We start from the raw sequence: 55,763 nt of genomic DNA on the forward strand, positions 1-55,763 counted from the left end.
TGGTCGTCGCCAACGAGAATTCGCAAGCGCATTCGAGCGACTATGTCGAGCGCACCACCAGCTATGTCGTGGCCCTGTTCGGCGCTTTCGGCCCCGGTTTCAACAATCCGACCCGGCCAAACGACAAGCTCTATTATTTCGCCGGCGACGTGAATTTCGGCCGCGCCATGAAGAAGGTCCTGGTCCGCGACGGCATTGCCGAGAAGATCGTCGACAGCGTGCTTGCGTTGACCCGGTCGCGGCCGCTGATCGTCAATCTCGAAGGCGTCATCCTGCCCAACGTCCCCGAAGCGATCGACGACATGACACTGGCGATGCCAGTCGATCTCGCCATCGGCATGTTGAAGAAATTGCATGTCGTCGCCGTGAGCCTCGCCAACAACCACGCCTATGACCTCGGCCCATCCGGTTATGCCGAGACGCTGGCCGCGCTCGATGCCGTCGGCATCGCCCATTTCGGCCAGGGCGAAACGCTGGCGCTTGCCGATCTCGACCTTGTCGGGCTGACCGACATCGACACCAATGGCTCCAGAAACACCGCCCTTTTGACGCCTGCCTTGCTCGACCGGCTGCTGCACGACAATGCCGAGCGGCCGGTGATTGCCTTTGTCCATTGGGGCCGCGAGTACAAGACCGAGCCGTCACCGCGCGAGGAGATGCTTGCCGACCAGATGCGGTTGCGCGGCGTGTCAGCCATCGTCGGCGGCCACCCGCATGTGTCGAGCGAGGCGATCCTGCCGCTCGCCGGCGGCGATGTGGCGGAGATCTATTCGCTCGGCAATTTCCTGTTCGACCAGAAGGCCGAGCGATCGTCCGGGTCGATGCTGGAACTCAGGGTCTTCAGCCAGGGCACAATCTTTGCGAGGCTGATCCCGCTGCCCAATTATTTCGAGATGGGCTCGAAATAGTTATTAGCCAAAGCGGCCATACAGGCCGCAGAGACCGTTTCGAAATTCGCTCTGGTGAGTCATATGATGGTGGTTTCGAGAACCGGAGCGCAGCGGAACATTTGGGTCCGTGAGCACGCACATGACCCCGAAATCGATCTCGATTTCGGAAAGGATCATGTGCAAAATCAAAGTGCTACAGCGTCCTTTGCGCGTCCGAGGACGCGCGGCGCTGTAGTAAGCGCAGAACCCGCCTTCAGATGGCCGCCAGAGTAGAATTTCCAAACGGTCTCTCAGCAGCCCTCCAGATCGGCGGGCAGATAGCAGACCGCCGGCTTGGTCCTGGTCTCAAACAGCGATTGCTTCGGCCGGAAATAGAAGAATGTCGCCGGCTTGCTCTCGCGCGTGCTGCCGTCGGCGAAATGCGCGGCAATGCTGAAACGATGGATCGACGACATTGACGACCACATCTTCAGCCGCGCCGTGTAGGCGCTGAGATTCTTGTTGCCGCGAACAGGCATGGGGATGCTGTAGTCGGTCTTGCCGATCGGGAATTCGATGTTCTGGTAGCGTAGCGCTTCGGGCGATGAGCCGCCGCCATCGCCGCATTCGGCGAGCGATTCCGGGACCTCGATGCTGACCAGCGGAATGGTGACGCTGAACTGCTCGCTCTGCTGGTAGACAGCGCCCTGATCATCCGCCCAGGAATAATCAAGCTTACCGATGCCGGTGACGCTCATTTTCTCGAGACTGCCGCTGACATAGTCGGCGATGTCGCCGAACTTGACCTTGTTGGCCACCTGGGCACGGCAGACGTCGAGGCTGTCCCGCGACGGACAGGTGAAGCGCTCGGTCTCGAGCGTGGCCGTATCGACCCCGGCCTCCGTCAGCAAATTCTTGACCGACACGTCGACGCCATCGCCAAAGCTGCCGACGTCCTTGGTGTAAGCGCGGCCCGGCTCACCCGTAGGATTGCCCTCCTCGTCGGTCCTGGTGAACTGGATCGACATCTTCATGTCCTTCACATCGCCCCAGCCATTGTTGACGATCGAGAAATCGGGGCGGAAACCGACACAGCCATAGTGCTCGCTGATCGACAGCATTGGCTTGCGGTAAGCTTCGCTGGAAGCAACCTTCATTTCCAGGCTGTCGAGCTTGACCCTGGACTGATCGGTGGTCTTGAGGTCGACTTCGGCGAAGGCCGGCGCCTGCTCCCAATCCATGCCGTCATAGACATTGCCGGTACGAATCTGCCCGGTGCCGTTCCAGGCGTCATTGTATTCGTTCGCCACCGGATAGATCGCGATGTCTTCGTCGCGCACCAGATGCTGGTACTGCATGTCGGCCTGCTGCGTCATGCGCTGGTCGACGGCAATGCCGATCTCGACCTTGTCTGCGGCGCCGCCGCCGGTTTGCGCCTTGAGCAACCCGCCCACTCGGGCATCGGCCAGCACGTCGGGGCGCGCGCCGCCGATCTCCTTGCCCATCGCCCATTGCGATTCATAGACGGTGCCGCCCGGCAGCCGGGTGCGGCCCTTGCCGTTCTTCAGCCCATCGGCAAACAAGCCGATAAATATTTCGCCAGTCTTCGTCTCCAGCCGGCCCTCGCCATTTGGCACACCAGCCTTGAATTGCCCTTCATAGCGGTTTCCGTCGGCATCGACATGGATGCCGTGACCGTCGAGCTGGCCGGCGACCCACTGGCCGTCGAGTATTTCGCCTGAGCGCAGTTCCAGGCGGCCTTGCCCATCGGGCCGACCATTCCTGATTTCGCCGAAATAGCTGGAATAGATGGTCTTGGGGTCGTAGCTCGCCGAGCCGCGCACCCGCCAGACCAGCCTGCCCTTGCCGTTGACGATGCCGTCGGCCGCGACCGTCCGGTCCGGAGACTGGCCGGCGGCCGGCTCCCAGACGAAATCCAGGCCCAACTCCGGATGGAAATCCCAGACCCGCACGTTTCTGCGCAGCACCGAACGCGTATCACTCTGATAGAGGATCTGCACCCGCTCGGCCCAGGTGCCGTCAGGTGGGGCACCACCTTGATCGGCCATGGCGGAAAAACATGTCAGTGCGGCCAGCATCGATGCAGCCGCCATCGCCCTGACCCAGAAGATCATTTTTGCCCGCGCCATCGTTCCCAACCCCTTGGATCGCCTAGCGTAGGCGTCGCTGCAAAACTGTGCAAGGGAGCGATTTCGATGCAAAAAACCGGCAGCGGGAAAGTCCCGCCGCCGGTTCGGTATTGCCGGTTCTCGCCGCAGTTTGCCGGCGAAAGATCTGGCCTATTTGTACAGGCCGTTGATCCACTGCACGTTGGCGGCGTTCAAGCGCACCGCGGTGTTGGCGTTGGGGCTTTCGGCCACGTTCACGCCGGTGACGACGCGCTGCTTGGCGCCATTGTCATAGGCGTAGACCGAGCTGCCGCTCGACCCCGGATAGGTGTCGCAGTCGTATTGGAAATACTCCACACCGATGTTTTCGGCGTGCACTTCACAGGTCGCCTTCCACATCGTACCCATCGGCTTGTCGCCGGGGTAACCGACGATGTTGGCGGTGAAATCGCCCAGATTCTCATAGTTGGCATAACCCAGCCAGCCGAGATTGGTGCCGATATCCTGCTTCAGCGTGATGATACCGAGATCCCACGGAATGACCGAGCCGTAGTAGCCCTGATAATTGTCGATGAAACCCTGCAGGATATAGACGCTCTCATAGCTGAAAGCGCCGAACGGTGCATCGTCGGCAGTGTTGCCGTTGAGCGACGGCACGAAGATGACGTCGTCGAGCCAGGCCTTGTCTTCATTGCTGTAGAGGCAATGCGCGGCGGTGAGCACCGTGCGCGGACCGATCAAGGTCCCCGAGCAGCTGCCATAGCCGCTCTTGGCTTTGCCTTCGATATAGCCGATCGCGGTGAACGGGTAGGTCTTGGTGTTCTTGATCTGCTCGCGGTCGTCTTCGCCGAACACCTGGCGGCCGGCTTCGTCGCCGCCCGTCAGTCCGGTCTTGTCAGCGGCCGGTGCGTTAGCCGGCGCATTCAGTTCCTTGATGACAAGGTCCTTCAGCGTCTCGCCGGCATCGATCTTGATGTCCTTGCCATCGGCGGAACGGCCGACGATGCCATAGGATTTGACCGCAGTCGCCTCATCGGTCAGCGGCGCTGCCCGGCTGGCTTCGTCTTCGGTCAGCTTCGGCGGGGCGATCGGTTTTGCCCGGCCAGGCTGGTATTCGCCCGTACCCACATCGCGCATGCTTTCGCCATTGCCGGCATTCGCGGAACCGGGATCGGCGGCGAAGGCGGGCATCGTCCACAGTGCGGTGGATAGCAATGCGGACGCAATGATAGTGCTTGTCAGTTTCGTCATGGTGAGACTCTCCCAAAAGTCAGCAAGGAGTGGATCAAAATACAGAAATATTGTCGAGATCGTGGTGGCGTAAAAAAATCAGTTTGGTTACCCGCCCGTGTCGGATCATCGTTCCGGGCGGCCTCGTTAAAGCCCTCCGCCAAACGCATCCGCGTCGATATACTGCCTAAAATAATCCAACATTGGCAATGACAAATCGCTTCCGCGTAGCCCGTGGGGGGCTATAGGGTTTGGGTGGGCTCTGCCCGACTGGGCACGATTAGCAAAAGTGGTATTTCGGTTTTATGACCGCTCGCGCGCCGTTTGATATGGCGCAAGGTGCGAGCGGCGTACCGGGTTCGCTTACGCTGATTTTGCGCTAGGTTGGTATGGCCCGCCAATTTTCATCTCAGGAGGTTTCAAGGTGAACATCATCCATCGGTTCAGGCGGCTCGCCGCTGCATCGCTGTTGGGCATCGCAACCGCTTTCCCCGCCGTCAACGCGCTGCATGCGGCCGACGCCGCCGTCAGGCCGGAAGCGGCGGTCTCGCCGATGCAACGCGTCGCCGAAGCCCGGGACAAGGCCAAGGCCGAGAACCCTGACGGCGCCGACCGAGTCTATGGCGGCAAGGAAGCAGACAAGGGCGCCTATCCGTTCCAGGTTGCGCTGCTGACCACTGCCCGGCTGGATCCCAGCCCCGCCTCGCAGCCGAACGCGCAATTTTGCGGCGGCAGCCTGATTGCACCGCAATGGGTACTGACAGCGGCGCACTGCCTGAACGACAAGGGCCGGCCGATTTCGCCGGACACGGTGACTGTGTTGACCGGCGCCACCGATCTCACCGAAGGCAAGCGCTACAAGGTGGTCGAGGTTATCGTAAACGAGGGCTATAGCGAACAGACGCTGGACAACGACCTCGGCCTGCTCCGGCTGGCGGAACCCGCCGATGCGCCGGGCATCAAGATCACCAGCGAGCCGACGCCGGACAGCGGCAAGACCACGGTCATCGGCTGGGGCAAGATGCAGGACGGCACCTTCCCGACCGCGCTGATGGTGGCCGATCTCGACCTCGAGCCGAGCGCCGCCTGCAACAGCGGCATCAAGTCGATCTACGCGCATGACCTGAAGGCGGCGCTCGGCGATCTCTCGCACCGCATGCGTTATTCGGAAAAGGGCATCGAGGCCGCCGCCAATGCGATTGCCGCCGACATGTCCGATCCGCTGACCAAGAACATGATCTGCGCCGGCACCGACAGCGGCGAACGCGACGCCTGCAACGGCGACAGCGGCGGGCCGCTGTTCATGACCGGCGCCAACGGTCCGGTCCAGGTCGGCGTCGTCAGCTGGGGCGAAGGCCCGTCCGACGGCACCGCAGCCTGTGGCCACAAGAACGCCTATGGCATCTACACGCGGCTGGCCAACTACACCGGCTGGATCGAGGCCAAGATGAAGACGCCGGCTCCGGCCGCCGCGCCGGCGCCCAAGGCTGGTCTCGGCACCGCCAAGAAGCCCTGAGGCGAGAGCGGTTCATCGTCTCATGAAAATGCAAACGGCGGGATATTCCCGCCGTTTGCATTCGTATCGTTTGCCGGCTGTGTTTTTAGCTTACTTCCGCGGCGGACCCTTGCGTTCCGCCGAAGCCGCCCACAGATTGATGTCGGACTCGCGTGCATAAGTGTCGATCTCGGCGAGTTCGGCGTCGCTGAACTCGAGCACCTTGAGCGCACCGACGCAGTCTTCGACCTGCTCCGGCCGGCTGGCGCCGATCAGCGCTGAGGTCACCCGGCCCTTGCGCAGCACCCAGGCCAAAGCCATCTGCGCCAGTGTCTGGCCGCGCTTGCCGGCAATCTTATTCAGCGCCTGGATGTTGGCGATGGTCTTGTCGTTGATGAAGGCCGGCCGCAGCGACTTGCCCTGGGAAGCGCGGCTGCCCTCGGGAATGCCGCCCAGATATTTGTCGGTCAGCATGCCTTGCGCCAGCGGCGAGAACACGATCGAGCCGACGCCGAGCCCTTCCAACGTATCGAGCAGCCCATCCTCTTCGACCCAGCGATTGAGCATCGAATAGCTCGGCTGATGGATAATGCAGGGCGTGCCGAGCTGCTTCAATAGGTCGGCTGCCTCGCGCGTGCGCTGCGAATTGTAGGACGAGATACCGGCATAGAGCGCCTTGCCCGAACGCACCGCATGGTCGAGCGCGCCCATCGTTTCTTCGAGTGGCGTGTCGGGGTCGAAGCGATGCGAATAAAAGATGTCGACATAGTCGAGCCCCATCCGCTTCAGGCTCTGGTCGAGGCTGGCCAGAACATATTTGCGGCTGCCCCATTCGCCATAAGGACCGGCCCACATCTCGTAGCCGGCCTTGGTCGAGATGATCAGCTCGTCGCGATAACCGGCGAAATCGGTGCGCAATATCTCGCCGAAGGCGATCTCGGCCGAGCCGGGCGGCGGGCCGTAATTGTTGGCGAGATCGAAATGGGTGATGCCAAGATCGAAGGCCTTGCGTGCGATCGCCTGCTTGGTCTTGTGCGGCGTGTCGTTGCCGAAATTGTGCCACAGGCCGAGCGAGATCGCCGGCAGTTTCAGGCCGGACCGCCCGCACCTGTTGTAGACCATTTTCTCATAGCGGTTTTCAGCCGGCTGCCAGCGCATGGGATGTATCCTGGATTGAAAGGGTGTCGGCGCGAGCGCGCCGACACCCTTCTACCTCATTTCTTCTTTGCCAACAGCCCTTTTGCGTCCTTGACGCCGAGCGCAGCCGGCCGCTCGCATGTGGTCTGCATGGCGACGAACTTGCCGGACTCGCCCGACCGCAGCAGGCCGGTCATGACGTCGACGGCATGCAGCGCCAGCTCCATCGAGCAACGGTGCGGCCGGCCCTCGGCGATCGCCAGCGCCATGTCGGCAAGGCCTGCGGTGCGGTAATTGGCCATCATGCCCTGGCCGTGCATTTCGTTCGGCACGCCGAACGGATGCTTCCATTTCGGCAGTTTCTTCACCGGCTTGGCTCCCTCGGTGATGCGCACGTCGCCGCCGAAGAAATTCGGATCCGGCACATACACCGTACCGGCCTCGCCATAGAGTTCCATCGGCGCATGGCCATGGCTCCAGACGTCCCAGCTGGTGTTGAGCGTGATCACGGCGCCGTTCTCGAACTCGAGCAGGCCGTGGATGGTCGTCGGCGTGTTGACCGGGACCTTTTCACCCGCACGCGGCTTTGAGCTGATGGTGCGTTCCTTGGCAGGCGTCGTCGCAACGGCCGCCACCTGCTTCACCGGCCCGATCAGTTGAATCAGGTTGGTGATGTAGTAGGGTCCGATATCGAGCACCGGCCCGGCACCCGGCTGGAAGAAGAAATCCGGATTGGGGTGCCAGTGCTCCATGCCGTGGCCCATGACGTGGCAGGTGCCGCTGGTGATCTTGCCCAGCGTGCCATTGTCGATGAGATTGCGCACCAGCTGGTGCGCGCCGCCGAGAAACGTATCCGGAGCCGAGCCGATGCGCAGCCCCTTCTTCTCGGCGCGGCTTTTCAGGTCGAGCCCTTCCTTGATCGACAGCACGAACGGCTTTTCCGAATAGACATGCTTGCCGGCGTCGAGGATCTGCTTCGACACCTCGTAATGCACCGCCGGGATGGTCAGGTTGACGATGATGTCGATCTCGTCGTCCTTCAGCAGTTCGTCGACGGTCTCGGCGCGCAGCTTGAACTCCTTCGCCCGCGCCTTGGCCGCGTCCATATTGATGTCGGCGCAGGCGCGCATCTCGATGCCGCGAAACAGCGGCGCCAGCGAAAAATACGCCTTCGAGATGTTGCCGCAGCCGATGACGCCGATACCCAGTTTCTTTGCCATGATGGTTGTTCCTAGTAAGCCTTGACGGAACCGAGCGAGCGGCTGGCGAAGCGCTCGATGTTGTTCGGATTGTCCTGTTCCATGACGTAATATTTCGCCGGGGTCTTGGCGCGCAGCGCCTTGATCAGGCCGGCCCAATCGATGGTGCCGTGGCCGACATCGGCCCAGCCGTCCTCGTCGAGCCCTTCGCCTGCGTTGGCCATGTCCTTGACATGGACGGCGCTGATGCGCTTGCCGTGCTTTTCGATCCACGGCAGCGGATCTACGCCGCCGCGGATCACCCAGGCGACGTCCATCTCCCAGCCGATATCAGGTGCGGCCGACAGGATGTGGTCCTGCGGCACCGAACCGTCGGCGAGCCTCTTGAACTCGAAATCATGATTGTGCCAGGCAAAGCCGTAGCCGGCCTTTTTGGCGGTTTCGCCGACCTTGGCCAGACGCTCGCCAAAGCCACGCCAGCCGGCAGCATCGGCCGGCCGCTGCTCGGCCAGGAGATAGGGACAGATGACCAGCGTAATGCCGAGCGCATCGGCTGTCTTGCGCACGCCATCGAAATCATTCTCCAGCGCATCGATCGAGAAATGCCCGGTCGGCATCGCAAGCCCGTTCTTGTCGAGTTCGGCGCGGAACGCCTTGGGGTCATCATAGACGCCGCCAAAGCCTTCGACTTCCTTGTAGCCGAGCTTGCCCAGCATTTTCAGGATGCCGTCCCAGGGCAGGAAATTGCGGGCGCTGTAGAGTTGGAATGACCAGTTCATCGTCTCTGTCCGTTTCTTGGGTGGTGGGTCTTGGGGGATCGTTCTTGGGGAGATGTGATTGGGATGATTTTCAAAAGTTACAGGCGATTGCCGGTGGCGGCGTCGAACAGCGAGGCGCGCGCCGGGTCGAACCCGAACTGGACCGGGTCGCCGCTGCTCAGCGTCCGTTCCGCCTCGACGCGGAACGAAAGGTTGCGGCCGCCGAGTTTTGTCCACACCAGCGTGTCGGAACCCATCGGCTCGACGATCTCGACCGAACCGCTGGCGGAAAACGGCATCGACTTCGCCGCGTCACCGAAGGCGATGTGTTCGGGCCGGATGCCGAGCACGCAAGCGCCGGTCGGACGCTCCGTACCGTCAAAGGCATAGCGCTCCAGCGGCACCGAAACACCGTCGGTCTTGAACGTCGGACCGGCCTCCATCTGCCCTTCGAGGAAATTCATCGCCGGCGAGCCGAGGAAGCCGGCGACGAAGCGGTTGACCGGGCGGTTGTAGATCGTCTGCGGTGCATCGAGCTGCTGGATGACGCCGCCTTTCATCACCGCAATGCGATCGGCCAGCGTCATTGCCTCGATCTGGTCGTGGGTGACGTAGATCATGGTGTTCTGCAGATTGCGGTGCAGAAGCTTGATCTCGACGCGCAGCTCGGCGCGCAGCTTGGCATCGAGATTGGACAGCGGCTCGTCGAACAGGAAGACGTCGACGTCGCGCACCAGCGCCCGCCCAATCGCCACGCGCTGGCGCTGACCGCCGGACAAGGCTGCGGGCTTGCGCTGCAGCAGCGGCTCGATCTGCAGGATCTCGGCGGCGCGCGCGATGCGCTTGGCGATCTCGTCCTTTGGCACGCCGGCAACGCGCAGGCCGAAGGACAGGTTCTTCTCCACCGTCATTTGCGGATAGAGCGCGTAGGACTGGAACACCATGCCGATGCCGCGGTCCTTGGGCTCCTCCCAGGTGACGTTCTTGCCCTTGATGAAGATGCGGCCTTCGGAAATGTCGAGCAGGCCGGCGATGCAGTTGAGCAAGGTCGACTTGCCGCAGCCCGAGGGACCGAGCAGCACGATGAACTCGCCCTCGGCGACATCGAGGTTGAGCGTCTGCAGCACCGATACAGCGCCGAAATTGAGCGACAGGTCCTGGATCGAAACGCTGGTGCCGTTGGCTGCCGTCATCGCCATCACCCTTTCACCGCACCGGCGGCGATGCCGCGCACGAAAAGCTTGCCGGAGATGAAGTAGACGATGAGTGGCACAAGGCCGGTCAGGATGGTGGCGGCCATGTTGACGTTGTACTCCTTCACGCCTTGTACCGAATTGACGATGTTGTTGAGCTGCACCGTCATCGGATAGGTGTCGGGACGGGTGTAGACGACGCCGAACAGGAAGTCGTTCCAGATGCCGGTGACCTGCAGGATGATGGCGACGACGAAGATCGGCAGCGACATCGGCGCCATGATGCGCAGGAAGATGCCCCAGAAGCCGGCGCCGTCGACACGCGCCGCGCGGAACAGTTCCTCCGGCATCGACGCAAAGTAGTTGCGGAACAACAGGGTCAGGATCGGCATGCCGAAAATGGAATGGACGATCACCAGGCCGCTCAGGCTGCCATAGAGGCCGATCTCGCGCAGGATGATGACGATCGGATAGATCATCACCTGGTAGGGGATGAAGGCGCCGACGATCAGGATGACGAAGAACGTGTCGGCGCCCTTGAAGCGCCAGTTGGCGAGCGCATAGCCGTTGACCGAGGCAATCGCGATCGACAGCAGCACCGAGGGGACGGTGATGCGCACCGAATTCCAGAAGCCGCGCGACAGCCCGTCGCAATTGAGGCCGGTGCAGGCCGTCGCCCACGCCTTGACCCACGGCTCGAAGGTGATTTCGAGCGGCGGCGCAAAGATGTTGCCGAGCCGGATCTCGGGCATGCCCTTGAGCGAGGTGACGACCATCACGTAAAGCGGCAGCAAATAGTAGACCGCCATCACGAACAGCGTGCCATAAAGGAAGATGTTGCGGCGCGAGAAGACATGCCGCGGCTTCGGCCCGCGCGGCCCCAAGGCTTCGCGCTCGGCGGCACCCGCGCCGGCGGGCAAGGTGACGGCCGGGTCAGCCACGCTTCTTGCCTCCGAATTCGAGATAAGCCCATGGCACGATGACGATCACCACCGAGAGCAGCATCATGGTCGATGCGGCAAAGCCCTGGCCGAGATTCTGCGCGAAGAACATGTAGTCGTAGACATATTTTGCCGGCACTTCGGAGGCGATGCCGGGGCCGCCGCTGGTCTGGGCGACAACGAGGTCGTACACCTTGACGATTCCGGAAGCGATGATGACCAGCGTGGTGATGAAGACCGGACGCATCATGGGAATGACGATGAACAGATAGGTCTTCCACATCGGAATCCCGTCGACCCGCGCCGCCTTCCATATGTCTTCGTCGATGCCGCGCAGGCCGGCCAGCATCAGGCACATGATGAGCCCTGTGCCTTGCCACAGCGCGGCGATCGAAATGCCATAGATGACGATGCTGGAATTATAGAGCGGGTCGAAGCTGAAGCTCGTCCAGCCGAGATCCCGCACCACATGCTGGATGCCGAAATCCGGATTGAGCAGCCACTGCCAGACCAGGCCGGTAACGATGAAGGAAAGCGCGAACGGATAGAGGAAAATGGTGCGGAACGTATCCTCGAAGCGGATCTTCTGGTCGAGGAGTGCCGCAAGCAGGAAGCCGATGACCAGCGAGAACACCAGCGAGATCGCGCCGTAGATCAACAGGTTCTCGATCGAGATCAGCCAGCGCGGTGTCGCCCACAGCCGATAATACTGATCGAGGCCGACGAAATTCAGCCGCGGCAACAGCTTCGAATTGGTGAAGGAATAGAGCACCGTCCACAACGTGCCGCCAACGAAGACCACCGACGCGGTGAGGATCATCGGGATCGAGGCGACCTTCGCATTGAGGTTGCGGAACAGCGGGTTGGGGCGTTCGCTCTTGCTCATCTCGTCAGCCGGCTGGGTAAGGGCGGTGCGATCCCGGCCCTGCTTGTGGCAAGGCCGGGAGCGAGGTGGATGGCCTCCAACGTCAGTCTGCCGCCGCGATGAGGTCGGCGAAGCGCTTCTGCGCCTCTTCCACCGTCATGTCCGGCTTGGCGAAGAATTCGGCGAAGAGATCCTCCTTCTGCTTCTGGGTGTCCTGCGACATCAGCTGGTCCGTCCACGGGATGACGGCGCCCTTGGCGAGGATGGCGAGGCCCTTCTTCATGCAGTCGTTGGCGGCATTGAGATCGACGTCGCCGCGTACCGGCAGCGAGCCCTTCTTCAGGTTGAAGGCGACCTGCGTCTTGGGATCGAGCAGCGTTTCGGCCAGCACTTCCTGCGCCTTGGACTTGTCGGCATCCTTGAGCAGCGGGAAGTAGAAGGCGTCGCCGCCGGTGGCGATCACTTCGTTCAGGCCGAGGCCCGGCAGGCAGGTGTAGTCCTTGCCCGCGACCTTGCCGGCAACCTGGAACTCGCCCTGCGCCCAGTCACCCATGATCTGGCCGCCGGCCTTGCCGGTGATGACCAGATTGGTCGCCTGGTTCCAGTCCTGCACATTGGTGTTCTTGGCCATCTTGCGGGCATCGTCGGCGGCCTTGAACACCTTGGCGATCTCGGGGCCGGCAGCAAATTTGGCGTCCTTGTCCTTGTAGACCTTGAGGAATGCATCGGAGCCGCCCACGGCCGCCAGCAGCACATCGAAGGCGCCGGAGGACTGCCATGCCTGTCCGCCAACAGCGAGCGGGATGATGCCGGCCTTTTCCAGCGCCGGCGCTGCCGCGACGAACTCATTCCAGTCTTTCGGCGTCGGCACGCCAGCCTTGGCGAAGGCCTCGTTCGACAGCCACAGCCATTGCCAGGAATGGATGTTGACCGGCACGCAATAGATCTTGCCGTCGATGGTGCAGCTGTCGAGCAGGCTCTTCGGCCGCACGATTTCCGTCCACTTGCCCTTGGTGGCGACGTCGGTGAGGTCGCGCATCAGGCCGGCCTGCACCAGTTCCTCCGCCTGCCGGCCGTGGTTGAACTGGGTGGCGCCCATCGGATCACCACCGGTGATGCGGCTGATCATGATAGGCCGCGCGGTGCCGCCGGACCCGGCAATGGCGCCGTCGACCCAGTGGTTGCCGGTCGCATCGAAGGCCTTGGCCAGTTCCGCAACTGCCGCCGCCTCGCCGCCCGACGTCCACCAATGGGTGACTTCCAGGTCGGTGGCTGCTGCCGGGCCGGCAAATTGCAGCGCGGCCGTCGCGGCAAAAGCAGCGGTCAAAAGTTTATAGCGCATTTCGGTTCCTCCCAGAATCTGAAACGTTACAGATTTTCGATACGGCAATTGTGCGGTGCGCGCAACCCCTGAGGTAAACGCGGTCCAATATTTTTTCGAGGCGCGAACAAATTCATTGCGCGCAAGCCGGCAAACTCCGCGCAAAACCGGCTGTTGCGCCGCAAGATCATGCTGCAGCGCAAGAAAACCGTCCGGAACCTGGTTGGTCGCGCAACGTTCCTGGCCGCGAAAACCCTGCCAAAACCATGGCTTGAGAGACCCGCGTGGCTCGATGTTGGCAATCTGTAACGTTTCAGTATATTGAAGCTCGGCGGGTGAACGGCCGTGCCACATCGTCATCGAAGCGATTGTCGGCTGGTCCGGCGGCTGCTATGCGCCTGACGGGGCGGGACGAATGGACAGGGACCAGACGGACAAGGACGACGAGGCGTCGGCGCATGAGCGCCCGACGCTGAAGACGCTTGCCTTCATGACCGGGCTCGGCGTCACCACCGTCTCACGTGCGCTGAAGGATGCGCCCGAGATCGGCGCCGAGACCAGGCGCCGCGTTCAGCTCGTCGCCAGGCAGATCGGCTACCGCCCGAACCGTGCCGGCGTGCGCCTGCGGACCGGCAAGACCAATGTCATCAGCCTCGTGCTCAACACCGAGCGCGAGATTATGAGCTTTGTCTCCGACATCATCTACGGTGTCTCGGAGGTCATTGCCGACACACCCTATCACCTGATCGTCACGCCCTATTCGCGCTCGCAGGATCCGCTGGATCCGGTGAAGTACCTGGTCGAGTCCGGCTCGGCCGACGGCGTCATCATTTCGCGCACGCAGCCCAATGATCCGCGCGCCCGCTATATGCTCGAGCGCGGCATTCCCTTTGCCACCCATGGCCGCACCGATATGGGGCTGGTGCACCCCTATCATGACTTCGACAACTACGCCTTCGCCGCCGAGGCGGTGCGCCATCTGGCCGGCATCGGCCGGCGCCGGCTGGCGCTGGTGACACCGCCTGTGGGGCTGACCTATTACGGCCACACGGTGAACGGCTTTGCCGATGCGCTGGGCGAGGTTGACGCCAGCGAAGTGCCGTTCAACACCGTTTCAATCGACCAGTCGATCGATCAGATCAGGACACGGACCGCGCAGCTGATGCGGCGCGACGTGAGGCCGGACGGCTTCGTCAGCAGCGCCGCCGCGGCAACGCTGGCCGTCGTCGCCGGCATCGAGGATGCCGGCCTGAAACTCGGCCGCGACGTCGATGTCGTATCCAAACAGTCGTCGGAACTGCTGCATTTGTTTCGCCGGGAGTTGCTGATCGTCAACGAAGACTTCCGCTTGGCAGGCACCGAGCTTGCCCGCGCCGTGCTGGGCTGGATAGGCGGCGCGGCACCAGGCTCTTTGCAGACCGTGGTCAAGCCGGGCGACGTCGTCGCTTATCGCAGCTGACTGGCGCGACCTGAGAATCCAGTCAGGCCGAGTCGAAGACGGGCGCGAAGCGATCAAACATGGGTTGATACCGAGAACCGGACCGGAGCGCACTTAGGCTCCAGGCTCATAGATGGGATGTTACGGCTGGACGCTCGGCGTCAGCGCCCCTCTAGGGACTGATCTTGCGATAGCCATCCCCATCATTGCGCCATCGCTCCACCCCGGTGGCGTCCGTAACATCGGCCCACTGACCTTCCTCCCGGAACTCAGCCTGGACCTCGCGACCTTTGATCCGAATCGGGGATAGTGAAGCGCTGCGGCTTTCCGGAAGCATGACAAAGGTGATTGCGTCCCCGTCCTCGATGCACGTCATCCCGGGTCTCTCGATCACTGTACCAACAGTGAAGCCGGTGTTAGGGCCTCCCAGATTACGAAGGCGGCTCCATCGCACCCTTGGCTCTTTGCCGCTGGCGGCAGCAATGCATCGGTATTCAGGGCTCTCGTGGATTACGGCGGCTGCAGTTTGACGATTGAGGAGGGTGTTGACGCCTGTCCACGCCAACGCACCGAGCCACAGGCAGACAAAGATCACTGTAGCATAATGATTGGGCACCGCAGGTGACGAGGTTCCAGCAGGCATCTCAGCGTCTTCCATGTTGAGAGCGATCTTACCGCCTTTCATTCATAACCAATAGCTGACGATGGTGGCGATGTGCCGGCCGAAGCCTTGACTGCCGCGCCTCGGTCGGCGAAGGCACGGAAGTGCAGGTATCAGCCTTTGCAGGCCGGCATCACCTGACTCTAGCCGGCTGCGCCGCTGCCCCATGGACCGTGGAAAGCGCCCTGCTCGCCGATGCGCTCGAAGCCGTGCGCACCGAAGAAATCGCGCTGCGCCTGGATCAGGTTTGAGGTGCCGCGGCCCTGGCGGTAGCTGTCGAAATAGGCGAGCGCCGACGCCAGAGCCGGGACCGGCGAGCCGGCTTCGGAAGCCTTGGCGACGATGCGCCGGAGCGACGGATGCGCCTCCTGCATCATGGCGATGAAGGCCGGCGCCATCAAAAGGTTGGTGGATGCACCGCCGGAGCCGAAGGCTTCCGCCATGGTGTCGAGCATCTGCGAGCGGATGATGCAGCCGGCGCGCCAGATCTTGGCGATGGTCGGCATCGGCAGGTTCCAGTTGAACTCCTTCGAAGCGCCGCTCATCACCGCGAAACCTTGCGCATAGGCGGCGATCTTGCCGGCGAGCAGCGCCAACTCCAGGTCTTTCAGAAGTGCCGCCTTGTCGCCGGAGATCCTGGTCACGCCGATATTGCCATAGGCCTTTTCTGCCGCCTGGCGCTCATCCTTGATCGATGACAGCACGCGCGCCGCCACCGCCGCCTCGATGGCGGTGGCCGGAATGCCGAGCTGCTGCGCCTCGATGACCGACCATTTGCCGGTGCCCTTCTGGCCGGCGCGGTCGAGGATGATGTCGACCACCGGCTTGCCGGTCTTTGGATCGTCGGCGGCCAGAACCTTGGCGGTGATCTCGATCAGATACGAATCGAGCCGGCCCTTGTTCCAATCTTCGAAAACCTTGCCGATCTCCTTCGGCCCCATGCCGAGGCCATCACGCAAGATGCCGTATATCTCGGCGATCATCTGCATGTCGGCATATTCGATGCCGTTGTGGATGGTTTTGACGAAATGGCCGGCGCCGTCAGTGCCGAGCCAGGCAGCGCACGGTTCGTCCTTGAACTTGGCCGAGATCGCGGTCAGCACGCTTTCGACGCGCTTCCAGGACTCTTCGGTGCCGCCGACCATGATCGAAGGCCCGTGGCGCGCGCCCTCCTCGCCGCCGGACACACCCATGCCGATGAAGGTCAGGCCCGAACCCGACAGTTCGGAAAAGCGTCGCATCGTGTCGCGGAAATTGGCGTTGCCGGCATCGATGACGATGTCGTTGGCCGACAGCACGCCGCGCAACGCTTCGATCTGTTCGTCGACCGGCTTGCCGGCCAGCACCATGATGATGATCGGCCGCGGCGGCCGGATGGATTCGGCGAGTTCCTCCAGGCTGTAGCAGGGCACCACCCTGTCGCGCAGCGCGCCTGCGCTTTCGAGGAAGGCGTCGGTACGCGCCCTGGTGCGGTTGAAGACGGCGATGCGGTGCCCGTGCTCGGCAATGTTGAGCGCCAGGTTGGAGCCCATCGTGCCAAGGCCGATCAGGCCGATTTCGGCTTTTTCCATCGTTTCTTCCCTGTTTTCGGATCTTTTGTTGAGGCGCGTTTTGCGGGGATGCCCGTTCTTCGGCGAGATGATTGACGGGCCTTTCGCGCCGCGTCAACCGCTTCGCTGAATTGTGACGGCCCGCGTTGCGTGAGACTTGAGGTCGAGCCGAGTCAGGAAGTGTCCGTGATGACCAGCCAACGCCTTGCCGATCGAACATATGGCGTTAGGTTGGACATATGGCAGTCAAACGGATGGACAATGTCGGAATCGTCGTCGAGGACCTCGAAGCGACGATTGCCTTCTTTCGCGAGCTCGGCCTCGAGTTCGAAGGGCGGGCCGCGATCGAAGGAGAATGGTCCGGACGTGTCACCGGACTGAGCGATCAGCGCGTCGAGATTGCCATGATGCGCACGCCGGACGGCCATAGCCGCCTCGAGCTCTCCCGCTTCCTCACGCCGCCTGTCGTCGCCGATCATCGCAACACCCCGGTGAACGCTCTCGGCTACCTCCGCGTCATGTTTACAGTGGACGACATCGACGACACGCTTGAAAGGCTCCGCAAGCGCGGCGCGCAGCTTGTCGGCGAAGTCGTCCGTTACCAGGACGTGTATCGGCTCTGCTACATCCGCGGGCCTGAAGGGCATCTCATCGGACTGGCCGAGGAACTCGGCTGAGCGCACTTCCCAGGGAAAAGTTTACGCTCTGACATTGGGTGCTATCCTCTTACCAGGGACGAGGAATGCAGCTCTCCGGGCGGTATGTGGTCAGGACTGCGTCCATGGCTTTGCTGTATTCGGAAAAGTTTGGAATGAGTCCCAATTCGATGGCTTGAGCGACGCATTTATCGCCGGCAGCGGGCGAATTTGCCTGAGAAAGGCAATTTTTCAGCTTTGTCATTGAGGCCGGAGGGGGAGGCTTAATTGATCGATAGCCGATCGAGCCTGAACGCATGGATACAACCGTTACGTCGCCCTTGTTCCATAGAGCCGGGTCAAAGATATGGTTGAGATTGCGCTTGTCGCCAGGGTGTTTTGACGCCGCCACGCCGTAGATCGTCATGACAAGCACATTGGCAGCTGCCTTATCTCCCGGATCGACTTTCATATCCGAATCCGTGGCCGGCATCCTGAGCCCAGGCTCAGAGGCAAGCTCCGACAGGGCTTCGCCATCGCCCTCTCGCGCCAAGGGCCAAAGTACCGCCCATTGCTTATTACATTGCTCTTTGTAGTAGGAGTCTCGGGCAAACTTCAGGCGCTGCTCACGGGTCAAACTCGGCTGCATCAAGCTTGTTTTACCTGTGAGATCGCATCCGCAGACAAGAAAAAAGACCAGAAGACCGCAACATACTTTCCCTATAAATCGGGTTGATACGGCCGCTGATTCAATTGCTTCTTGCCAAGAAAGGCGCTCCGTCAGCAGCATCACCCGATCCCGAACATCTCAACGCATTAGTAAAATGAACCGCACTGGGCGACCAGCAGCTTATACGAAAAACGAAAACATAGCCATTTGGTGTATTAGTCGGCGCGAATATCGATAGGCGCCTCGATCTTTACCACCTCGAAATCCGAAACCAGAATATCGAGCCGCGCCGTCCAGCGGCCGGGTACCGGGATGACGAGATTGTCGACGCGCCAGGTGCCGTCGCCGGGTTTGGTCGCCGGACGCTTGATCGACTCGATGCCGGAATCGGGCTTGGACAGCACCAGCGTGACTTCCTTCGCGTCGAGCGGGCCGAAATCGCCATCCATGATGACGATTGAGGCGGTGACCTCCCCGGTGTGGCCGGGCGTGATGTCGATGTCGGCCATCGCCTTCAGCGTGTGGATATGGGTCGATGTCGGTTGCGCCGCGGCGATCGCCAGCGCCCGTGGCGGCGGCGTGAAGCGCCAGCCGGCGGCAACGCCGAAGATCAGGAGTACGATCAGCATCTCGACTGCGATCGAGCGGCTGAGCCGGCGCCGCACTTCCGTCGCTCCGGCCTCGGCCAAGGCGGTGAGCCGCCAGCGATTGACCGCTGCCAGCGTGAACAGAAACACCAGCAGCGCGAGCTTGATCAGCAGCAACCGGCCATAGGCGGTGTTGATGAGTGCCGCCGGTGTCTGCACCTGGATGATGGCGAGCACGATGCCCGCCGCGGCAAGCATCGCCACCACAGGCATGATCGTGCGTGAAAATCGCCGCAGAAACGCGCCGGCTTCCGCCGATTGGCTGTTCAGCGCCAGACCGAGCGGCAGCAGCGCTCCGGCCCAGAAGGCGATGCCGGCGCCGTGCAGGAACACCATCGGCCGCGTCAGCCATTGCGGCTCGGCTGCACTGGCATGGCCGCTGGCGGCAAGGGCTGCGCCGACACTCACAAGTCCGACAAGCGCCAGCGGCCTGGCAACGGCGCGCGGCCCGACCAGAGACAACAGGCCAAGCCCGAGCGCCGCCAGAGCGATTATCACCGTGCATCCAAAACTGGTGCCGAGCCCGGTCTGCCAGACCACCGGTTGCGCCAGCCGGGCAAGTGGCGCCCCCAGCGCATCCAGCCCCTGGAACCCGAGCGACAGGGGTGCTGCGACCAGGCCGCACAGGATGGCGGCAATGACGAAACGCTGGCCCGATCGCACGCCTGCGAGCCATGTCAGCGCGAAGGCGCCGCCGACGCCGAGGAAAAGGCCGATGTAGAGAAGAACCTTGCCGGTCCAGATCGCCGACCGCAAATCCATGTCGACCGCGTCCGCCACCGCCGGCGCCTGGCTTGGCGCGCCGACGGAAAACAGCACCGAGCCGCCGACCGGATGGCCGTCGGCGGAAATCACCCGCCAGCTCAAGACATGTGTGCCCGGCTCGAGCTTTTGCGGATTGTCGATCGCGACCGTCTGGTCGTTGAGCCGGAACGAGGTCAGCGCAACAGGCGTGCCGTCGGGCCGCACCAGCGTCAGCACCAGCGGCGACACCGGCTCGCTGAAGGTCAGCGAAAACTGTGTGGGCCCTTGCGCCAACACGGCGCCGTCGGCCGGCTCGGCCTTGATCAGCGCCGCATGGGCAAAGGCCTGGTTTGGCGTGGCGAGGACGGCAAGCAGCAGGAGTGCGGCCAGCAGACCGAAAGCCAGCCGGCCGAAGGATCCCCCAGCAGTCCGTTTTGTCAGTTGGAAACAAGCCACGCTCATGCCATCCACCAAAATGGCGGCGCGCCGCATCGAAGCAGCGCGCCGCCAATGCATCATTTCTTCGGCAGCAGGTTGAGGCCGGGCGCCGGATCTTCCAGCGCATCCTCACCCTGGCCAGCCGCAGGAATCTCTATCCAACGCGTCGTGGCGCCATCGCATTCCTGCACCACCGGAAAATAGATCTTCTGGCCGGTCGGCAGATCGGCGGCCAGCGTGCCGCGGAAGACAAACTCGTCGTAGAATTCATCCGGCAGGCTGCCGCCGCTCCAGTCGACTTCCTTGACGCCCGACGTCACGTCCTCGCCGTAGAGCTGGTAGGATTTCTCGTACTTGCCTTTCTTGACCTGCAGCGTCCAGCCGGGCTTCGGCATCGGCTTCACCGCGATCACCCCTTCCGGGATTTGCACGCGCACGGCAATCGTCGCCTTGCCGTCGCAGCCATGCGGCACACGCAGCACGGCCTTGTAGGTCGAGCCGACCGCGGCCTCCTGCGTTTCAAGCGTGATATGGGCGAAGGCGGCACTTGTCCCCAGGACGAGACATGCAGCGGCGAGCAAAAGATACTTGTTCATGATGGTCCCTCTCGAAAATCGGTTGGCAATAATTGATCAGTCGTTGTCTTCCTGGGGCGGCGCGCTGCCTATGGCCTGCACGGCGAACTCGACGGTCACCGCCCCGGCCTTTTCGAAGGTCAGCGTGGCGGCAAACATCTGGCCCTCCTTGGGCGGCTGCTTCAGATCCATGAACATTATGTGGTAGGCGCCCGGACCGAGCGTGACCTTGCCGCCGGCCGGGATTTCCAATCCGCCGTCGACCGGGCGCATGGTCATGACGCCGTCCTTCACCCCCATTTCATGCAGTTCGGCCTTTGCCGAAATGTCGGAGGAAATCGACAGCAGCCGGTCCGGCGCGCTGCCCTTGTTGACGATGGTGAAATAGCCGCCGGCGACCTTGGCGCCGGCTGGCGTGGCGCGCGACCAGGGATGCTCGATCTCGATGTCGCCGGCCTTGAACTCATGTGCAAGAGCGGAATGCGCGCCTACGAACAACAGGGCGAAGGCGAAGACGGCGCTGCCGAGACGCTGCTCGATCGTGCGAAAGAAAGACGTGCTACGGCGCAATGCGGCACGAAGAAAACGGGACATGGGTATTGCTCCATGAATATGAGGTCGCGCCGTTGCCGGTCGCAAACAGTGTCGGTGATTGGATGAATGGCGCTCGCGCAGGTTACGCGAGATGCCGCAGTTTCAGGCCGTATGCGGCGGCGCGCGCGGATTGGCCGGAGAACGTTCGCGCGTGACATCGGGATACCTGACAGAGGCAAGCACGAAGGCGACGGTCTCGAAGGACAGGCTGACCTGGACCAGGCCGACACCGGGCGGCGGCGCATAGGCAACCGAGGCCATGCTGCAGCCAAGCATGCAGCATGGCGGCATATGCTGCTGGTGCGGATCGCCTCCGGGAAGCTGGACCGCTCCCTCATGGGTGCAGATAACGTTGCCGAAGGCGTCGATCTGCGAGGCATCCGGCGCCGTGCCGAAAGCAAAGGCGCCGAGCGTCGACTGGAGCAGCAACACACAGGCCGCGACAAACGCGGCCGTCATGCTCCATCTCTTACGCCGGATGTTCAAAGACCTGCCTCTTCACGCAGCAACGGCAGATGTCTAGCACGCGGCAGGCAGCCGGAAAATCGCCAAATCATCGCTGCGGCAACGCGGCGCGTCACGAAGGTAAGCGGACGCCTATCTCCGGGATCGAGGTCAGCAGCGTATTGCGCGCCGACTTCAGATGCTTGCGGCAGGCGGCATCGACCTTGCCGAGATCGCGCGATTTCAGCGCTGTGATATAGGCGAGATGCTCGCCCACCGCGACTTCATTGCGCTCGCGCTCCTGCGCCTTGTTCCACTGGTAGTGGTAGTGAAAGATCATGGCGATGACGTCGTAGAAGTCGACGATGAAGCGGTTGTGCGACGCCCGGTGGATCAGCCGGTGAAAACGCTCGTCGAGCTCGGAGAATTCGTTGAAGCGGGTGGCAATCTCGCTGGCCAGCAGCCGGTGCTCGTCCTCCAGCCGGTCGAGATCGGCCCAGACCGGACTGTCCAGCGGCAAGGCGGCAAAGGCCGCCGCCGAGCGTATCTCGAACATCTCGCGGATTTCGGTGAGTTCGAGCGCGAACGCGCGGGTAAAACCCTTCAGCACCCAATGGCTGTTGCGTCGCTTCTCGATCAGGCCGAAGCGCGAGAATCGGATCAGGAATTCGCGCACGCTGGTGGTGCCGACGCCGATCTCGCGCGCCAGCTCGAGCTCGTTGATCTGCATGCCGGCCTCGGCGCCGCCGGCGAGCAGCCTGCGCATGAACGAGCGCTCGATGATCTGCGCCAGCGTGTCGGTCTCTTCCTCAGGGAAGAAATCGTCCGGCTTCGGCGCCCTGAGCACCGTCTTGTTGCGCTTGTTCCAGGCGATCAGCCCGGTTTCTTCCATACGCGCCAGAATGGTGCGCACCGTGGTGCGGCTGACGCCGAGCAGAGTGCCCAACTCCGGCTCGGACGGCAGGCTCTGCGTTTCATCGAGCAGCCGCAGACCCCTGTTGTAAGCATCCTTGTAGACGTTGTTGCTCTTCGACATCCCTGCCCCGTTGCGCGCCGGCGCTTGCTGTGGCTGGCTTGAAGCGCGATATCACAGATGTTTCCTAGCGCATGACCCGGCAAAGCAAAACGCTTTGCGTGTCAGACGCGGCTCCCTACAACCCACGCGTCCATCGGATGCATGGTCTCCTCCTGAAAAAACAATTGACGCACAAATGTTTTTTCCCGATAAAAGACATTATATGGAAACAGACGCGTGTCAATCCGCGCATCCCCCCAGGAACAGACCCAGGAAACTGCCCGTGAACGCCTCGAACAGCATTCTTCTGTCCCCCGCCGACAATGTCGCGGTCGCCAATGGCCGCATCGAGATCGGCACCGCTCTGCCCGGCGGCGCCGTCGCCACGGCCTTGATCGAGCCCGGCCACAAGGTGGCGATCAAGCCTATCGCCGCCGGCGAGGCGGTGGTCAAGTATGCCCAGGCCATCGGCCGCGCGACGCAGGACATCGCGCCCGGCGATCACGTCCATTCGCACAATCTGGTTTTCGAGAGCGGCCGCCTGCCGGTGGTGCCGCCGAGCGAGGCCGAGCACGCGACGGAAGCTGATCGCGCCCGCACCTTCATGGGCTACCGCCGCGCCGACGGCCGCGCCGGCACCCGCAACTTCATCGGCATCATTGCCAGCGTCAATTGTTCGGCCACCGTCTGCCATGCCATTGCCGACGAAGCCAACCGCGTGCTGTTGCCGAAATATCCGGGGATCGACGGCTTCGTGCCGATCGTCCACGGCCAGGGTTGCGGCATGAGCGGCACCGGCGATGGCATGATGGTGCTGCACCGGACGCTCGCCGGCTACACCCGCCATCCGAACTTCGGCGGCGTGCTGATGGTCGGCCTCGGCTGCGAGGTCAACCAGCTCACCCTTTACGGCCAGAAGGGTGCGGCGGCGGGCAAGCGGCACTTCAACATCCAGGATGCCGGCGGTTCGCGCAAATCGGTGGAAAAGGCTATGGGCGTGCTGGCCGAGATCGCCGAGGAGGTCGGTACATTGCAGCGTGGGCCGATCCCGGTCTCAGAGATTGTCGTCGGCCTGCAATGCGGCGGCTCCGACGGCATGTCGGGCATAACGGCCAATCCGGCGCTGGGCGCCGCCGTCGATATCCTGGCCGGCGTTGGCGGCATCGGCATTCTGTCCGAGACCACGGAGATCTATGGCGCCGAGCATCTGCTCGCCTATCGCGCGGCGACCCCGGAGATCGCCAAGAAGCTCGATGGTTTCGTCAAGTGGTGGGAGGACCATGTCGCCAAGCATGGCGCCTCGATCGACAACAACCCTTCGCCCGGCAACAAGCGCGGCGGCCTCACCACCATTCTGGAGAAGTCGCTGGGCGCCGTCGCCAAGGGCGGCCAGACGCCGCTCAACGGCGTCTTCGGCTATGCCGAGAAGGTCACCGGCAGCGGCCTGGTGTTCATGGACACGCCCGGCTACGACCCCGTCTCGGCGACCGGCCAAGTGGCGGGCGGCGCCAACATCATCGTCTTCACCACCGGTCGCGGCTCCTGCTTCGGCTGCCGGCCAACGCCGTCGATCAAGGTCGCCACCAACTCGACCATGTATCACCAGATGGAAGAGGACATGGACGTCAACTGCGGCGTCATCGCTTCGGGCGAAAAGACCATCGCCGGCATGGGCCGCGAGCTGTTCGAACTGATCGTCGAGACCGCATCGGGCCGCAAGACCAAGAGCGAAGCGTTCGGCTACGGCGACAACGAGTTCGTGCCGTGGCATCTCGGCGCAACGCTCTAAAACACTGACAAAAAATACGGGCTGCAAGATGGCCCGCAAGGGGAGGCTTTGGATGGACAAACGCCGCATCGGCACGACTGCGCTCGAGGTCACCGAGATAAGCTTCGGCGGGGCGGCGATCGGCGGCCTCTACCGGGCCTGTCCGCGCGAGGCGGCGATGGAGACGCTGCAGACAGCCTGGGAAGCCGGCCTGCGCTATTTCGACACCGCGCCCTTCTATGGCTTCGGGCTGTCGGAACGGCGAACCGGAGATTTCCTGCGCTACAAGCCGCGGGATTCCTACGTGCTGTCGACCAAGGTCGGACGCCTCTTCCGCCCCGTGCGGGAGGACCAGGTTCCCGATCATTCCTATGTCGACCCGCTGCCTTTCGCGCTCGACTACGACTATTCCTATGACGGCATCATGCGCTCGGTCGAATTCTCCTATGCGCGGCTCGGGCTGAACCGGATAGACATCCTGTTTGTCCACGACATCGGCACTTACACGCATGGCGTCCAGAAGACGAAGCTGCATTTCCGCCAGATGATGGATGGCGGCTTGAAGGCGCTGGAAGAGCTGAAATCGTCCGGCGTCATTTCCGCCTATGGGCTCGGCGTCAACGAGGTGCAGATCTGCCTCGACGTGCTGCGCGAAGCCCCGCTCGACTGCATCCTGCTTGCCAGCCGCTATTCGCTGCTCGACCGCTCGGCCGAGGCTGAGCTTTTGCCGCTCTGCCGGCAGCGGCAGACCTCGCTGATCATCGGCGGCGTCTTCAACTCCGGCATCCTGGCGACCGGGCCGGTGCACGGCGCGCATTTCGACTATGTGCCGGCGACGCAGGACATACTCGAGCGTGTCGGCGCGATGGAGACAATCGCCACCGAGAGTGGCTATCCGCTGGCGGCGGCTGCGTTGCAATTTCCGCTGCACGAGCCGGTCGTGGCCAGCGTGCTGACCGGAACGGCCAAAGCCGCCAATCTGACACGCAATCTCGACCTGTTCGACATCAAGGTGCCGCAATCGGAATTCGCCAAATATGCTCCTTACACCGTCGTTCAGGAACTCGGCTGACGACGATCACGCGATTCTCAAGAAAGAATGAACATTCCATATTGACTCGATGATGGAATTAATATTCCATGGCGATCAAGGGAGGATCGGGAGCGTCTGGACGTGGCATTGAGGGTCGGCAAGGAGGGCTTCTCCGCCGAGCCATGCGAAGGCCGATATGAAACACCGCTTGCGTCGGCTGGATCGATGCACTATCAAAAAGCGGCAACTGTTTTTTATTGATAAAGTTCTGTTTGGGCCGCGCCTATCCGAATGGAGCTTCCGTAACCTTCACCGGGCGATCTAGGGAGGATTCCTAATGAAATTCGTGACCAGCATTCTCAACCGCCGCTCACTCGTCGCGCTTGCAGCCGCCTCGATGCTTGCCGGCGCACTGCACACGGCGCCGGCTTCGGCCGCGGATGTGACCATTCCGATCATCGTCAAGGACACCACGTCCTTCTATTGGCAGATCGTTCTGGCCGGCGCCCGCAAGGCCGGCAAGGATCTCGGCGTCAACGTGCCGGAACTCGGCGCCCAGGCTGAAACCGACGTCAACGGCCAGATTTCGATCCTCGAGAACGCCGTTGCCGGCAACCCGGCCGCCGTCGTCATTTCGCCGACCGAATTCAAGGCGCTCGGCAAGCCGATCGATGAAGCAGCCAGCAAGGTCAAGGTCATCGGCATCGACTCCGGCGCCGACTCCAAGGCCTTCACCTCGTTCCTGACCACCGACAACGTCCAGGGCGGCCGCGTCGCCGCTGACGGTCTTGCCGCAGCCATCGGCGAAGCCAATGGCGGCAAGGTCGAGGGCAAGGTTGCGCTGATCACCGCGCTTCCCGGCGCCGGCTCGCTCGAACAGCGCGCGCAGGGTTTTAAGGAACAGCTCAAGGCCAAATATCCCGGCCTGGAACTGATCGCCGACAAATATGCTGACGGCCAGGCCACCACCGGCCTCAACATCGCCACCGACCTGATCACCGCCAATCCGGACCTGAAAGGCATCTTCGCCTCCAACCTGATCATGGCGCAGGGCGTCGGCCAGGCGATCGCCGAGAACAACCTTGCCGGCAAGGTCGGGCTGATCGGTTTCGACAGCGACGAGAAGCTGATCAAGTTCCTCAACGACGGCGTCATCTCCGGCCTCGTCGTCCAGGACCCGTACCGGATGGGTTATGACGGCATCAAGACCGCGCTCGCCGCGTCCAAGGGCGAGAAGGTCGAAGCCAATGTCGACACCGGCGCCAACCTGGTCACCAAAGCGAACATGAAAGAGCCGAAGATCGACGCGCTCCTCAATCCGAAGCTCGACTAAGAAGCTCGACTGACACATCGTTTCCGGGGCGTCAGCGCCCCGGAAACATCAGCTACCCGGCACAAACGGCTTGGTAATATACAGGCGTCGGCTAGGCTGATTTTAGAGGCATCCCTCGCCTCGCCACGTGCCAATCGTAAGACCAATCTGGGAGGATTGTCATGACGTCGACGGCGCAGGAACTGCATCCGCACCCAACGCTGGCACCCGGCAGGACGATCCTCGAACTGCATGGGTTGGAAAAGCGCTATCCCGGCACGCATGCCTTGAAGCCTGTGCATCTTGCGTTCAAGGCGGGCGAGATCCACGCCATCGTCGGCGAAAACGGCGCCGGCAAATCCACCCTCATCAAGCTTCTGACTGGCGTCATGCCGCGCACCTCCGGCGACGTCATCTGGGAAGGCAAACCGGCGGCACTCGCCACCCCGCACGAGGCGATGGCGCTCGGCATCAATGCCGTGCACCAGGAAGTGGTGCTCTGCCGCCATCTCACCGTCGCCGCCAACATGTTCCTCGGCGAGGAGAATTCGCGCTTCGGCATCCTGCAGCAGCGCGCCATGGTCAGGGAAGCGCAGAAGATCATCGACGGTCTCGGCTTCGACCTGCCGGCGCATGTCACGCTCGGCGACCTCACCATCGGCCAGCAGCAATTGATCGCCGCAGCGCGGGCCACCGTGCGCGGCACCAAATTCCTGATCTTCGACGAACCGACCGCCTACCTCACCCGCAAGGAAGCCGACCAGTTGTTCACGCTGATCCGCCGGCTGAAGGGCGAAGGCGTCACCATCATCTACATCAGCCATCGCATGGAAGAAGTCTTCGAGCTCGCCGACCGCGTCTCGGTGCTGCGCGACGGCACGCTCGTCGGCACCCGCAACATTGCCGAGACCAACGACGCCGAACTGGTCAAGCTGATGATCAACCGCTCGATCGAGCAGGTCTATCACAAGGAGCATTTCACGCCGGGTGCGACCATCGTCGAAACGAAGAACCTCTCCGGCAAAGGTTTCGAGAACGTTTCGATGAGTGTCCGCGCGGGCGAGATCGTCGGCCTCTACGGCCTGATCGGCGCCGGCCGCAGCGAGTTCGTCACCACGCTCTATGGCCGCCACAAGAAGTCGGCCGGCCAGATCCTGTGGCAAGGCAAGCCGGTGCTGATCAACTCCGAACACGACGCGATCAAACTTGGCATGGCGCTGGCGCCGGAAAGCCGCCGCGACCAGGGCCTGTGCCTGAACCTGCCGGTCGGCCTCAACCTCAATCTGCCGATCTACAAGCGCATCTCCAGCAACATGCTGATCTCCGGCGCAAAGGAGAAGGCCGAGGCCGACCGCCAGATCGCCGACCTCAGGATCAAGACGCCGACGCGCGGCGCGCTCGCCTCCAGCCTGTCCGGCGGCAACCAGCAGAAGATCGTCATCGGCAAATGGCTGGCGCATGGCGCCAAGCTGTTCATCTTCGATGAGCCGACGGTCGGCGTCGATGTCGGTACCAAGGCCGAGATCTACCGCCTGTTCGGCGCGCTTCTGTCGAAGGGCGCCGGCATCATCCTGATCTCGTCCTACCTTCCGGAAGTCTACGAACTGGCCGACACGCTGCACGTCTTCCGGCGCGGCAAGCTGGTTGCCACGCATGGCTTCCGCACCGCCGATCACGAAGAGATTCTCACACAGGCGCTCGCCGAGAAACAAGAAAAGCTGGGAGGACAGACATGAGCACCGAAGCGGTTCCTGCCGAAAGACCGAAACGCAATTACAACGCCCTGTTCGGGCTGACGCTGCTGGCGCTGCTGGTTCTGTTGTGGGTCATCCTGTCGCTGGCGACGCAGAGCTTCGCCTCGGGCAACAACATCTCGAACCTTTTGCGCCAGGGCTCGATGATCGCCATCCTCGCGGTCGGCCAGACCTTCGTCATCATCACCGGCGGCATCGACCTGTCGGTCGGCGCCGTGGTCGGGTTCGCCACCGTCATCGCCGCCATGCTGATCAATGCCGGCGTGCCGGTCTTTATCGCCATCCTGCTGACGCTGCTCGTCGGCGTTGCCATCGGCCTGTTCCACGGCTTCGGCATCGTCAAGATGGGCCTGCCGCCCTTCATCATCACGCTGGCGACGTTGACCTCGTTGCGCGGCATCGGCCTGCTGATGACCAATGGCAACTCGATCTCGATCAACAACGACGCCTTCCAGGAGTTTTCGCGCAACTCCTTCATCGGTGTCCCCAACCTGTTCTGGATGGTGATCCTGGTCGGCATACCGGCCTACATCTTCCTGCATCACAGCCGCTGGGGCCGCTATCTCTTCTCGGTCGGCTCCAATGCCGAGGCTTCGCGTCTGTCCGGCGTCAATGTCCAGCGCACCATCTACATGGCCTACACCCTGTCTGGCCTGTGCGCCGCCTTCGTCGGCGTGCTCTTGGCCTCGCGCATCGGCATCGGCAATCCGACGCAGGCCGAAGGCTGGGAGCTGCAGGCGATCGCCTCTTCGGTCATTGGCGGCACCTCGCTGTTCGGCGCCGTCGGCTCGGTGCACGGCCCGCTGCTCGGCGCCTTCATCCTCGCCACCATCAACAACGGCGCCAATCTCCTGAACGTCAACGCCTTCTGGCAGCGCATCATCACCGGCGTGCTGATTATCGTCATCGTCTACTTCGACGGCTTGCGCCGCCGCGGCAAATAATCCTCCCTGACTGTCTTCGCCGGTCCGCTCGACGGACCGGCGCCTTTTTTGAAAACTGGTATTGCTGAATGAAAGCCGTCATCTGCCGCTCGCCTGGCGACCTTGTCCTGGAAGACCGCGCCGCACCCGGCGCACCGCCTGCCGGCTGGGCCTTGGTCGCCGTCAGCCATGTCGGCATCTGCGGCACCGACTATCATATCTTCGAAGGCAAGCACCCGTTCCTCGCCTACCCCCGCATCATGGGCCATGAGGTGTCGGGGACTGTCGTCGAGACCGGCGAAGGCGTCGACCTCTCCGTCGGCGAGCCCGTCATCATCAACCCCTATCTCGCTTGCGGCAAATGCATCGCCTGCCGGCAGGGCAAGCCGAATTGCTGTGTGCGGATCGAAGTGCTCGGCGTCCATCGCGACGGCGCCATGGCCGAGCAGATCCTGGTGCCGGCCGAAAATCTTTACCCGGCAAACGGCCTGTCGCTGGCCGACGCCGCGGCTGTCGAATTCCTCGCTATCGGCGCCCATGCCGTGCGCCGCGCCCGCGCTGAACCAGGCGCCCGCACGCTGGTCATCGGCGCCGGGCCGATCGGCCTTGGCGCCGCCCTGTTTGCCCGCATCGCCGGGCTCGATGTCAGCCTGCTCGACATGAGTTCGGAGCGGCTCGACTTTGCCAAAAGCGAACTCGGCTTCGCTACGCTAGACGGCTCGCAAAAAGCGGCAGCCGAGCTGGTGCGCGATGCTACCGGCGGCGAAGGTTTTGATGTCGTCTTCGATGCCACCGGCAACACCCAATCGGTGCAATCTGCCTTCGCCCATGTCGCGCATGGCGGCACGCTGGTGCTGGTCAGCGTCGTCAAGGACGACATCGTCTTTTCCGATCCGGAATTCCACAAGCGCGAGATGACCCTGGTCGGCAGCCGCAACGCACTCAAGGCCGACTTCGACCACGTCGCCGCCTCCATCCGCAACGGCGCCGTGCCATTGGCCAAGCTCGTCACCCACCGCACCACGCTCGCCGCCACGCCGCACGATCTCGCCCGCTGGGCGCACGAGAAATCCGGCCTGATCAAGGCGGTCATCGAGGTTGGGTCATAACCCGGCCCGAACTGAAGACGGCCCGCCCAGGTCGACCCCCACTCCGGTCTGCTTCGCAGACCACCTCTCCCCCGATCGACGGGGGAGAGGAATGGCGCGAGCTTAGCAAGGCGGGCTCCCTTCCTCTCCCTCCGGAGGGGGGAGAGGTGGCTCGGCGAAGCCGAGACGGAGTGGGGGAAGGCGGTCCTCAAACGTCAAGCCGCTGAAAAACGAGCGCGACCAAACTTGGTCTGACATCAGTATGATGTCTCGTATAAGGCCGTCACTCCCTACAGCGCCGACAGTTTAAGCTCCACCCGCTCCGCCGGAAACCGCGTTTCTGAAAACTGGATCGGTCGGCCATCCGGCGTGACGTTGACGGCAACCGCGACCAGCACGATGGCCCCCGGCTGCAGGTTGAGGTCGGCAAGGTCAGCGGCATCGGCATGGCGTGCCGACAGCACCGTGGATTGCCTGAGATAATCTTCCACGCCGAAGCGCCGGAGCGAGGCGGTGATCGAACCGGTCTCCGCCATCACCGCATCGATGCCGGCGAAACGCTTGGCCTCGTACCAGCTGGCAGCGCGCGACACCGGCCGTCCATCGGCTTCGCCGCGCGTCTCCAGCCGGATCGCCTCAGTGCCCCTGGCAAGGTCGAGGCCCTCGGCGACACGCTGGCTGGCCGGCTCGACCGCTGATGTAAGCAGCACGATATGCCGTTCCGACGTCTGCCCTTGCAGGCCCGTCGAAAACCGCGTGCGGGCGCCGATCGGGTAGGACAGCCGCTTGCGCGACAAGACGAAGGTGCCGCGTCCCTGTTCGGCCCGCAGCACGCCGTCCTGTACCAGCGCCGATATGGCGCTGCGCACCGTGTGGCGGTTGACGCCGTAGCGCTCAGCCAGCGCCACTTCCGGCGGCAACGCGGCATTCTCGGCAAAATCGCCGGCGGCGATCGAATGCAGGATCTGGTCGGCGATCTGCCGCCACAAGGAGACGCCGCTGCGCCGTTCAATGCGGCTCGCCATCTTTTGCCCGGCCATTTTTGCCCCCGATCACACCCATGTCATCCACCCGTCATGGACACGGGTTAGATAATAGGTATTATTTGTATAGTTGTCTATATCACTAGACAAATTTTACACATTCAGGGAGTTAGTCGCATGCGAGGACAGGAAGCCCGCGACCAGGCCGAGCGCAAAGCCGTCATGGCGACGCTGGCGCAGGCGAGCGGCGACGACATCGCCCGGCTCTGGAACGAGGCCGGCCTGACCTCCGAGGCCGAGCTTTTGCGCGGGCCGGAAACCGGCCTGGTGACCATACGCGGCCGTATCGGCGGCGGCGGCGCCCCCTTCAATGTCGGCGAAGCCACGGTCACCCGCGCCACCGTGCGGCTGCCCTCCGGACAGGTCGGCCACAGCTACATGCTCGGCCGCGACAGGAAGAAGGCGAGGCTGGCGGCCATCGCCGACGCGCTCTGGCAGGACCCCGCGCAGCGCCAGTCGGTCGAGACCGCGCTGGTCGCGCCATTGCGCGCAGCCCAAGGCGAAGCGCGCGAAAAGCGCCGCGCCGAGACGGCGGCAACGAAAGTGGATTTCTTCACCATGGTGCGCGGAGAAGACTGATGGACATCGCAGCCCAATCGATCGACGGCGGTTTCGCCGATCCGGTGTTCAACGCCCAGACCGTCTTCCGCGCCGTCATGGACGCCATGGCACGACCGGGCAGCGTGCAGCCTTTGCCGGCCTTCGCCCGCCCGCCGGCGCCACTGTCGGCCACCGCAGGCGCCATCGCGCTTTCGCTCTGCGATCACGACACCCCGCTCTGGCTCGACCCTGCTTTGCAGACGTCGGCCGCGGTGAAAGCCTGGCTCGGCTTCCACGCCGGCACGCCGCTCGCCAACACACCGGCCGACGCGCATTTCGCCTTGATCGCCAACCCGGCGGAGATGGCGGCCCTCGACGGCTTTTCGCAGGGCACACAGGATTATCCCGACCGTTCGACGACACTGATCCTGCAGGTGAGCGATCTGACCTCCGGCGCGCCGCTGCTGCTTGAAGGCCCCGGGATCGAAACCAGCGCGACCATCGCGCCGGCGCAGATGCCGCGTCATTTCGTCGAACAATGGAAGCAGAACAGTCAGCGCTTTCCGCGCGGCATCGACATCATCCTGGCGGCCCCCGGCGGCATCGCCTGCCTGCCGCGCACGACGCGCATCAAGACGATGGAGGCGTAAAATGTACGTCGCGGTAAAAGGCGGCGAGGCCGCAATTGCCAATGCCCACAGCCTGCTTGCCGACCGCCGGCGCGGCGACCGTTCGGTGCCGGCCCTGCGTCTCGACCAGATCGTCGAGCAGCTGGCGCTCGGCGTCGACCGGGTGATGAGCGAAGGCTCGCTCTATGACCGCGAACTGGCAGCGCTCGCCATCGTCCAGGCGCGCGGCGACATGATCGAGGCGATCTTCCTGGTGCGCGCCTACCGCACCACGCTGCCGCGCTTCGGCTACAGCAATCCGATCGACACCGGCGCCATGCTGGTAGAGCGGCGCGTGTCGGCCACCTACAAGGATTTACCCGGCGGCCAGCTGCTTGGGCCCACTTTCGACTACACCCATCGGCTGCTCGACCCGGAGCTTGCCGCCGGCGCCGATGTCGCCGAACCGCTGCAACGGGCCGGCGAGGCGGAGGCGATGCCGCGCGTCTCGGCGATCCTCGCCCGCGAAGGCCTGATCGAGCCGGATGGCGAGATGCCGCAGGACCATGTCCCCGGCGACATCACACGCGAACCGCTGGAATTTCCGATGGCGCGCGACATCCGCCTGCAGGCGCTGTCACGCGGCGACGAAGGGTTTCTGCTGGCGCTCGGCTACTCCACCCAGCGCGGCTATGCCCGCAACCACCCCTTTGTCGGCGAGGTCCGCATCGGCGAGGTCGAGCTGGAACTCGACGTGCCGGAACTGCCCTTCGCGGTGCCGCTCGGCAAGGTCCGCGTCACCGAGTGCCAGATGGTCAACCAGTTCAAGGGCTCGGCCAAGGCACCGCCGCAATTCACCCGCGGCTATGGCCTCGTCTTCGGCCAGAGCGAGCGCAAGGCGATGGCCATGGCGCTGTGCGACCGGGCGCTGCGCGCAACGGAACTCGGCGAAGATGTCGTCGCTGCCGCGCAGGACGAGGAGTTCGTCATTTCACACTCGGACAATGTCCAGGCGACCGGCTTCGTCGAGCATCTGAAGCTGCCGCACTATGTCGACTTCCAGGCCGAACTCGACCTCGTGCGCCGCATGCGCGCCGAGTACGAGGCACGTGAAAACCCTGCAAAGATGGAAGAAAAGCGGGAGGCCGCAGAGTGATGCTAATGGCCTCCGCCATCAATCATGCCGCCGCCGTAACCACCACTGGCGCCGCCAACGGTCTCGCCCTGCGCGCCATCTTTCGGTGCGGGCAGGACCATGCGCCGAAGGATGAAGGCGACCACGCCGACGAACGCAAGCAGCAGGATTCCGAGATGTATCCAACCGGTTTGGGTCATCCGATTTCGCCCCTGTTTGCGCATTCTGGACGCCAATTCGATAGCACAATGTGGATGTGATCGCCATGACCGACATCGCCACCTACAACTTCGCCTATCTCGACGAGCAGACCAAAAGGATGATCCGTCGGGCGATCCTCAAGGGCATCGCCATTCCCGGCTATCAGGTGCCGTTCGCCTCGCGCGAAATGCCGATGCCTTATGGCTGGGGCACCGGCGGTGTGCAGGTGACCGCCTCGATCATCGGTCCGGATGATGTGCTGAAGGTCATCGACCAGGGCGCCGACGACACCACCAATGCGGTCTCGATCCGTGCCTTCTTCAAGAAGGTCGCCAATGTCGCTGTCACCACCGATACCGCCAGCGCCACGATCATCCAGACCCGCCACCGCATCCCCGAACATCCTCTCAGCGCCGGCCAGGTTCTGGTCTATCAGGTGCCGATCCCCGAGCCGCTGCGCTTCCTCGAACCGCGCGAGACCGAAACCCGTAAAATGCATGCGCTGGAGGAATACGGCCTCATGCATGTGAAGCTCTACGAGGACATCGCCAAACACGGCCGCATCGCCACCACCTATGCCTATCCGGTCAAGGTCGAGGGCCGCTACGTCATGGACCCCTCGCCGACGCCGAAATTCGACAATCCGAAAATGCATCGCTCGCCGGCGCTGCAGCTGTTCGGCGCCGGGCGCGAAAAGCGCATCTACGCCGTGCCGCCCTTCACCGATGTCGTCAGCCTCGACTTCGAGGATCATCCGTTCAAGGTCCAGACCTTCGACCAGCCCTGCGCGCTGTGCGCCGCCGAGAATGTCTATCTCGACGAGGTCATCCTCGACGACCATGGCGGCCACATGTTCGTCTGCTCCGACACCGACCATTGCGAGAAGCGGCGTGCTGATGGCCATCGCGGCCACCTTGCTCCCGAGACCCATCTTGCCGCAGAAAAAATGGAGCCGGCGCAATGACCGACGAACCGCTGCTGCGCGTATCGGAACTGTCCAAATTCTACGGCTCGCGCGTCGGCTGCGAGAACGTCACCTTCGACCTGTGGCCGGGGGAAGTGCTGGCCGTCGTCGGCGAGTCCGGCTCCGGCAAGACGACGCTGCTCAACTGCCTGTCGACGCGGCTGTTGCCCTCTTCCGGCACCGCCAGCTACCGCATGCGCGACGGCCAGTTCCGCGAGGTCTACCGCATGAGCGAGGCCGAGCGCCGCTTCCTCATGCGCACCGACTGGGGATTCGTCCACCAGAACCCGGCCGACGGCCTGCGCATGACGGTTTCGGCCGGCGCCAATGTCGGCGAACGGTTGATGGCGGTCGGCGACCGCCACTACGGCAAGATCCGCGCCACCGCCGTCGACTGGCTGTCGCGCGTCGAGATCGACGAGGACCGCATTGACGACGAGCCGCGCGCCTTTTCCGGCGGCATGCGCCAGCGCCTGCAGATCGCCCGCAACCTCGTCACCGGCCCGCGGCTGGTATTCATGGACGAGCCGACCGGCGGCCTCGACGTCTCGGTGCAGGCGCGCCTGCTCGATCTGCTGCGCGGCCTGGTCACCGATCTCGGCCTCGCGGCGATCGTCGTCACCCATGACCTCGCCGTGGCCCGGCTTCTGTCACAGCGCATGATGGTGATGAAGGACGGCCGCGTCGTCGAAAGCGGTCTCACCGACCGTGTCCTCGACGACCCGCGCGCGCCCTACACCCAGCTTCTCGTTTCTTCCATCCTGCAGGTGTGATGATGGCTACGCCCCTCGTTGTTTCCGACGTCGCCAAGAGCTTCACCATGCATCTGCGCGACGGCATCAAATTGCCGGTCGTCGCCGGCGTCTCGTTCTCGATCCGGGCCGGCGAATGCGCTGTGCTCGGCGGCCCTTCCGGCGCCGGCAAGAGTTCGATCCTGAAGATGCTCTACGGCAATTACGCCGTCGATGAAGGCCAGATCATCGTCCAGCATGAAGGCGGCCTGATCGATCTCGCCAATGCGAGCCCGCGCACGGTGCTGGCCGTGCGCCGCCAGACGATCGGCTATGTCAGCCAGTTTCTGCGCACTGTGCCGCGCGTCTCCGCACTTGATGTCGTCGCCGAGCCGCTGGTCGAGCGCGGCGAGGAGCGCGAGAGCGCTCGCGAGAAAGCGCGCCGCTTGCTGTCGCAGCTCAATTTGCCCGAAAAACTCTGGGCGCTGCCGCCGGCAACCTTCTCCGGCGGCGAGCAGCAGCGCGTCAACATCGCGCGCGGTTTCATCACCGAGCACCCGGTGCTGCTGCTCGACGAGCCGACCGCTTCGCTCGACGCCAAGAACCGCGATGTGGTTGTCGCGCTGATCGCCGCCAAGAAGGCGGCGGGCGTCGCTTTGCTCGGCATCTTCCATGACCTGGATGTCCGTGACGCGGTCGCTGATCGCATCATCGACGTCACCTCTTTCGCCGCCGGAAAAATCGCCGCATGAGCAGGAAATTGTCGGAGGAGCCGTTCGTCCACGAAACGGCACAGGTCGAAAACTCGACATTAGGCCGCTGGACCGAGATCGCCGACCGCAGCCGCGTCTCCGAAAGCATCCTCGGCGACTATTCCTACATGATGCAGGATTGCGCCGTCTGGTGCGCGACCATCGGCAAGTTCTCCAACATTGCAGCAAGCGTGCGCATCAACGCCACCAACCACCCGACATGGCGGCCGACACTGCACCACTTCACGTACCGCGCCTCGGACTATTGGGACGACGCCGAGCATGAGAGCGAATTCTTCGCCCAGCGGCGCGCCAAACGCGTCACCATCGGCCACGACACCTGGCTCGGCCACGGCTCGACCATCCTGCCCGGTGTCACAGTCGGCGACGGGGCTGCGGTTGGCGCCGGGGCTGTAGTGTCGAAGGATGTCGCGCCGTACACCATCGTCGGCGGCGTGCCGGCAAAACCGATCCGCGAGCGCTTCGACCGCCGCACGGCGGAGCGCTACCAGGCGCTTGCCTGGTGGGACTGGGACCATGCCAGGCTGCGCGCCGCGCTCGACGATTTTCGCGAGCTTGAGGCTGAGGCTTTCCTGGAAAAATACGGCGGATAGCCCATCACATCATCGTCATAAGACCGGCCCGATTCACATCCTTGACACATGACTCGGACACGAGGCCATCTCCCAAAAGGAGATCGCAATGCCTCAATCCATCAGACCCTCGCTCGCCGGCTTTTTCGAAGGCACCAACCCCAAGCCTCCGGTGCATCTCGGCACCCGTTACGACACGTCAGGCAATTTCGTGCCCGAGCCCGGCAACACGGTCGTCAGCCATCTCGTCAACGGTTCGCCTTCCGAAGCTGTTGTCATCGAAGTGCGCGAGCGCATGCGCACCATGCCGGATGCCGACCGGCTGGCCTTCACGCCCATCTCCAGCCTGCACATGACGCTGTTCCAGGGCATCATCGAATACCGCCGCCGCTTGCCCTACTGGCCGCAGGACGTGCCGCTCGACACCAGCATCGATGACATGACGAGCCTCTATCTCAAGCGGCTGAAGGGTTTTGAGAGCCTCGCCCCGTTCAACATAAAAGTGATCCAGGTCGTGCCAACCGGTCTCACCGTTGCTGGAGCAACTGAAGAAGACAGGCGCATCATGGCCGCATGGCGCGATGCGCTGTCGGTGCCGTTCGGTTACCGACACCCCGACCACGACACTTACGTCTTCCACATCACCTTCGCCTACCAGATCCAGCGTCTCGCCGACGACCGGGCTGCCGCATGGCAGGACTTCTTCGATGACAGTCTGGCGCTGTTCGAACGGCAGGCCCCGGTGATCGAAATCAAGCCGCCCGCCTTCTGCAGCTTCAACGATATGAACCATTTCGAAGAGCTGCTGATCCTGGGCCGGTCATAACGCGCAGCTGTGGAGCGTAACAAAACTGACATGCAGGCGACACGGCAGGTTCATGTGGCTGCGCTAGGCGAGTGCCTGACGATCAATATGGTCCGCACTGGAACCTGCCATGTCAGCAAGCTCTGCAACGCTCGAAATCCGCGGCGTGTCCCGCCGATTCGGCAAGAACACCGCTGTCAGCGCCATCGACCTGTCGATCCCGCAGGGCCAGATGGTGGGCATCATCGGCCGTTCGGGCGCCGGCAAGTCCACCCTCCTTCGCATGATCAACCGTCTCATCGACCCCAGCCAGGGGTCGATTTTTTTTGACGGCGCCGAGGTTTCCCGGCTGCGCGGCTCGCCGCTCAGGCGCTGGCAGCGCGATTGCGCCATGATCTTCCAGCAGTTCAATCTGGTGCCGCGCCTCGACGTCTTGACCAATGTGCTGCTCGGCCGGCTCAATCACCGTTCGACCGTCTCCAACCTGCTCGGCATGTTCACCCGCGCCGAATGCGCCGAGGCGGTCGCAGCCCTCGAGCGCCTCGATATCGCCCGCACCGCATTGCAGCCTGCAGGCACGCTCTCCGGCGGCCAGCAGCAGCGCGTCGCCATTGCCCGCGCCATGATGCAGCAGCCCAAGGTGCTGCTCGCCGACGAGCCGATCGCCTCGCTCGACCCGCTCAACGCCAAGGTGGTGATGGACTCGCTGCAGGACATCAATCTGCGTGAAGGCATCACCGTCGTCACCAATCTGCACACGCTCGACACCGCCCGCACCTATTGCAACCGCATCATCGGCATGGCGGCCGGGAAGATCGTCTTCGACGGCCCGCCGGAAGACCTTAACCGCGAGGCCGTGCGCCTGGTCTACGGCGCTGATGCCAACGGCGCCGAAATCTCCGAGGCCATCACCTCGACCAGCATCGCCTACAAGCAAAAGATCGCCGCATCCGCCAGCCCACTCGAGCCCGCATTTCCCGGCTACTGAGCGACGACTGGGATCGTCAGCCCGCGTCAAGGGCATCTGTCAAAATCAAGAACGCTGCCGGCGCGGGGCCGGAACTTACAGGAGAGACATCAATGTTCAGGAAGATGGTATTCAGCGCCGTTTCGGTGCTCGCCATGGCAACCAGCATGGCCCACGCGGCCGACCTCAAGGAATTCCGCGTCGGCATCCTCGGCGGTGAAAACGAAACCGACCGCCTGCGCAACTACCAGTGCCTGGCCGACCAACTGAAGACCGAATTCGGCTTCGAAAAAGTCTCGCTGTTCCCGGCCGCCGACTATGACGGCGTCATCCAGGGCCTGCTCGGCGGCACGCTCGACTTCGCCGAACTCGGCGCTTCCGGCTACGCCAGCGTCTACATCAAGGACCCGAAGGCGGTCACCCCGATCCTCACCACCCAGCAGACCGACGGCGCCACCGGCTATTATTCGATCGGCCTGGCGCTGAAATCCTCGGGCATCACCGACATCAAGTCGGCCAAGGGCAAGAAACTCGGCTACGCCGATCCGGATTCGACCTCGGGCTACCTGATCCCGCTGACCCAGATCCCGAAGGACACCGGCGCCTCGAACGAAACCTTCTTCGCCTCGACCCAGTTCAACGGCGGCCATGAGAACAACGTTCTTGCTGTCCGCGACGGCAAGGTCGACGTGGCGGTGGACGATTCCTCGGGCATCGGCGACTTCAAAAACGGCTACACCTCCGGCACCTTCCACAAGGAAGTCGCCAAGGGCGCCATCGACCCCAACGACTTCGTCGAAGTCTGGCGCTCGGGCCTGATCCCGAACGGCCCGCTGGTCGTGCGCACCGCACTCGGTGACGACATGACCGCCAAGCTGACCGCGTTCTTCACCGACCTGCCGAAGAAGGACAAGGCCTGCTTCGAAGGCGTCGAGGGCGGCGATTTCACCGGCTACGTCCCGGTCAAGCCTGACTTCTACAGCGTCATCGTCGAAGCCCGTAAGGCAGCCATCGGCGGCTAACGGCGAAATCGAAAAGGGCGGTGCTCAAAAGCACCGCCCTTTTTGCATCTCCGATCATGACCCTTTCCGTGACATCGCCCTCAGGCGCCCCTCACCAGACGGCCGATGCCTGGCGACGCCAGACATCGCTGCGCCGGCTCTATACCGTGCTCGGCGTCGCGCTGCTGCTTGCCGCGATGCTTTCCAGCATGTGGTTCGCCGACGAGGCCAATGCCGGCCACTTCTTCGACCGGCTGCCGCACATCCTCGATTTCCTCAGCTGGCTGATCCCGAAGGACTGGAACGACGTCTGGCGGGCGCTGTTCGACATCGCCTCGCCGCATGACACCGGCACCCAGGAATTCAACTTCCCGCTCGGTCGCGTCTACATATGGGGCGGTTTCTACATCCCTGAATATTTCGAGTTGATGCTGACCACGGTCAACGTAGCGTTGGTCTCGACCTTCATCGGCTTCATCTTCGCCGTGCCGTTTTCCTTCATCGCCGCGCGCAATTTGACGCCGCATCCGGCATTGCGTCTCGTCGTCAAGCGCTTCATGGAACTGCTGCGCGCCTTTCCGGAGATCGTCATTGCCGGCCTGTTCGCGGCCATCGTCTCGACCGGTCCGATCGCCGCCATCATCGCCATCGGCTTGCATTCGATCGGCGCGCTGGGCAAGCTGTTCTACGAGATCAACGAGAACATCGACATGCGCGCCGAGGAAGGCCTGAAGGCGGTCGGCGCCAACTGGTTCGAGCGGGTGCGCTTTGCCGACCTGCCGCAGGTGCTGCCCAATTTCATGTCCTACACCCTGCTGCGCGTCGAGATCAACGTGCGCGCATCGACCATTATCGGCGCCGTCGGCGGCGGCGGCATCGGCGAGGAACTGAAGCTCTCGATCTCACGCGGCTTCGGCGCCAAGACGCTGGCGCTGGTGCTGCTCCTGTTCACGACCATCTTCATCATCGACCAGTTCTCCGCCTGGCTGCGCCGCAAGCTCGTCGGTGAGCAAGCCTTCCTGATGAGTGCCTGATCATGGCCACCACGATGACCGCCGAGCAGATATCGTCGATCGAGGAGCGCTATCCTCACGTGTTCCGACGGCCGGCCTACAAGCGCTTCGCGCCGCTGTTCCTGTTCGTCGGCATCCTGTTCTACCTCGTCTACGCCTTGTGGTTCTTCAATCTGCCGCAAGTGATGCGGGATTCGCACTGGGAGCGCCTGCCGCTCTTCCTGTCGCAATGGATCAGCTACGATCTGCAGCCGGAATTCCGCCTCGACCAGCCCGAGATCACGCCGAAATACCCGCGCTTTTCCGCCCTTGGCGACAACCCCAATCCCGACTGGGTGGTCAGGAACGCGGACGGCACCTTCACCGTCTTGATCGACGGCCAGGCCAATTCCGTCACCTTCGACAAGACCAAGGCGACGATCGTCGCCAATGGCCAGACTGTGCCGGTCGCGCTGACCAGCGGCAAGCCGGTGATTTCGGGTCCGGTGCCCGACTGGATCACCGCGCATGACGACGAGATTGTCGCCAAGATGGGCTTTGTCGGCGAGGTACGCGTCACCGTCGACCGCGTGAAGGTCCGCAAGCGCTTCCTCGGCTGGGCGAACTTCGTCTTCGACACGCGCTCGCCCTTCTTCGGTAAATCGGCCGGTGAAGTGATCTCGCTGATCTGGTCTGGACCCGAATTGAAGCCCGGCACCTCGAACCTTGCACTGGCGGGCGACAACATCTGGAACAATGCGCAGTGGCAGCACGGCGATGTCTGGACGAAGCTGCTGCAGACCATCGTCATGGCGTTTCTCGGTACCTTGCTCGGCGCTTTCGTCGCCTTTCCGCTGGCCTTCTTCGCCGCCCGCAACATCACGCCGAGCGGCTTGCTTAGCCAGGTGCTCAAACGTTTCTTCGATTTCATGCGCTCGGTCGACATGCTGATCTGGGCGCTGTTCTTTACCCGCGCCTTCGGCCCGGGACCGCTGGCCGGAAGTGCTGCGATCTTCTTCACCGAGATCGGCACGCTCGGCAAAACCTACTCGGAAAGCCTGGAAAACATCGACGACAAGCCGCGCGAAGGCATCAAGTCGACAGGCGCCAACGGCCTCTTGGTGCAACGCTACGGCGTCATGCCGGAAGTGATCCCGGTGTTCATCAGCCAGACGCTCTACCAGTGGGAATCCAACACGCGCGGCGCCACCATCATCGGCGCCGTCGGCGCCGGCGGCATCGGCCTGAAACTGTGGGAAGCGATGCGCACCAACTCCAACTGGGCCAACGTCTTCTACATGGTGCTTTTGACGCTGTTCGTCGTCTTCGTCTTCGACAACATCTCGAACTTCCTGCGCCGCAGGCTTAGCCGGACGATCCATGACTACAACCGGATCCAGGCTGAGCAGGGGTAGCCTTGTGACGCAGAAGCGCGGGCATCGTCTCGCCGGCGCCTAAGGATCGACCCCCACTCCGTCGAGCTTCGCTCGACACCTCTCCCCCGATCGACAGGGGAGAGGAAGGGCGCCAGGCTGTCCTAGAAGGCGCCTGTCCTCCTGGGCCGAGGCTTTCTCCTCTCCCCGGCCGCCATGCTCCCTTTCCTCTCCCTCCGGAGGGGGGAGAGGTGGCTCGGCGAAGCCGAGACGGAGTGGGGGAACCACCTGGCAACCGCCGCGAACGTAAATTGAAAATGGACCAGGCGCAGAGCGCCTACGCCGCTTTCTTCCACCCGTCCCTGATATGCTTGTACCCGTCGCGATAAACCGCCTCGGGACTCTCAGCAAAATCCCGCCACACCTTCGTCGCCGCCGCCAGATCCCTCAGCGAGCGCCCGAACGCCTCGATGGTCAGCCAGTCGTCGTAGCCGCTCTTGCGGATCGCCGAAAACGTCTCGGCCCAGGGAATGTTGCCGCGACCCGGCACGCCACGGTCATTCTCCGAAATATGGATGTGGACGACATTCCGGCGGTGTTTCGTATAGGCGCCGATCGGGTCGGCCTCCTCGATATTGGCGTGGAACGTGTCATACATCGCCTTGATGTGCGGCCGGTCGATGGCGTCCACGTGCTCGGACAGATCAGCCATCGTGTTCAGCAGATAGCATTCGAAACGGTTGAGCGCTTCCAACCCGATCGTGACCCCACGCTTACCGGCATGATCGCCAATGGCGCGCTGCGAGGCGATCGAGCGTTTTTTCTCTGCGGCGGTCGGCCCGCTGCCGGAGAAGGCGCCGAGCGTCGAATGCAACGGACCGCTCAGCCTATCCGCACCGAGTGCCACGCTGCAGTCGATCGCCCATTTCATATACTCGATGCCGGCCTTGCGGGTCGCGGCATCCGGCGAAATCAAATTCATCGCCGGATCGCCCATCGCCGTCACAGCGGTGCGCTGCAACCCGATGCGGTCGAGCATTTCGCCAAGCTTTTTGTAGTCGTCAGGCACACCGGCAAAGACCGGTATCTCGACGCCGTCGAAACCTGTCGCCTTGATGTCCCTGAGCAGCGCCTCGTGTTTCTTCGAGACGCTGGTCGTCCACAAGAACATGCACATGCCGATTTTCATCGACACTCCCTCCCCTTTTGACGGCGCGCTGGTCTCTCTTCGCCAGCTTCGCGCCATGCCCCCTCATCCGGCCGCTTCGCGGCCACCTTCTCCCCGTTGGGGAGAGAGCTAGACGTCAGCGCCACCTCTTCCTCTCCCCTCGGGGAGAGGTCGGATTGCCCCGAATTGCCCTTCGCAATTCGGCTGGCAAGGTGAGGGGGGCGCCGCCTAAAGCTTCGTCCACGCCCCGTTCTTCTTCGACGACTTCACGCAGGCTTCGATAAACGCCATGCCTTCGACGCCGTCCTCGATGGTCGGGAACACCACATCCTTGCCCGGCTTACCGCCCTTCTTGCGTGCAGCCCGGATCGCCCGCGCGGCTTCCTGGTAGATGTTGGCGAAGCCTTCGAGATAGCCTTCCGGATGCCCCGACGGCACGCGGCTGACGCGGCCGGCGACCGGCAGCGCGCCGGCGCCATTGCGGGTCAACAGCTGCTTGGGCTGGCCGAACGGCGTGTACCAGAGATAGTTCGGGTCGGCCTGTACCCATTCCAGCCCGCCCTTCGAGCCGTAGATGCGCAGCTTCAGCCCGTTCTCGTGGCCGGGCGCCACCTGGCTCGCCCAGATCATGCCTTTGGCAGGATGCGTCTTGCCGACCGGTTTGAAGCGCAGCATGACGTTGACGTTATCGTCGAGCTGCCGCCCCGGCACGAAAGCGTCGAGATCGGCCGACAGGGAATCGAGTTCCAGCCCGGAGACGAAGCGCGCGAGATTATAGGCGTGTGTGCCGATGTCGCCGAGCGCGCCGCCCGCCCCTGCCTGCTTGGGATCGGAGCGCCACGCCGCCTGCTTCTGGCCGGTGGCGGCAAGGTCTTCGGTCAGCCAGTCCTGCGGGTATTCGGATTGCACAATGCGGATATCGCCAAGCTGGCCTTTGGCCACCATCTCGCGCGCCTGCCGGATCATCGGATAGGCGGTGTAATTGTGCGTCAGCACGAACACCTTGCCGGTCTTTTCGACTATCGCAGCAAGCTTCTTGGCCTCAGCCAAAGTCGTCGCCAACGGCTTGTCGCAGATGACGTGAATGCCGGCTTCGAGAAACGCCTTGGCAGCCGGCACGTGCACATTGTTGGGGGTGACGATGGCCACCGCCTCGATGCCGTCGGCGCGCTTGGCCTCGGCCTTGGCCATCTCGGCGTAGGAACCATAGCTGCGTGCGGGGTCGAGCCCGAGTTCGGCGGCGGAAGCGTTGGCGCGTTCGGGATTGGCCGACAGCGCGCCGGCCACCAGCACGAAGTCATTGTCCATGCGCGCCGCGATCCGGTGCACCGCGCCGATGAACGCGCCTTGGCCACCGCCGACCATGCCATAGCGGATCGGGCCGCCTCCCGTTTCAGCTTTCGATGCACCGACCATTTTTCGTCTCCCTCGTTGTTCACCTCCCCCTCGAGGGGAGGTCGATCCGCACAGCGGATCGGGTGGGGTCGCCGGGCGTGGAGCGCGGCATGAACCGACCCCACCCGGCCCTTCGGGCCACCCTCCCCTCAAGGGGGAGGGGAAATCGCGCTAGATTCCCATCATCGCGCGCAGCAGCTTCTTGTCCGTAGTGCCGCTGGCAAAATCATCGAATGCCCTTTCCGTCACGCGGATGATGTGGTGCTGGATGAAGGGCGCCCCTTCGGCCGCGCCGTCTTCCGGATGCTTCAGGCAACACTCCCATTCCAGCACTGCCCAGGAATCATAATTGTACTGCGTCAGCTTGGAGAAGATGCCGCCGAAATCCACCTGCCCGTCGCCGAGCGAGCGGAAGCGGCCGGCGCGGTTGGTCCAGCTCTGATAGCCGGAATAGACGCCTTGCCGGCCGGTCGGGTTGAACTCGGCGTCCTTGACGTGGAAGGCCTTGATGCGCTCGTGATAGATGTCGATGAATTCGAGATAGTCGAGCTGCTGCAAGAGGAAGTGCGACGGATCGTAGTTGATGTTGCAGCGTTTGTGACCGCCGACCGCATCGAGGAACATCTCGAAGGTGGCGCCGTCGAACACGTCCTCAGAGGGGTGAATTTCGTAGCCGACATCGACGCCATTGTCTTCATAGACATCGAGGATCGGCTTCCAGCGTTTGCCGAGTTCGCCAAAGGCCTCCTCGATCAGTCCGGCGGGCCGCTGCGGGAAGGGATAGAGGTAAGGGAAAGCCAGCGAGCCGGTGAACGACACCGAAGCATTCAGCCCAAGATTGCGCGATGCCTTGGCGCCGAACTTCATCTGCTCGACCGCCCATTTCTGCCGTGCCTTCGGATTGTTGTGCACCGAGGCCGGCGCGAAGCCATCCATCTGTGCGTCATAGGCAGGGTGCACCGCCACCAACTGCCCCTGCAGATGCGTCGACAATTCGGTGATCTCGACGCCGGCGTCGGCGCAGATGCCTTTCACCTCGTCGCAATAGGTCTTGGAAGACGCCGCCTTCTTGAGGTCGAACAGGCGTGCGTCCCAGGTCGGGATCTGCACGCCCTTGTAGCCGAGACCGGCCGCCCATTTGGTGATCGAGGCCAGCGAATTGAATGGCGCGGCATCGCCCGCGAACTGCGCCAGAAACAGCCCCGGACCCTTCATTGTCGACGGCATCGGCATCCTCCCAATTCATTTTTCCAGGGACCAAGCATAGCGCCTGATGAAAGCAGGGCCAGCCTCTTTGGTCTTTTGTGATGTGCATTCTCGACTTGCCATTCTGGTATTACCAAATACCGAAAATGGGTCAAGCCATTTGACTCGCAGGAGCAGCACCCGGCGCACCCCAAAATAGGGAACATATGCAAGCATAATCAATACAGTAAATGGCTGTCGCGATCGCACATCGGCAGTTCTTGCCGCGCGACAAAAATTGCTGTAGACCTCCATTCAGGCCCAATTGGTCGAACCAGTTTGCGTAAAAATGCTGGAGCGCCTTGGGGAGGAATCATGAGACGCGCTTCGGTGAGGCGCATCGCAGGCGAACTGGCACAGACGAATTCTGGGAAGGATAAACCATGCATCTTTCAACGCACAACTGGATGCGCGCGGAGCCGTTGGAGGTGACGCTGAAGCGCATCAAGAAATTCGGCTACGAGTCGATCGAGATTTCCGGCGAGCCCGAGCAATACAAGACCAAGGAGACCCGCGCGCTGCTGAAGGAACACGGCATACGCTGCTGGGGTGCGGTGACGCTGATGCTGGGCGAACGCAACCTCGCCGCCAGGGACCAGGGCCAGCGCGAACGCTCTGTGCAGTACGTCAAGGACGTGCTGACCATGATCAGCGAACTCGACGGCGAGATCATCACGCTGGTGCCCGCCACTGTCGGCAAGGTTGTGCCGGACGGCACCGAGGAAGAGGAATGGAAGTGGGTGGTCGACGCCACCCGCGAGTGCTTCACCCACGCCAAGAAGGTCGGCGTGAAAATCGCGGTCGAGCCGCTCAACCGCTTCGAGACCTATCTGTTCAACCGCGGCGCCCAGGCGTTGGCGCTGGCCGATGCGGTCAGCCCCGAATGCGGCGTCTGCCTCGACGCCTACCACCTCCATATGGAAGAATTCAACGTCCATGATGCCATCCGCCAGGTCGGCAAACGCCTGTTCGATTTCCACGTCGCCGACAACAACCGCTTTGCCGCCGGCCTCGGCCAGATCGACTGGCCGCGGATCGTGCAGACGCTGAAGGAAGTCGGCTATGACGGTGCGCTGACCAATGAGTTCGTCGCGCCTGTCGATCGCACGCCGGCCGCGCCCTATCCTGATATGGTCGAGCGCCACCCGGTCGACATCTCGCCCGAACAGCTGAAGTTCATCCAGGACCACGGTTCCAGCGTGCTGACGGAGAAATTCTACACCGACCAGATGCGCATCACCGCCGAAACGCTGCTGCCGCTGATCAAGTAGCCGATCCGATTTGGAATGCGCCCTTCCGCCTGCCGGCGGCGGGGCCGGGGATGACCATGCGCATCAGAAACGTCCAGGCCTGGTGGGTCCGCATACCGATCGAAGTCGCGAAGCAGCATCGCAGCGACTTCGGCCAGGTGACGACCTTCGACGCCGCCATCCTGCGCATCGAGACCGATGACGGGCTGGTCGGCTGGGGCGAAGGCAAGAACGCTGCCGGCAGCGCCGGTAGCTATGGCGCGCTTGTCCACATGCTGAACCATGAGGTCGGCCCTCAATTGATCGGCCGCGACCCGGCCGACATCGGTATCATCTGGGAGATGCTCTACAACGGCGTACGCCACCAGACAGCCGCGCATGCCGGCCACGCCATGCCGCAGCTGGCACGGCGCGGCATGAGCATTGCAGCGATCAGCGCCGTCGACATTGCGTTATGGGACATTCTCGGCAAATCGCTTGGGCAGCCCGTGTGGCGGCTGATCGGCGGCCGCAAGCTCGACCGCATGCAGGCCTACGCCTCCGGCGGCTGGGCCGCCGCCGACGCCATCGGCGAGCAGCTCAAATCCTACATCGCCAAGGGCGGCTTCAAGGCGCTGAAGATGCGCGTCGGCGCAATGGACGGCGCGCCACACATTTCGGCTGCCCGCGCCCGTGCCGCCCGGCAGGCGCTCGGCCCCGATGTCGAGCTGATGGTCGACGCGCATGGCACCTATACGGTGGCCGAAGCCAAGCGCTTCATCCACCTCGCCGCCGATCTCGACCTCGCCTGGTTCGAGGAGCCGGTCATCGCCGACGACAAGGCCGGCATGGCCGAGGTGCGCGCTTCGGGCTCCATCCCGATCGCCACAGGCGAGAGCGAAGCGACGCGCTATGCCTTCCGCGATCTCGCCGTGCTGAAATCAGCCGACATCTTCCAGCCCGATCCGGCCTTTTGCGGCGGCATCAGCGAGGCGATGAAGATCGGCACCATCGCCAGCGCCTTCAATTTGCGCTTTGCGCCGCATCTGTGGGCCGGCGCGCCCTGCTTCTTTGCCGGACTGCATGTCTGCGCTGCTTCGCCGGCTAGCTTCACCGTCGAATATTCGCTCGGCGCCAACCCGATGATCCATGATCTTATCGAAGAGACTGTCGAAGCAAAGGACGGTATGATAGCGATCCCTGAAAAGCCCGGTCTGGGATTCACCATTTCGGAGCGGTTCCTGGAGGCGCACGCGCAACGCAGTTGACGATGAAAGAAAAGAACCTTCTCGCCGAACTCGCCGCCTATCTGTTCTCCCATTCGGACAAGGAGACCGGCCGCACGCCCTCGGAGCGCGAACTGGCCGAGCATTTCAGCGTCAGCCGCGGCCAGATCCGCGAGGCGCTGGCCATCCTCGAAGCCATGCGCATCGTCGAGCGCCGCGCCAAATCCGGCATCTATGTCGACACCAGGCAAGCCAGTGTGGAAGCCTTGGCCCTTTTCGCCCGCGCGGGCCTGCCGCTCGATCCGGTACAGATCTACGAGACCGTGGAGTTGCGCAAAATCCACGAGATCAAGGCCGCCGAACTCGCCTGCTCGCGCGCAACGGAAGAGAATTTCGAACGCCTGCGCGAGATCCTGAAAGCGTCCGAAGAGCGTATCGCCGCCGGCGAAGGCCTCGCCAAGGAGGACCGCGAATTCCATCTCGAGATCGTGCGGGCAACCAAGAACGGCGTCTTCCACAATATCTGCAGCGTCTACTATCTGATGGGCGAGCTGCGGCTGCCGATCTACTTCAACGACCCCGAGCGTAGCGTGCGCTCGCATGCCGAGCACATCCAGATCTACGAGGCGCTGCTGCGCCGCGACGGCAACCTCGCCCAGGCGCTGATGAGCGCCCATCTGCAAGGCGCGGAAAGCTACTGGAAGGGGATCATCGAGGGCCGCGGCATAGAGCAGAAAAACGCCACGCTCGAAAAGGCCTAGAGCAATTCCAGGAAAAGTGTGAAACGGTTTTCCCGGGAAAGCGCGCAGCGCTTTCCCTTGGGAATTGCGACTAAGAACGAGAGCTCCATGCCCAGAATCCTGTCCACGCACACGCTGCATCCGCGTGCCTCCGCCATGCTGGTGGGCGCCGGCGAACTCGTCGTCGCCTCCGCGCTCGACGCCGCGACACTGACCGCCGAGGCGAAGAACGCCGACGTCATCATCGTGCGCGCGCCGCTGCCGCCGGCGCTGTTCGAAAACGCAACGAAGCTTCGGGCCGCGGTCCGTCACGGCGCCGGCCTCGACATGGTGCCGATGGAGGCCGCCGCCGCGGCCGGCGTGCTGGTCGCCAACGTGCCGGCGGTCAATGCGCGATCGGTCGCCGAATATGTGATGTTCGCAGCCCTTGCCCTGCTTCGGCGCTTCCGCGTCGTCGACCGCGACTTGCGCGCCAAAGGCTGGAATGCCGGCCGCGACCACGCCAGCCATGGCAGCGAGCTTGCCGGCAAGACGATTGGCATTATCGGCTTCGGCGCCATCGGCCAGGCGGTCGGCCACATCGCCGCGCACGGCTTCGGTCTCAATGTCGTGGCGACGACGCGTAGCATGCAGCCGGCGCCCGACAGGATCGGCTTCCTGTCGATCGACGCGCTGGTCGAACAGAGCGACATCATCGTGCTGTGCTGCCCGCTGACGCCGGAAACGCGAGGCCTGATCAACCGCGAACGCATTGCCAGCATGAAGCCGGACGCGCTTTTGATCAACATTTCGCGCGGGCCGGTGATCGACGACGAGGCGCTGATAGAGGCGTTGCGCAAGGACCGCATTGGCGGCGCCGCGCTCGATGTCTTTGCCACGCAGCCGTTGCCGGCAAATCACCCCTATTTCGGTTTCGACAATGTCATCGTCACCCCGCATATGGCTGGCATTACCGAACAGTCGATGATGCGCATGGGTGTGGGTGCTGCCGGCGAAACCTTGCTGGTGCTGGCCAACAGGCTCCCGGTCAATCTGCGCAACCCCGACGTGGTTGAGCACTACCGCAGGCGGTTTCCGGCCGATCCCTGACATCGCGCTTTCGCCCCAATTCTCCGCGACGTTGAACCATGTCCAGTCTTCGCCTCACCCTCCTCGCTATCGCCACGTCTTCGATCACGGCATTGCCGTCGCTCGCTCTGGCCGACAGCAGTTACGTCTATTGCAGCAATGGGATCGTCTGCATGATGGCCCCCTGCCCGTCGGGCAATGCGCTCGATCTGGCCACCGGCAGGATCATCAAAGGCGTTTCTCTCAACGCCACTGAATTGCCGCCACTGGACAGATCGGCACCTGACCTCTCCGACAAGCTCCATGCGGGAAAGCTCGTCGTTCGAGGATCGATCCAGCATCGTGACCCGAACGATCCACCGATGCTGGTCGCTACCAACATCGAACGCGACTCCAAAAAAGCAGAGCGCAAGCGCTGCGCGGCGCGCTGAGGCCGGTCACGACCCAAGCAGCCTTTCGACCTCAGCCGCGATACGCAGCAAATGATGGTCCTGGCCATTGCGCGCCACCAGCATCAGCCCCGCCGGCAGCGTCATATCAGGCATCGGCACCGAGATCGCGCAGAGGTCGAACTGGTTGGCGACCTGGGTGTTGCGCAACAGCAAACCTTCGGCCTTGTTGCGCAGCGCCTCGTCGCTGGCCATTGTGGCGATCGAGGGCGCGACGATCGGCACTGTCGGCAGGACAAGCACATCGATCGACGCCAGGCGCTCAGCCATTGCGGCAACGAGTTCGCCACGGCGGCGGATGGTCCTGATATAGGCCGATGCAGGAATGGCGAGTGCGCGCGAAAGCGGCCCGCTGACATGCGGGTCCACCGGCACCGATGCACCGACGGACAGCCAGTCGGCATGAACCTCCGCACCTTCCATCGACGCGATCGAGGCACGTTTGGTTGCTTGCCGCATCTCGGCAATCAGATCGTCGATCGGCAAGTCGACGACGCGCGCGCCGCTTTGTTCCAGCGCGCGCAGGCATCCCTCGAAGCCTGCTGCGATCTCCGGCTCCGTGTCTTCTAACAGCAAACCGCGCGCAACGCCGACGCGAAGCCCGACGAGCGAAACCGGCCGGAGCGGCACTGGTTCCTCGCCTGCCATGATCGCGTCGGCAACGGCACATTCGGCAACGCTGCGTGCCAGCGGCCCGACCGAATCCAGCGTCGCCGACAGCGGATAAGCACCGGTCAACGGCACCCGCCGCGCCGTCGGCTTGAAGCCGACGACACCATTCAGCGCTGCCGGTATGCGCACCGAGCCGCCGGTGTCGGAGCCGATTGAGATTTCGCTCGTTCCCTCGGCCACGGAAACGCCGGCGCCCGAGGACGAGCCGCCAGGTATGCGGCTGGCGTCGGCCGCATTGCCGGGCGTGCCGCAATGCATGTTGTCGCCGATCGCGGTGAAGGCGAATTCAGTCATGTTGGTCTTGCCAATGATGACCGCGCCGGCCTGCCGCAGCCGGCTGACAATGGCCGCGTCCCACAGGGGAGGTGCTGCACTCTTCAGCATCAGCGAACCGGCTGTGGTCGGTTCGCCGGCGACATCGAACAGATCCTTGATCGAGACGATTGTGCCGTCGAGCGGCCCGAGCGTCACGCCAGCCTTTTTGCGCGCGTCGCTGGCATCGGCAGCTGCCCGCGCCGCCTCGAAATAGAGCTTTGTGTAGACCTTCTCGTCCGCTGCCCGATTGGCAAGACGTGACAGGATGATTTCGAGACGATCGCGGATTGATTGCATGTCGATGTCGGACTCCGCCAGGATGCAACGTCTTTAAAGCAAGCACAAAGAGTTCAGGCCGCCAGTTCGGCCTGCGGAAGGGATAACCCGGCGAGCGTGCCTTTGCACCTGCCAGCGATAGGAAGAGACTGATGCTGTACAAAGGCAGCTGCCACTGCGGCAAGGTAGCGTTCGAATTCAAGGCGGAGCTGACCGGCGCCGTGCGGTGCAATTGTTCGATCTGTTCGCGCAAGGGCGCGCTGTTGGCCGCCATCTCGCATGACAGCCTGACGGTGCTGGCGTGGGGCGACGATCTCGGCACCTATACATTCGGCAATCACGCGATGGCGCATCGCTTCTGCCGCACATGCGGCATCCACCCCTTTGCCGAGGACGTCCGTCAGGGCGGCGAACGCAGCGCCTACGTCAACCTCAACTGCGTCGCGGATATCGATCCTGCCAGCCTGTCGATCTTCGACTTCGACGGCCGCGCGGTCTGACCTTACCGGTAGCCCGTCGCATCGGCGGGCTTGCCGGCGTCCTGCACCTCCGGAACATAGCGCCAGGCATCCGGGCGCGAGCCATCGAGATCGGTAAAGCCGTAGACCTGCGCCAGCCCGCCGCTGGACAGCGACTGGCCGTTCCAGCGTGCACGGTCCGGATCGGCGGCAAGTGCCGCAACGGCGCGGCCGACCAAGCGCGGCGTCTCTGAAATGACGAAATGCGGCACCTTGGCGGTGGCGTCGCGCCAATTGTCTTCGGTGACGCCAAAGGCCTCCAGCATCATTTCCGAACGCAGCCAGCCGGGTGTCAGCGACACCGAGGTGGCGCCATGCGCCGCGAGGTCCTTGGCGTGTGCCCATGCCATGCGGTTCACCGCCACCTTGGCGAGGTCGTAGAAGGGCGACAGCCGGTAGTGCTCGGCATTGTACTCGGCGGTGCCGTCGGTGACTTCGACCAGCAGCCCGCCCGGCCGCTCGATCATCAGCGGCAGCGCATGGTGCGCGGTGATCAGATGCGTGTCGATGCCGAGCCGCAGCAGGCGCAGGCCATTCTCCAGATTATGGTCCCAGACCGGTTTGTTCCATTCGAACAGTTTTTCGCCGCCCCAGATATCGTTGACGAGGATGTCGAGCCGGCCCTGTTCGGCCCGGATGCGCTCGACCAAGCGGCGCACATCGTCGACCACCAGATGATCGACCTGCACGGCAATACCCTTGCCGCCATTCGAAGAGACCAGCTCCGCCGTATCCTCGATGGTTTCGGCCCGGGCGTATTCGGATTGATGGCTGCGTGTGGTGCGCCCGGTGACATAGACGGTGGCACCTGCAGCGCCGAGCTCGACCGCAATCCCACGCCCGGCGCCACGCGTGGCGCCGGCGACCAGAGCGACTTTTCCTTGCAACGTCATGGTAGGTTCCTCAACGAATCTGTGGACCAATCGAGCTGGCCTCAGCCGCTTACATCATATATAAATGATCATTCGGTTATACTGAGATGTCAAGGTGACACGACCAAAAACCCAATCCGACGAGCAGGTGCTGGAAGTCGCACACCGCCTGATCCATGAGCATGGCCCCGAGGCGCTCACTTTCGAACGGCTGGCAAAGGCGTGCGGCCTGTCCGGCGCGACACTGGTGCAGCGTTTCGGCAACAAGGCGCAACTGAAGCAGCGCACCTTGCTCCACGCTTGGGACGGCCTCGACGCCAAGACGAGGGAACTGACGGAGACCGTTGCCAAGACCCCGACCGGCGCCATCCAACTTCTGGTGGGACTGTCGCAGGGCTATGGCGGCATCGAAGCCTACGCCGAGGGCCTGCTCGTGCTGCGCGAGGATTTGCGCGATCCCATGCTGAGAGCACGCGGCGCCGCTTGGAAGGCGTTTCTGAGCGAGGCCCTTGCTTCCTGCTTCGCAGGAACGCCAGACATGCCGCGCGACGTCGGCCTGCTGATGGCGTCGCATTGGCAGGGCTCGTTGCTGTGGTGGAGTTTCGACCCAACGACCGAGGTGGCCGCCTATGTCGAGGACAGCCTCAACCGTTTCGTCGCCGCCATGACAAAGACAACGGCCCGAAAAGCGTGAGGCTTGTCGGGCCGCTGCTTGACCAAGTGATGGTCAACGACGCCCTACGAGACTTATTTCCAGAAATAGAAGGCGCCCGAAGGATTTTCGCCGGCGTAGGTCTGCAGTAGAGCCTAACTCGCGTGCCGCAAGCTCACGCCGCTGCCCTTGTCGAACAGCACGACCTTGTCCGCATTCCAGGCGAAACGCACCGATTGCTCGATCGCCACATCGGTCCGCGCCGGCACGGTAGCGCGCAGCGTCGTGTCGCCTACCCTGAGCGTCAGGATCTTTTCCACGCCATGGTTCTCGACATCGTGGACGCGCGCCTCGACCGGCGCGCCGCTCTCCAGATAGACATCCTCGGGGCGGATACCGAAGACGAGCGGGCGACCGTCGGTCGCACCGCCCGTCCTGGCTCCCCCTGAAAGCGGCAGCTCGAAATTCATCGGCGCCATCACAGCGCGATTATCGACCAGCCGGCCGTCGATGAGGTTCATCGGCGGCGAGCCGACGAAGCTCGCCACATAGGTGTCGCGCGGATTGTTGTAGATCTCGTGGGGCGTGCCGGTCTGGACGATGCGGCCGTGATTGAGCACGCCGACCTTGTCGCCCATCGACATCGCCTCGATCTGGTCGTGGGTAACGAACAGGAAGGTGGCGCCGAGCTGTATCTGCAGGTTCTTCAGTTCCGTGCGCAGCGCCTCGCGCAATTTGGCATCGAGCGCCGACAGCGGCTCGTCCATCAGGAACACGCGCGGTTTGCGCACGATGGCGCGGCCGATCGAAACGCGCTGCATCTCGCCGCCTGAGAGGCGATCGGTCTTGCGGTCGAGCAGATGTTCGATCCGCAGTGTCTTGGCCGCGCGCGCAACGCGGTCCTTGATCTCGGCATCCGGCAGCCGGCGGATCTTCGGCTTCAACGGGAATTCGAGGTTCTCGCGCACCGTGTAGCGCGGATAGAGCGAATATTGCTGCAGCACCAGCGCCACGTCGCGCTCGGCCGCCCCCCAGTCGGCGACATCGACGCCGTCGATGAACACCTGTCCCTCGCTCGGCTTTTCGAGGCCGGCGACCATGCGCAGCGTCGTCGTCTTGCCGGCTCCAGTCTCGCCGAGCAGCACGAAGAACTCGCCATCGGCGATCTCGAGATTGAGCCCGGTCAACGCCGTGTGGTTGCCGAAGCTCTTCGAGATATTCTTGAGCTGGATATGCGCCATCAGAGCCTCACTCCAAGCGACTTGCCGCTTGCCGTGTCGAAGAAATGCGCCTGCGTCGGATCGATTCGGGCGAACACTTTCTCGCCAGGCCCGCCGACGAAGCCGCTCTTGGTGCGGGCGCGCAGCATCTTGGTGCCGACCTTGAGGTCGACAATGTCGAAGGAGCCGAGTGGCTCGACGATCTGCGTCTCGACCGGCAGGAAGCCCTCCGCCGGTTCATGGCGCACCAGCACACCCTCAGGCCGGATGCCGAGTGCCAGCTGGCCGCTGGCATGGCCGTTGAGCCTGGACAGAAGAGCCCGCGGGAATTCGAAACCGGCGGCAGCACCACCGACGGTGACCGAGGCCGAGGACGCTGTTTCTGCGACCGACGCATCGGCGACATTCATCACCGGGCTGCCGACGAACTGCGCCACGAACAGATTGGCCGGACGCGAATAGACCTCGTCCGGCGAGCCGACCTGCTGCAACACGCCCTCATGCATGATGACGATGCGGTCGGCGAGGCTCATCGCTTCGATCTGGTCGTGCGTGACATAGATGGTGGTCGAGCCCTGCTTGATGTG

The 55,763-nt window shown here is 63.1% G+C and carries 55 protein-coding genes (2 of these 55 cut by a window edge); 29 read left to right on the forward strand and 26 right to left on the reverse strand.

Annotated features, from left to right (window positions below; translation table 11 throughout):
- Positions 1 to 908, forward strand: partial view of an AmmeMemoRadiSam system protein B gene (gene amrB / locus AC1DYC_RS16565; RefSeq protein WP_477407929.1) — the 3' portion only. The gene continues 808 nt to the left of window position 1, outside the view; 908 of the gene's 1,716 nt are visible here — the last part of the coding sequence; its start codon lies off the left edge, out of view; its stop codon occupies positions 906 to 908.
- A gap of 272 nt (positions 909 to 1,180) precedes the next feature.
- Here amrB and AC1DYC_RS16570 read toward each other — a convergent pair whose 3' ends face one another.
- Both AC1DYC_RS16570 and AC1DYC_RS16575 read right to left on the reverse strand, forming a co-directional pair.
- Positions 1,181 to 3,019, reverse strand: coding sequence for an MORN repeat-containing protein (locus AC1DYC_RS16570; protein ID WP_477407931.1), 1,839 nt, complete (start codon positions 3,017 to 3,019; stop codon positions 1,181 to 1,183).
- A 150-nt stretch (positions 3,020 to 3,169) separates the two neighbouring features.
- Positions 3,170 to 4,249 carry a trypsin-like serine peptidase gene (locus AC1DYC_RS16575; protein ID WP_477407933.1) on the reverse strand — a complete coding sequence of 360 codons (1,080 nt, stop codon included), beginning with the start codon at positions 4,247 to 4,249 and terminating at the stop codon, positions 3,170 to 3,172.
- A gap of 403 nt (positions 4,250 to 4,652) precedes the next feature.
- On the opposite strand from AC1DYC_RS16575, the gene AC1DYC_RS16580 reads away from it, so the two are divergent.
- The gene (locus AC1DYC_RS16580; RefSeq protein ID WP_477407935.1) at positions 4,653 to 5,744 is read left to right on the forward strand and encodes a S1 family serine peptidase; all 1,092 of its coding nucleotides are present in this window, start codon (positions 4,653 to 4,655) and stop codon (positions 5,742 to 5,744) included.
- Positions 5,745 to 5,834: 90 nt separating this feature from the next.
- On the opposite strand, the gene mgrA is transcribed toward AC1DYC_RS16580, so the two are convergent.
- The 7 genes from mgrA to AC1DYC_RS16615 form a co-directional block, all read right to left on the reverse strand.
- Entirely contained in the window at positions 5,835 to 6,881 is a 1,047-nt protein-coding gene (gene mgrA, locus AC1DYC_RS16585) for an L-glyceraldehyde 3-phosphate reductase (RefSeq protein ID WP_477407937.1), read from the reverse strand.
- A gap of 56 nt (positions 6,882 to 6,937) precedes the next feature.
- The gene (locus tag AC1DYC_RS16590; protein WP_477407939.1) at positions 6,938 to 8,080 is read right to left on the reverse strand and encodes a Gfo/Idh/MocA family protein; all 1,143 of its coding nucleotides are present in this window, start codon (positions 8,078 to 8,080) and stop codon (positions 6,938 to 6,940) included.
- A gap of 11 nt (positions 8,081 to 8,091) precedes the next feature.
- The gene (locus AC1DYC_RS16595) at positions 8,092 to 8,838 is read right to left on the reverse strand and encodes a sugar phosphate isomerase/epimerase family protein (protein ID WP_477407941.1); all 747 of its coding nucleotides are present in this window, start codon (positions 8,836 to 8,838) and stop codon (positions 8,092 to 8,094) included.
- Positions 8,839 to 8,915: 77 nt separating this feature from the next.
- Positions 8,916 to 10,010 (reverse strand): ABC transporter ATP-binding protein, encoded by a 1,095-nt coding sequence (locus AC1DYC_RS16600; protein ID WP_477309838.1) that lies wholly within the window; start codon positions 10,008 to 10,010, stop codon positions 8,916 to 8,918.
- A gap of 5 nt (positions 10,011 to 10,015) precedes the next feature.
- Positions 10,016 to 10,951 (reverse strand): carbohydrate ABC transporter permease, encoded by a 936-nt coding sequence (locus tag AC1DYC_RS16605; protein ID WP_477309824.1) that lies wholly within the window; start codon positions 10,949 to 10,951, stop codon positions 10,016 to 10,018.
- The gene (locus AC1DYC_RS16610; RefSeq protein WP_477407943.1) at positions 10,944 to 11,837 is read right to left on the reverse strand and encodes a carbohydrate ABC transporter permease; all 894 of its coding nucleotides are present in this window, start codon (positions 11,835 to 11,837) and stop codon (positions 10,944 to 10,946) included. Before AC1DYC_RS16610 ends, AC1DYC_RS16605 begins: the two co-directional genes overlap by 8 nt.
- An 82-nt stretch (positions 11,838 to 11,919) precedes the next feature.
- Entirely contained in the window at positions 11,920 to 13,158 is a 1,239-nt protein-coding gene (locus tag AC1DYC_RS16615) for an ABC transporter substrate-binding protein (protein ID WP_477309823.1), read from the reverse strand.
- A 394-nt stretch (positions 13,159 to 13,552) separates the two neighbouring features.
- Here AC1DYC_RS16615 and AC1DYC_RS16620 point away from each other — a divergent pair, with 394 nt between their 5' ends.
- Positions 13,553 to 14,596, forward strand: coding sequence for a LacI family transcriptional regulator (locus tag AC1DYC_RS16620; RefSeq protein WP_477407945.1), 1,044 nt, complete (start codon positions 13,553 to 13,555; stop codon positions 14,594 to 14,596).
- Positions 14,597 to 14,747: 151 nt separating this feature from the next.
- Here AC1DYC_RS16620 and AC1DYC_RS16625 read toward each other — a convergent pair whose 3' ends face one another.
- Positions 14,748 to 15,260 (reverse strand): hypothetical protein, encoded by a 513-nt coding sequence (locus tag AC1DYC_RS16625; protein WP_477407947.1) that lies wholly within the window; start codon positions 15,258 to 15,260, stop codon positions 14,748 to 14,750.
- Between the two features lie 119 nt (positions 15,261 to 15,379).
- The gene (gene gndA, locus AC1DYC_RS16630; RefSeq protein WP_477407948.1) at positions 15,380 to 16,807 is read right to left on the reverse strand and encodes an NADP-dependent phosphogluconate dehydrogenase; all 1,428 of its coding nucleotides are present in this window, start codon (positions 16,805 to 16,807) and stop codon (positions 15,380 to 15,382) included.
- A 218-nt stretch (positions 16,808 to 17,025) separates the two neighbouring features.
- On the opposite strand from gndA, the gene AC1DYC_RS16635 reads away from it, so the two are divergent.
- Positions 17,026 to 17,463, forward strand: a complete 438-nt coding sequence (locus AC1DYC_RS16635; RefSeq protein ID WP_477407950.1) for a VOC family protein — start codon at positions 17,026 to 17,028, stop codon at positions 17,461 to 17,463.
- Positions 17,464 to 17,512: 49 nt separating this feature from the next.
- Here AC1DYC_RS16635 and AC1DYC_RS16640 read toward each other — a convergent pair whose 3' ends face one another.
- The 6 genes from AC1DYC_RS16640 to AC1DYC_RS16665 form a co-directional block, all read right to left on the reverse strand.
- The gene (locus AC1DYC_RS16640) at positions 17,513 to 18,211 is read right to left on the reverse strand and encodes a hypothetical protein (RefSeq protein WP_477407952.1); all 699 of its coding nucleotides are present in this window, start codon (positions 18,209 to 18,211) and stop codon (positions 17,513 to 17,515) included.
- A gap of 95 nt (positions 18,212 to 18,306) precedes the next feature.
- A complete protein-coding gene (locus AC1DYC_RS16645; RefSeq protein ID WP_477407954.1) occupies positions 18,307 to 19,944 on the reverse strand; it encodes a copper resistance CopC/CopD family protein in 1,638 nt (545 codons plus the stop codon).
- A 53-nt stretch (positions 19,945 to 19,997) separates the two neighbouring features.
- A complete protein-coding gene (locus AC1DYC_RS16650; protein WP_477407956.1) occupies positions 19,998 to 20,516 on the reverse strand; it encodes a YcnI family copper-binding membrane protein in 519 nt (172 codons plus the stop codon).
- A gap of 36 nt (positions 20,517 to 20,552) precedes the next feature.
- Positions 20,553 to 21,089 carry a copper chaperone PCu(A)C gene (locus AC1DYC_RS16655; protein ID WP_477407958.1) on the reverse strand — a complete coding sequence of 179 codons (537 nt, stop codon included), beginning with the start codon at positions 21,087 to 21,089 and terminating at the stop codon, positions 20,553 to 20,555.
- Between the two features lie 102 nt (positions 21,090 to 21,191).
- Positions 21,192 to 21,548 (reverse strand): DUF2946 family protein, encoded by a 357-nt coding sequence (locus AC1DYC_RS16660; RefSeq protein ID WP_477407960.1) that lies wholly within the window; start codon positions 21,546 to 21,548, stop codon positions 21,192 to 21,194.
- 118 nt (positions 21,549 to 21,666) lie between these two features.
- Positions 21,667 to 22,569 (reverse strand): GntR family transcriptional regulator, encoded by a 903-nt coding sequence (locus AC1DYC_RS16665; RefSeq protein ID WP_477407962.1) that lies wholly within the window; start codon positions 22,567 to 22,569, stop codon positions 21,667 to 21,669.
- A 262-nt stretch (positions 22,570 to 22,831) separates the two neighbouring features.
- Here AC1DYC_RS16665 and AC1DYC_RS16670 point away from each other — a divergent pair, with 262 nt between their 5' ends.
- The 6 genes from AC1DYC_RS16670 to AC1DYC_RS16695 all read left to right on the forward strand — a co-directional run bounded on the left by AC1DYC_RS16670 (position 22,832) and on the right by AC1DYC_RS16695 (position 30,447).
- The gene (locus tag AC1DYC_RS16670) at positions 22,832 to 24,337 is read left to right on the forward strand and encodes a UxaA family hydrolase (protein ID WP_477407964.1); all 1,506 of its coding nucleotides are present in this window, start codon (positions 22,832 to 22,834) and stop codon (positions 24,335 to 24,337) included.
- Positions 24,338 to 24,389: 52 nt separating this feature from the next.
- Positions 24,390 to 25,388, forward strand: coding sequence for an aldo/keto reductase (locus AC1DYC_RS16675; protein ID WP_477407966.1), 999 nt, complete (start codon positions 24,390 to 24,392; stop codon positions 25,386 to 25,388).
- Positions 25,389 to 25,686: 298 nt separating this feature from the next.
- Positions 25,687 to 26,682, forward strand: a complete 996-nt coding sequence (locus AC1DYC_RS16680; protein ID WP_477287580.1) for a substrate-binding domain-containing protein — start codon at positions 25,687 to 25,689, stop codon at positions 26,680 to 26,682.
- 161 nt (positions 26,683 to 26,843) lie between these two features.
- Positions 26,844 to 28,397, forward strand: a complete 1,554-nt coding sequence (locus AC1DYC_RS16685) for a sugar ABC transporter ATP-binding protein (protein ID WP_477407968.1) — start codon at positions 26,844 to 26,846, stop codon at positions 28,395 to 28,397.
- Positions 28,394 to 29,359, forward strand: coding sequence for an ABC transporter permease (locus AC1DYC_RS16690; RefSeq protein WP_477407970.1), 966 nt, complete (start codon positions 28,394 to 28,396; stop codon positions 29,357 to 29,359). Before AC1DYC_RS16685 ends, AC1DYC_RS16690 begins: the two co-directional genes overlap by 4 nt.
- 68 nt (positions 29,360 to 29,427) lie before the next feature.
- A complete protein-coding gene (locus AC1DYC_RS16695) occupies positions 29,428 to 30,447 on the forward strand; it encodes a zinc-binding alcohol dehydrogenase family protein (protein WP_477407971.1) in 1,020 nt (339 codons plus the stop codon).
- Between the two features lie 269 nt (positions 30,448 to 30,716).
- Here the strand turns inward: AC1DYC_RS16695 and phnF are convergent, their stop codons facing one another.
- Complete coding sequence (phnF, locus tag AC1DYC_RS16700; RefSeq protein WP_477407973.1) at positions 30,717 to 31,466, reverse strand: phosphonate metabolism transcriptional regulator PhnF; 750 nt, start codon at positions 31,464 to 31,466, stop codon at positions 30,717 to 30,719.
- 120 nt (positions 31,467 to 31,586) lie between these two features.
- Between phnF and phnG the strand changes: the two genes are divergently transcribed.
- Genes phnG through AC1DYC_RS16715 form a run of 3 tightly spaced genes read left to right on the forward strand, consistent with a single transcriptional unit; the run spans position 31,587 to position 33,773 of the window.
- Positions 31,587 to 32,048: a phosphonate C-P lyase system protein PhnG gene (gene phnG, locus AC1DYC_RS16705; protein WP_477407975.1), complete on the forward strand. Its 462-nt coding sequence runs from the start codon at positions 31,587 to 31,589 to the stop codon at positions 32,046 to 32,048.
- Entirely contained in the window at positions 32,048 to 32,659 is a 612-nt protein-coding gene (gene phnH / locus AC1DYC_RS16710; RefSeq protein ID WP_477407977.1) for a phosphonate C-P lyase system protein PhnH, read from the forward strand. The genes phnG and phnH overlap by 1 nt, the downstream gene beginning before the upstream one ends.
- A gap of 1 nt (position 32,660) precedes the next feature.
- Positions 32,661 to 33,773 (forward strand): carbon-phosphorus lyase complex subunit, encoded by a 1,113-nt coding sequence (locus tag AC1DYC_RS16715; protein ID WP_477407979.1) that lies wholly within the window; start codon positions 32,661 to 32,663, stop codon positions 33,771 to 33,773.
- Positions 33,774 to 33,775: 2 nt separating this feature from the next.
- Here the strand turns inward: AC1DYC_RS16715 and AC1DYC_RS16720 are convergent, their stop codons facing one another.
- Positions 33,776 to 33,952, reverse strand: coding sequence for a hypothetical protein (locus AC1DYC_RS16720; RefSeq protein WP_477407981.1), 177 nt, complete (start codon positions 33,950 to 33,952; stop codon positions 33,776 to 33,778).
- 65 nt (positions 33,953 to 34,017) lie between these two features.
- Here AC1DYC_RS16720 and AC1DYC_RS16725 point away from each other — a divergent pair, with 65 nt between their 5' ends.
- From AC1DYC_RS16725 to phnE (AC1DYC_RS16765), 9 genes are all read left to right on the forward strand, one after another.
- On the forward strand, positions 34,018 to 34,917 hold the full coding sequence (locus AC1DYC_RS16725; RefSeq protein ID WP_477407983.1) for an alpha-D-ribose 1-methylphosphonate 5-phosphate C-P-lyase PhnJ: 900 nt from the start codon (positions 34,018 to 34,020) through the stop codon (positions 34,915 to 34,917).
- Entirely contained in the window at positions 34,914 to 35,690 is a 777-nt protein-coding gene (gene phnK, locus AC1DYC_RS16730) for a phosphonate C-P lyase system protein PhnK (RefSeq protein WP_477407985.1), read from the forward strand. Before AC1DYC_RS16725 ends, phnK begins: the two co-directional genes overlap by 4 nt.
- Positions 35,691 to 35,692: 2 nt before the next feature.
- Entirely contained in the window at positions 35,693 to 36,400 is a 708-nt protein-coding gene (phnL, locus tag AC1DYC_RS16735) for a phosphonate C-P lyase system protein PhnL (RefSeq protein ID WP_477407987.1), read from the forward strand.
- Entirely contained in the window at positions 36,397 to 37,014 is a 618-nt protein-coding gene (locus tag AC1DYC_RS16740; protein ID WP_477407989.1) for a DapH/DapD/GlmU-related protein, read from the forward strand. Before phnL ends, AC1DYC_RS16740 begins: the two co-directional genes overlap by 4 nt.
- A gap of 88 nt (positions 37,015 to 37,102) precedes the next feature.
- Positions 37,103 to 37,819, forward strand: coding sequence for a DUF1868 domain-containing protein (locus tag AC1DYC_RS16745; protein ID WP_477407991.1), 717 nt, complete (start codon positions 37,103 to 37,105; stop codon positions 37,817 to 37,819).
- A 109-nt stretch (positions 37,820 to 37,928) separates the two neighbouring features.
- Positions 37,929 to 38,786 carry a phosphonate ABC transporter ATP-binding protein gene (gene phnC, locus AC1DYC_RS16750; protein WP_477407993.1) on the forward strand — a complete coding sequence of 286 codons (858 nt, stop codon included), beginning with the start codon at positions 37,929 to 37,931 and terminating at the stop codon, positions 38,784 to 38,786.
- A gap of 92 nt (positions 38,787 to 38,878) precedes the next feature.
- Positions 38,879 to 39,787: a phosphonate ABC transporter substrate-binding protein gene (gene phnD, locus AC1DYC_RS16755; RefSeq protein WP_477407995.1), complete on the forward strand. Its 909-nt coding sequence runs from the start codon at positions 38,879 to 38,881 to the stop codon at positions 39,785 to 39,787.
- A 56-nt stretch (positions 39,788 to 39,843) separates the two neighbouring features.
- On the forward strand, positions 39,844 to 40,800 hold the full coding sequence (phnE, locus tag AC1DYC_RS16760) for a phosphonate ABC transporter, permease protein PhnE (RefSeq protein WP_477407997.1): 957 nt from the start codon (positions 39,844 to 39,846) through the stop codon (positions 40,798 to 40,800).
- Positions 40,801 to 40,802: 2 nt separating this feature from the next.
- Positions 40,803 to 42,173, forward strand: a complete 1,371-nt coding sequence (gene phnE / locus AC1DYC_RS16765) for a phosphonate ABC transporter, permease protein PhnE (protein ID WP_477407999.1) — start codon at positions 40,803 to 40,805, stop codon at positions 42,171 to 42,173.
- Between the two features lie 295 nt (positions 42,174 to 42,468).
- On the opposite strand, the gene AC1DYC_RS16770 is transcribed toward phnE (AC1DYC_RS16765), so the two are convergent.
- The 3 genes from AC1DYC_RS16770 to AC1DYC_RS16780 all read right to left on the reverse strand — a co-directional run bounded on the left by AC1DYC_RS16770 (position 42,469) and on the right by AC1DYC_RS16780 (position 45,921).
- Entirely contained in the window at positions 42,469 to 43,320 is an 852-nt protein-coding gene (locus tag AC1DYC_RS16770) for a sugar phosphate isomerase/epimerase family protein (protein WP_477408001.1), read from the reverse strand.
- 207 nt (positions 43,321 to 43,527) lie between these two features.
- Positions 43,528 to 44,715, reverse strand: a complete 1,188-nt coding sequence (locus tag AC1DYC_RS16775; protein WP_477408003.1) for a Gfo/Idh/MocA family protein — start codon at positions 44,713 to 44,715, stop codon at positions 43,528 to 43,530.
- A gap of 150 nt (positions 44,716 to 44,865) precedes the next feature.
- Entirely contained in the window at positions 44,866 to 45,921 is a 1,056-nt protein-coding gene (locus tag AC1DYC_RS16780) for a sugar phosphate isomerase/epimerase family protein (RefSeq protein WP_477408005.1), read from the reverse strand.
- 401 nt (positions 45,922 to 46,322) lie between these two features.
- Here AC1DYC_RS16780 and AC1DYC_RS16785 point away from each other — a divergent pair, with 401 nt between their 5' ends.
- The 5 genes from AC1DYC_RS16785 (at position 46,323) to AC1DYC_RS16805 (ending at position 50,633) form a co-directional block, all read left to right on the forward strand.
- Positions 46,323 to 47,210: a sugar phosphate isomerase/epimerase family protein gene (locus tag AC1DYC_RS16785; protein ID WP_477287538.1), complete on the forward strand. Its 888-nt coding sequence runs from the start codon at positions 46,323 to 46,325 to the stop codon at positions 47,208 to 47,210.
- Between the two features lie 56 nt (positions 47,211 to 47,266).
- Positions 47,267 to 48,436: a mandelate racemase/muconate lactonizing enzyme family protein gene (locus tag AC1DYC_RS16790; RefSeq protein ID WP_477400757.1), complete on the forward strand. Its 1,170-nt coding sequence runs from the start codon at positions 47,267 to 47,269 to the stop codon at positions 48,434 to 48,436.
- Positions 48,437 to 48,438: 2 nt separating this feature from the next.
- Complete coding sequence (locus AC1DYC_RS16795) at positions 48,439 to 49,155, forward strand: FadR/GntR family transcriptional regulator (protein WP_477408007.1); 717 nt, start codon at positions 48,439 to 48,441, stop codon at positions 49,153 to 49,155.
- Between the two features lie 87 nt (positions 49,156 to 49,242).
- Positions 49,243 to 50,223 carry an NAD(P)-dependent oxidoreductase gene (locus AC1DYC_RS16800; protein ID WP_477408009.1) on the forward strand — a complete coding sequence of 327 codons (981 nt, stop codon included), beginning with the start codon at positions 49,243 to 49,245 and terminating at the stop codon, positions 50,221 to 50,223.
- 38 nt (positions 50,224 to 50,261) lie between these two features.
- Positions 50,262 to 50,633, forward strand: a complete 372-nt coding sequence (locus AC1DYC_RS16805; RefSeq protein ID WP_477408011.1) for a hypothetical protein — start codon at positions 50,262 to 50,264, stop codon at positions 50,631 to 50,633.
- 6 nt (positions 50,634 to 50,639) lie between these two features.
- On the opposite strand, the gene AC1DYC_RS16810 is transcribed toward AC1DYC_RS16805, so the two are convergent.
- Complete coding sequence (locus AC1DYC_RS16810) at positions 50,640 to 51,935, reverse strand: amidase (protein ID WP_477408013.1); 1,296 nt, start codon at positions 51,933 to 51,935, stop codon at positions 50,640 to 50,642.
- Between the two features lie 131 nt (positions 51,936 to 52,066).
- On the opposite strand from AC1DYC_RS16810, the gene AC1DYC_RS16815 reads away from it, so the two are divergent.
- Positions 52,067 to 52,414, forward strand: a complete 348-nt coding sequence (locus AC1DYC_RS16815; protein WP_477408015.1) for a GFA family protein — start codon at positions 52,067 to 52,069, stop codon at positions 52,412 to 52,414.
- A gap of 2 nt (positions 52,415 to 52,416) precedes the next feature.
- Here the strand turns inward: AC1DYC_RS16815 and AC1DYC_RS16820 are convergent, their stop codons facing one another.
- Entirely contained in the window at positions 52,417 to 53,325 is a 909-nt protein-coding gene (locus AC1DYC_RS16820; protein ID WP_477408017.1) for an SDR family oxidoreductase, read from the reverse strand.
- A 94-nt stretch (positions 53,326 to 53,419) separates the two neighbouring features.
- On the opposite strand from AC1DYC_RS16820, the gene AC1DYC_RS16825 reads away from it, so the two are divergent.
- Positions 53,420 to 53,998, forward strand: coding sequence for a TetR/AcrR family transcriptional regulator (locus AC1DYC_RS16825; protein WP_477408019.1), 579 nt, complete (start codon positions 53,420 to 53,422; stop codon positions 53,996 to 53,998).
- A 113-nt stretch (positions 53,999 to 54,111) separates the two neighbouring features.
- Here the strand turns inward: AC1DYC_RS16825 and AC1DYC_RS16830 are convergent, their stop codons facing one another.
- On the reverse strand, positions 54,112 to 55,197 hold the full coding sequence (locus AC1DYC_RS16830; RefSeq protein ID WP_477408021.1) for an ABC transporter ATP-binding protein: 1,086 nt from the start codon (positions 55,195 to 55,197) through the stop codon (positions 54,112 to 54,114).
- A protein-coding gene (locus tag AC1DYC_RS16835) for an ABC transporter ATP-binding protein (RefSeq protein ID WP_477408023.1) crosses the window boundary here: on the reverse strand, positions 55,197 to 55,763 show its 3' portion. The gene runs 537 nt beyond the window's last position; the window shows 567 of its 1,104 coding nt (coding positions 538-1,104); its start codon lies off the right edge, out of view; it ends in the stop codon at positions 55,197 to 55,199. Before AC1DYC_RS16835 ends, AC1DYC_RS16830 begins: the two co-directional genes overlap by 1 nt.

Source organism: Mesorhizobium sp. P2_E7, assembly GCF_056403855.1.

Coding starts and splice junctions, on each gene's coding strand:
- AC1DYC_RS16590 (WP_477407939.1), bottom strand. CDS start 8,080: ATGGCAAAGAAACTGGGTATCGGCGTCATCGGCTGCGGCAACATCTCG.
- AC1DYC_RS16745 (WP_477407991.1), top strand. CDS start 37,103: ATGCCTCAATCCATCAGACCCTCGCTCGCCGGCTTTTTCGAAGGCACC.
- AC1DYC_RS16815 (WP_477408015.1), top strand. CDS start 52,067: ATGCTGTACAAAGGCAGCTGCCACTGCGGCAAGGTAGCGTTCGAATTC.
- AC1DYC_RS16775 (WP_477408003.1), bottom strand. CDS start 44,715: ATGGTCGGTGCATCGAAAGCTGAAACGGGAGGCGGCCCGATCCGCTAT.
- AC1DYC_RS16695 (WP_477407971.1), top strand. CDS start 29,428: ATGAAAGCCGTCATCTGCCGCTCGCCTGGCGACCTTGTCCTGGAAGAC.
- AC1DYC_RS16820 (WP_477408017.1), bottom strand. CDS start 53,325: ATGACGTTGCAAGGAAAAGTCGCTCTGGTCGCCGGCGCCACGCGTGGC.
- AC1DYC_RS16620 (WP_477407945.1), top strand. CDS start 13,553: ATGGACAGGGACCAGACGGACAAGGACGACGAGGCGTCGGCGCATGAG.
- mgrA (WP_477407937.1), bottom strand. CDS start 6,881: ATGCGCTGGCAGCCGGCTGAAAACCGCTATGAGAAAATGGTCTACAAC.
- AC1DYC_RS16740 (WP_477407989.1), top strand. CDS start 36,397: ATGAGCAGGAAATTGTCGGAGGAGCCGTTCGTCCACGAAACGGCACAG.
- phnF (WP_477407973.1), bottom strand. CDS start 31,466: ATGGCCGGGCAAAAGATGGCGAGCCGCATTGAACGGCGCAGCGGCGTC.
- AC1DYC_RS16795 (WP_477408007.1), top strand. CDS start 48,439: ATGAAAGAAAAGAACCTTCTCGCCGAACTCGCCGCCTATCTGTTCTCC.
- phnE (WP_477407999.1), top strand. CDS start 40,803: ATGGCCACCACGATGACCGCCGAGCAGATATCGTCGATCGAGGAGCGC.
- AC1DYC_RS16625 (WP_477407947.1), bottom strand. CDS start 15,260: ATGAAAGGCGGTAAGATCGCTCTCAACATGGAAGACGCTGAGATGCCT.
- gndA (WP_477407948.1), bottom strand. CDS start 16,807: ATGGAAAAAGCCGAAATCGGCCTGATCGGCCTTGGCACGATGGGCTCC.
- AC1DYC_RS16785 (WP_477287538.1), top strand. CDS start 46,323: ATGCATCTTTCAACGCACAACTGGATGCGCGCGGAGCCGTTGGAGGTG.
- AC1DYC_RS16615 (WP_477309823.1), bottom strand. CDS start 13,158: ATGCGCTATAAACTTTTGACCGCTGCTTTTGCCGCGACGGCCGCGCTG.
- AC1DYC_RS16805 (WP_477408011.1), top strand. CDS start 50,262: ATGTCCAGTCTTCGCCTCACCCTCCTCGCTATCGCCACGTCTTCGATC.
- AC1DYC_RS16645 (WP_477407954.1), bottom strand. CDS start 19,944: ATGAGCGTGGCTTGTTTCCAACTGACAAAACGGACTGCTGGGGGATCC.
- AC1DYC_RS16800 (WP_477408009.1), top strand. CDS start 49,243: ATGCCCAGAATCCTGTCCACGCACACGCTGCATCCGCGTGCCTCCGCC.
- AC1DYC_RS16690 (WP_477407970.1), top strand. CDS start 28,394: ATGAGCACCGAAGCGGTTCCTGCCGAAAGACCGAAACGCAATTACAAC.
- AC1DYC_RS16595 (WP_477407941.1), bottom strand. CDS start 8,838: ATGAACTGGTCATTCCAACTCTACAGCGCCCGCAATTTCCTGCCCTGG.
- phnK (WP_477407985.1), top strand. CDS start 34,914: ATGACCGACGAACCGCTGCTGCGCGTATCGGAACTGTCCAAATTCTAC.
- phnC (WP_477407993.1), top strand. CDS start 37,929: ATGTCAGCAAGCTCTGCAACGCTCGAAATCCGCGGCGTGTCCCGCCGA.
- AC1DYC_RS16575 (WP_477407933.1), bottom strand. CDS start 4,249: ATGACGAAACTGACAAGCACTATCATTGCGTCCGCATTGCTATCCACC.
- AC1DYC_RS16635 (WP_477407950.1), top strand. CDS start 17,026: ATGGCAGTCAAACGGATGGACAATGTCGGAATCGTCGTCGAGGACCTC.
- AC1DYC_RS16610 (WP_477407943.1), bottom strand. CDS start 11,837: ATGAGCAAGAGCGAACGCCCCAACCCGCTGTTCCGCAACCTCAATGCG.
- AC1DYC_RS16655 (WP_477407958.1), bottom strand. CDS start 21,089: ATGTCCCGTTTTCTTCGTGCCGCATTGCGCCGTAGCACGTCTTTCTTT.
- AC1DYC_RS16830 (WP_477408021.1), bottom strand. CDS start 55,197: ATGGCGCATATCCAGCTCAAGAATATCTCGAAGAGCTTCGGCAACCAC.
- AC1DYC_RS16640 (WP_477407952.1), bottom strand. CDS start 18,211: ATGCTGCTGACGGAGCGCCTTTCTTGGCAAGAAGCAATTGAATCAGCG.
- AC1DYC_RS16715 (WP_477407979.1), top strand. CDS start 32,661: ATGTACGTCGCGGTAAAAGGCGGCGAGGCCGCAATTGCCAATGCCCAC.
- phnH (WP_477407977.1), top strand. CDS start 32,048: ATGGACATCGCAGCCCAATCGATCGACGGCGGTTTCGCCGATCCGGTG.
- AC1DYC_RS16570 (WP_477407931.1), bottom strand. CDS start 3,019: ATGGCGCGGGCAAAAATGATCTTCTGGGTCAGGGCGATGGCGGCTGCA.
- phnE (WP_477407997.1), top strand. CDS start 39,844: ATGACCCTTTCCGTGACATCGCCCTCAGGCGCCCCTCACCAGACGGCC.
- AC1DYC_RS16720 (WP_477407981.1), bottom strand. CDS start 33,952: ATGACCCAAACCGGTTGGATACATCTCGGAATCCTGCTGCTTGCGTTC.
- AC1DYC_RS16600 (WP_477309838.1), bottom strand. CDS start 10,010: ATGACGGCAGCCAACGGCACCAGCGTTTCGATCCAGGACCTGTCGCTC.
- AC1DYC_RS16770 (WP_477408001.1), bottom strand. CDS start 43,320: ATGAAAATCGGCATGTGCATGTTCTTGTGGACGACCAGCGTCTCGAAG.
- AC1DYC_RS16650 (WP_477407956.1), bottom strand. CDS start 20,516: ATGAACAAGTATCTTTTGCTCGCCGCTGCATGTCTCGTCCTGGGGACA.
- AC1DYC_RS16660 (WP_477407960.1), bottom strand. CDS start 21,548: ATGACGGCCGCGTTTGTCGCGGCCTGTGTGTTGCTGCTCCAGTCGACG.
- AC1DYC_RS16810 (WP_477408013.1), bottom strand. CDS start 51,935: ATGCAATCAATCCGCGATCGTCTCGAAATCATCCTGTCACGTCTTGCC.
- AC1DYC_RS16680 (WP_477287580.1), top strand. CDS start 25,687: ATGAAATTCGTGACCAGCATTCTCAACCGCCGCTCACTCGTCGCGCTT.
- AC1DYC_RS16790 (WP_477400757.1), top strand. CDS start 47,267: ATGCGCATCAGAAACGTCCAGGCCTGGTGGGTCCGCATACCGATCGAA.
- phnG (WP_477407975.1), top strand. CDS start 31,587: ATGCGAGGACAGGAAGCCCGCGACCAGGCCGAGCGCAAAGCCGTCATG.
- phnD (WP_477407995.1), top strand. CDS start 38,879: ATGTTCAGGAAGATGGTATTCAGCGCCGTTTCGGTGCTCGCCATGGCA.
- AC1DYC_RS16725 (WP_477407983.1), top strand. CDS start 34,018: ATGACCGACATCGCCACCTACAACTTCGCCTATCTCGACGAGCAGACC.
- AC1DYC_RS16685 (WP_477407968.1), top strand. CDS start 26,844: ATGACGTCGACGGCGCAGGAACTGCATCCGCACCCAACGCTGGCACCC.
- phnL (WP_477407987.1), top strand. CDS start 35,693: ATGGCTACGCCCCTCGTTGTTTCCGACGTCGCCAAGAGCTTCACCATG.
- AC1DYC_RS16665 (WP_477407962.1), bottom strand. CDS start 22,569: ATGTCGAAGAGCAACAACGTCTACAAGGATGCTTACAACAGGGGTCTG.
- AC1DYC_RS16780 (WP_477408005.1), bottom strand. CDS start 45,921: ATGCCGTCGACAATGAAGGGTCCGGGGCTGTTTCTGGCGCAGTTCGCG.
- AC1DYC_RS16675 (WP_477407966.1), top strand. CDS start 24,390: ATGGACAAACGCCGCATCGGCACGACTGCGCTCGAGGTCACCGAGATA.